The sequence below is a fragment of the Bacillus sp. AR8-1 genome (assembly GCF_008042345.1).
In the GTDB taxonomy this organism is placed as follows: domain Bacteria; phylum Bacillota; class Bacilli; order Bacillales; family Bacillaceae_G; genus Bacillus_A; species Bacillus_A cereus.
In genome coordinates this window covers 1-57671 of record NZ_QNUB01000026.1, presented here as the reverse complement: position 1 = coordinate 57671, position 57671 = coordinate 1, and the positions used below count along the sequence as shown (strand labels likewise).

The following is a 57671-nucleotide window of genomic DNA, read 5'->3' as shown; positions in this document are numbered from 1 at the left end:
TATTTAAATATATTTTTTTATCACTTATACGATGAAATGGATAATTCCTTGCAATCCACGCTTGCAGATCATACCCCTCTACATATTCCTCTACAAGAAATAGGTGTTTCCAAGATTTAAAATAATCAATAACATCTACTACACCCTCAATATCCGCAAGTTTAGTTAAAGCTTCATATTCTGTGTTCAATCTGTCTATAGCATCTCTATACTGACCGTCCAATCCTACCTTTGGCCTCGCTTCTTTGATAACTACCTTTTTCTTATCTACTTTCCTTTCTGCTAAATAAATTCCTCCTCCATTAGAGTATCTAAGCACTCCTTGAAATTCGTACTCCTCAAATTTTTTGTCCTCCTCATTATCTTCAGATAAATTATTTTTTGAATCCAAAAATTGATTAAATTCCTGTACAAACTCAGGTGCTTGATAATAGGCTTTACGATGATCTGGAATTAAATTTCCTGATTTATCTCTAATACAGAGCTCACCTTTTTCATTGTATATACTACTAAATCCTCCGTATCTATAATAAATATTACTATTCTTCCAAGACTTATCATTTAAGATATAAGGACCATTCTCATAATTTTTAGTTTCTTCATACAATAAATTCAATAATTCAAAGAATTCTTCTTCAGTTGGAGTGTATATTGCAATGAATTTTCCTGATGTTATTCTATCTCCATTTTTCGAATTAATATTCATTAAAGTTTGTTTATCGATAATATGTTTAAAAGCAATTTGACGCTCAATTAATATTTTACTTACTACCTCTAAAATCTCTTGTGCATTCTCCATCGTTGCACTGATATGAATCTTCCAGCCCTGTTCTCTTATTTTTTTATCTTTAAAATTATAAAATTTCCACGGTGAATTCTCCGCTTTAACAGTAATACAATTACTAGGTATTTCCTTTACCTCATATTCATCTACATTAGTAGTCAAATTACTTTCGACATAATAATTTGAATCATTATTCATATACTTAAAATAAACTAGTTTTTTGTCCATTATAATTACTTACCCCTTTCGATTTTATTTTTCTGATTATTCCGTTAAACTGATAATTTATTAGTCACTTATTTAATTTAACAAATAGTTTTATTTCAGTAATACAGCATATCCTTGTCTTAATATTCACTGAAGTTGTAATTGCTGTTTACTAGTCTGAGTTTGAAATTGTTGTTCACAAAACTGCTTGTATAGTTTATGAGTCTTTTGTAACTCCCCATGCTTTCCTTGCCCTGTTATTCTCCCATCCTCCATAAAGATAATATTTTCAGCGTCAATAATTGTAGATAACCTATGGGCTATAATAATAGCTGTTCTACCTTTTGTAATTTCCTTCATAGCAGAATGAACTATTTCTTCTGATTGGCTATCAAGATTAGCGGTCGCTTCATCTAATAAAATTATTTCTGGATTCTTCAGAAACATTCTTGCGATTGCAATTCTTTGTCTTTGTCCACCAGACAACCCCCCTCCTTTTTCACCAATGTACGTGTCTAATCCATTAGGTAATTTTTCTATAAATCCCCAAGCGCAAGCCATTTTACAGGCTTCTATTAACTTGTCCTCACTTGGTTGTTCAGCTAATCCAAAGATTAAATTCTCTCTCACATTCCCGCTAATCAAGCTATGTTCTTGAGAAACATAACCTATTTGTGAACGCCAGGACATTAGAGAAAAGTTTTCAATATCTTCTCCACCAATACAAATCTTCCCACTACTAGGTTTATAAAATCTCTCTAATAAAGAAATTAACGTTGTTTTCCCACTACCGCTAGGACCAACTAAAGCATAAGTACTACCTCCTTGAATAGTCAGATTAATATTTTGCAAGGAAAATGAAACATTCTCTTGATTGCTGTATCGAAAACTTATATCTTTAATTTCTAAATCTTTATCAGTCAAGCTTAAAACCTTTCCTTTATCTTGACTTTCTTCTTCTTCAGACAGCAATTGAGAAATTCTTTCTGTCGCACCTTTTGTTTTTTGTAATTGCGTAAAGAATAATCCAAAATTTGCAATAGGTCCCATGAGATAAAAAATTAGTGTTAAAAATGCAATAAATGTGCCTGATGTTAGGTCACCATTAGCCAATTTGACTCCACCATAACCAATAATGGTAACGATAATAATCATCATGATTAAATTAAGGATTGGATTCACCATAACTATCCATTTAGATTGTCTTATACCAATATTCTTTAAATCCTTTATATCTTCCATTCCTTTAACTATTTGATAATTTTCCGCTGTAAAAGATTTAATCAACTTAATTTCAGAAATCATTTCTACAGCACTAACATTTAATTTTGCTGTTGACTTTTGAATACTCTTAGAGAATTTTGATAAAATTTTCCCTAGAGGAATGAAAAATAATAGAAATACTGGAATAGCAATAATTATTATTAATGTTAATTCCCAATCATAATAAAATAACCAAAATCCACAAAATAATATCATCAATATTGCATTAATAAATTGGGAGAATGAATTACTGACCAAGTCGTATATAACAGTGGTATCATTTACTACTCTACTTGCTATGTCCCCTGATCGGTTCTTATCATAAAATTCAGTTGGCAATTTAACAATTTTAACCCAAGTTATTTCACGAAGATTTGCAACAACTTTCAATCCGACTACACTTAATAAATAACTTCCTATTGCACCAAGAATCGTTCCACTAAGAAATAATGCTATAAATCCTAATAAAACAATTCCATTGAAAGTTCCAGAAGCAGCGTAAGAATCGATCAGATTTTTCAGAAAATTAGGGATAAAACTTGAGATTATTGCACTAATAGAAGCAATAATAATAGCAAAAGTAAAAAGACGTATATTAGGTTTAGTTTTTCTAATTATTTCAAAAAAATCTTTCCAATTACCATTAGTTTTTTTCATTTTCTCACCTTTTCTATTTTCGAAGTAACTATTGTTATCATAATTTTAGATTTTCGGTGAATACTATTAGTGTTAAAAGTGTGAGCTTGATAAAACTTTTTAAGCTTGTATCATATTAATATATTCACTAAGCTTTTCAAAATCTTATTATTCCAGACTTTAAGCTGTATCATTGATAGCCTTTTATGCTGATAAATAGCTAACTAAGTATTTTATGTTTTAAAACTATGGATATTTTTTGTTCGATCAAACTGTATTTGTATGTATTTAAAGATGTAGGATTTACTAATTATAAAGTTTGCAAAAGACCCCATTTTCTTTATGGTTTTTGCTATTCTTGATGGAATATCTGTGGCGAGGGCTATCATCGGATAAAATATTTTTCGGAAAATTATGTATTTATACTCATTTTTTCCTAGCCCTATTTTTTGAGAGTAAATTCATAGAGGTCAAGAAAGTCAGAATGCTTCAAATCACCTGCTTAAGAGGGATGAACTTCTGCCTATTCATAAAATTAGTTAGATAAGAAACTCTAATCCAGTCTCTTTTGATGCAAGAACGAATGTTTTATAATAACAGTATTACATTACACTACTACATCTTTAAGTATATCTGTGAATTTTCCTTGAGGGAATTCTAGATCATTTTATATTCTGCGCATGTTAATTATGATTAAGTTAATATACATAGTGCTTTATATATACGCCTCATCTGGAACCCTCAAGTATTTAAACATTCGTCATTGCCTAAAACAAGATAAACAATTAAGAGGTAAGTTCTAGTTCAAATTTCCCTCCACCAATACTCTAATAAAACTAGAGGCAAACACAACCCCTTTCTCATTTTATTTATCTATACAAATAAAATGAAATTATACACTTTGAAATAGTTTTTTTTTACTTTTTTACCAAAAACAAGAACACAAACATATTATGCACTACTTTTATTATAATCGTCAATAAAAATTTGAAATTTTTTCCTTAAATAGATTTTACTATACTTTTGTTACTCCGGCTAAATTTCTTTATAACGATAATTTTCTATTCATAGGGATGATGGTTGTCTTATGAATCATTCCACCTCACAAGATAGTAGACATCTGCTCTAGAAAATAAATCAATTGGCACGTATGCTAATCTCATATAAAAGTTTTCTGAAGGAGAGCGAGCTTTTATATATGGTAAATTAAGGTATATAAATACCCATAAATTAGAATAAATACTTTCCAGATATAATTATAAAATTTACTAAAACTACCTCAAAAGCCTCTTTAAATAACTAAAACCCACGGAGAAAATTTATTTTCTTCGTGGGTTTTAGTTCTATTTTCTACTTATTTCCCGAAATAGTAGGCCCTAAAAATCAGTCTAAACTCAATTGTTATCTTCTCCAAGCCTGTAATGAAACAACGTGTATCTGTTCATTGCTAATGAACAGAATATAAAACAATTTATAAAACACAAGAATGTTCCCACTGAAATGTTCCGTATGGTAATTGAAATTAATTCAGAGGGAACATTCAAAATCTATTACTTAAAGTAACCAACTGCTCCATCTGCTCCATCTGCTCCATCTGCTCCATCTGCTCAATTCTAACTCTTTATTCTTTTAACTTTAACAACGCACAGCACAGCACTCCACGCCTGCAGCATGCATATGTCACCCAAAGTTGCTTGTGGTTTATTACATCTTTAAGACCTTCTTCTTTCAAAAACAAACTTTTCCTTCTGCAAAGGCACTCAAAACTAAATAAAATAAGTACCCATAAATTGATGTAATTAATCCATTCCCTCCTAACTTTCAAAAATTACATCACTTCACTATCCCCTCCCTACCTCATCAACACTATCCTCAAACCTATCCAACAAAGCACGCACCTCATCAGTAGATTTCGTGCTCATCAATTGATTTCTCAATTCAGCAGCCCCAGGGAAGCCTTTTACATAAATTTTGAAGAAGCGATGAAGCCCTGTGATTGAGCGTGGCAGTACTTCTGCATATTGATCTTGTAAATCCAGCTGTAGTCTTAAAAGATCTAGATGTTCTTTACTGCTATGCTCTCTTGGCTCTTTTTCAAAAGCAAATGGATTTTTGAAGATTCCTCGTCCGATCATTACGCCATCAATGCCGTATTTTCCAGCAAGTTCCAGCCCCATTTTACGATCAAGGATGTCTCCATTGATTGTTATTAACGTATTTGGTGCAATGCGGTCACGTAATTTTTTTATTTCCGGAATTAGTTCCCAATGCGCATCTACTTGGCTCATTTCTTCTCTTGTGCGTAAATGAATAGAAAGGTTTGCAATATCTTGTTTGAAAATGTGCGTTAACCAATCTTCCCACTCGCTTAACTCTTTAAAGCCAAGTCTTGTTTTTACGCTGACAGGTAGTCCGCCCGCTTTTGCTGCTTGGATAAGTTCTGCTGCAACGTCTGGACGTAGAATAAGGCCACTACCTTTTCCTCTTGATGCAACGTTCGGAACTGGGCAACCCATGTTAATATCGATACCTTTAAATCCTAGCTCTGCCATACCGATACTCATTTGACGGAAGTATTCAGGATTGTCTCCCCAAATATGTGCTACCATCGGTTGTTCGTCTTCTGTAAAAATTAAACGGCCACGTACACTTTTCATACCTTCTGGATGACAATAGCTATCCGAGTTTGTAAACTCTGTGAAGAATACGTCCGGACGACCTGCTTCACTTACTACGTGACGGAAAACAACGTCTGTCACATCTTCCATTGGTGCAAGTACGAAAAATGGTCGTGGTAATTCACGCCAAAAATTATCTATCATTTCAAATTCAAATCCTCTCACTATGAATACAATTTCAAAATCTCAATTTATAATTTGTGAAAATCAGCAATATTTATTTTAACTAAAATCGCTTATGAATGGTATTTTTGTAAACCAAAAAGCAGGTGGTATAGATTTTTCCTATATCAACTGCTTTCCTATTATACTAACTTAAGCCAAGCCACACACTCCACATGCGTCGTATGCGGGAACATATCAACAGGTTGTACTTCCTGTGTTTTATATCCGCCTTCTTCTAGTACTTTTAAATCACGTGCTAATGTTGCTGGGTTACACGATACGTATACGACGCGGTTTGACTTCATGTCGATGATTGTGTTTAGTAATGCTTCGTCACAGCCTTTACGCGGTGGGTCTACGACCATTGTGTCGGCGATTACGCCTTCTTTGTACCATTTTGGAATGACTACTTCTGCTTCTCCTACGCCAAATTCAGCGTTTGTCATGTTGTTTAGTGCTGCGTTTCGGTTTGCGTCTTCGATTGCTTCTGGGACGATTTCAACGCCGTACACTTTTTTCGCTTTTTGCGCTAGGAATAACGAGATTGATCCGATTCCGCAATAGGCATCGATTACTGTTTCGTTACCATTTAATTTTGCGTATTCTAACGTTTTATCGTATAGCACTTTCGTTTGTTCTGGGTTTACTTGATAGAATGAACGTGCTGAAATCGCAAATTTAATGTCACCGATAAAGTCATAAATATATTCTGATCCGTACAGTACTGTCGTTTTGTCTCCGAAAATTACATTCGTACGCTTCGTATTTACGTTTTGAACAATTGATTTTACTTCTGGGAATTTCGCTGCAATTTCTTCAATGATTGCTTTTTTGTTCGGCAATTCTGCTGTACGTGTAATGAAGACAAGCATAATTTCCCCTGTTACTTGTCCGTAACGAGCCATTACGTGACGAAGTGTTCCTTTGTTACGCTCTTCGTTGTACGCAGTGATACCGTGCTTTTCACAAATACGTTTTACTTCTTGGATTAATGTATCGTTTTCTTCTGCCTGAATTAAGCATGATTCCATATTAATGATGTCATGCGTTCCTTGGCGATAGAAACCAGCTACAAGCCCACCTTCACGTTCTCCGATTGGTACTTGTGCTTTATTGCGGTATACCCACGGGTTCTTCATGCCAAGTACAGGATGAACAGGAACATCACCTAGTCCTCCAATACGCTGCATAACGTCACGTACTTGTTTTTCTTTCGCTTGTAATTGTCCTTCATAAGTTAAGTGCTGAAGCTGACAACCGCCGCACTGATTATATACTGGGCATTCAGCATCTTTACGATATGGACTTTCTGTATGAAGCTTCATTAAACGACCAAATGCAAAGTTTTTCTTCACTTTAATAATTTTAATTTGCGCTTCTTCACCTGGTAATCCGTTTTTAACGAAAATAGGATAGCCCTTTACTTTCGCAACACCGGCACCATCATGTGTTAAATCTTCAAATACTACATCTATAAACTCGTTTTTCTCAACTGGTGGCGTCATTTTAGTACTCATTTTCCGACCTCTCTTTTTCATAACACTGCGTTACATTTTATCATACTTATATGGTCTTTTTCTATTGGAAGAAAAAAAGCTATTGACGATACTTCTCTGTTAATGTTACGCTACTACTAATTTAATACGGACGATGTTACCTCATATATACTTGATAATATGGATCGAGAGTTTCTACCCGGCAACCTTAAATTGCTGGACTATGGGGAAAACTAATGAATATTAGCCTATGCGCAAAAAAGGACTCATATTGATTAGCTTTCTCTCATAGATGAAAGTGAATCCATATGGGTCTTTTTTTATTTTTATTTTTCTAAAAGGTCAGACATCTTACGTATGACATAAAACCTTGTTCTTTTATTTTTAGTAATATAACGAGCGTTTTATGTACAAACTTTATACGAACTTCTGAAAGGGGCAACTACATGCAATATGTAATGAGCATTATCGGTATTCTTGCCGTGTTAGGTTTATGTTTTGCTTTGTCAAACAACAAAAGTAAAATCAACTTCCGTGCAATTGCAATTATGATTGGTTTCCAAATTTTAATCGGTTGGTTTATGTTTGCTACAAAGGTTGGTCAACAAATCATTATTTTCATTAGTAAAGTTTTCAACAAACTAATTAAACTTGGTACGACAGGTGTCGATTTTCTCTTTAATGGAATTCACAGAGATTTTGTCTTTTTCTTAAACGTATTATTAATTATCGTATTTTTCTCAGCACTACTTTCAATCTTTAGTTATTTAGGTGTTTTACCATTCATCGTTCGTGTTGTCGGCGGTGCAATTTCAAAAATTACTGGTTTGCCACGCGTTGAGTCATTCCACGCAGTAAACTCTGTATTCTTCGGTTCAAGTGAAGCGTTAATCGTTATTAAAAACGATTTACAGCATTTCAATAAAAACCGTATGTTTATCATTTGTTGTTCTGCGATGAGCTCCGTTTCTGCTTCTGTTACAGCATCATACGTAATGATGTTAGATGCAAAATACGTACTAGCAGCTCTTCCGCTAAACTTATTCTCAAGCTTAATCGTTTGTTCGTTATTAACACCAGTTGATACGAAAAAAGAAGATGAAGTGATTCAAAAATTTGATAGAACTCTATTCGGAGACAGCTTTATCGGCGCAATGATTAACGGTGCGCTTGATGGTTTAAAAGTAGCTGGTATCGTTGCCGCATTAATGATCGCCTTTATCGGTGTAATGGAAGTTGTAAACTACGTAATTAGTGCAGCTTCAGGCGCAATGGGACATGCTGTTACTTTACAACAAATCTTCGGTTATATACTTTCTCCATTCGCATTCTTAATGGGTATTCCAACTCAAGATATTATCCCAGCCGGTGGTATTATGGGTACAAAGATTGTTTTAAATGAGTTTGTAGCAATCCTTGATTTAAAAGACACAGCTACAACATTAGCTCCACGTACAGTTGGAATCGTTACAGTATTCTTAATTAGCTTCGCAAGTATTAGCCAAATTGGTGCAATCGTTGGTACAATCCGTGCCCTTTCTGAAAAACAAGGAAGCGTTGTTTCTAAATTTGGTTGGAAAATGCTATTTGCATCAACACTTGCTTCTATTTTATCTGCGACAATCGCTGGATTGTTTATTTAATAAAAAATCACCTTACTTTAACGAGTAAGGTGATTTTTTTGATTCTTTATGAAATCGAACGGAATTCGACTACTTCCTCGTTACTAATAAGTTTTCCTTCGTGTATGCCTTTTACTGAAATAACCATAACAGATTTATCTTCTCCTTCAAGCTTTCCTAAAGAGAATAAATAGATTAAATTTTCTTTTTGTAACATCCATTGTTTGCCATTTACTCGACCTAATATTCTTTTTTCTGAAGATGGCTTTATTTCTCCAACATACTGACATTCTCCAAAAGAAGTTTTTATTATATTCTTCTCTGTATCAATTACTAGATGCTGGAATAGTTCTAGGTTTCTACTTGAAACAATTTCAATTTCATGGTTACTTTTTTGCTTAAATTGAAGTTTTCCATCACTTGTATTAGATAAACTACTATTCTCAACGGCGTTTCTAAAAAAGTTATATTCTTCTTCTGTAATACCAAAGTTAGGATGATACGGCTTCACCTGTTTATCTATATGCCCTGATATGTAGTTTACGTACCACTCTTTATCATTCTTCACATGATCACTCATCTTTTTAGTAATAACCTCTACTTTTTTACGTGTATCAAGATCCATCTCTAGTGTCATAATATCCGCCGTCACTTCCGCATTCATAAGATGCGATGGAATATACTCTTCCACACTATTCGCTTTACTCACTTCACTTTGGCAACCAACTATAAATAGTGAAATGAAAAAGATATATATTATTTTTTTATATTTCATTTCTATTCTCCACTCCATACATTATTCTTACTTAGTTTTATAGCGGTTTTTATTATAGTATAAAATCTTTATATTTTAATAAAACCCATATCTGTATGCAAAATTGCATATTAATAAGTCTTCTTCTTACTTTAAAATTAGCTTAAATCACTTTCCAAATTATACAAATAACAAGTTAAAAATGTTATAATTTTCAAAAAACCATTGGAGGATATTATGAAAGCCCACGCAATTTTCGATTTCTTACATTTACTAGTCTTAACGCTGAAAAGCTATTATGTATGGGGAATGCCTATCTATGTCTTCATTATTCCTCTTATCTTTGTAGTCGGTTATATTATTATTAATTCTAATAAGAAACAAAAAAATACATCTATTCAAAGTCACTAATCTATTACCTTAATAGCCTCCTAAAAATCATATTCCCCTCATTTTCTTCAAATGATATGATGAACAAGGGTATATCCCCACCACTCTTATAGCGGTGGGGATTTTAATGTCAATATGCAACATACTACACAATAGAAGGTGATTTTTATGAGAAAATACGCAGCAATTGCTTTATGTACGTCTGCCATTCTAGCAGGCTGCAATACTAGCAATGTAAGCCAAGAACCTAAAAAAGAGAAAAAGGTTCAAGAAGTAGCTATACAAAAAGAGACTCTACAAGAACAAGGTAAAATTTCTTATACTCCCATCACACACGAATCTACAAACACAAGTATTCATATTACAGACATAAAAGATTCTTTAAATGAAGTACAATATAAAATTTGGCGCACAGCTGATGGCAAGGAAAGTGCTAAATCTTTTTCTTCTAAAGAAAAAGAGAAGCAATTCACACTTCCTTTTGATATAAAGGAATTTGAAGGAAAACGCGGTGAGTTCCAAATTGAAGCAACAGGAATGAAAGAAGATGGGAAAACAATCCCGCTTACGAAATCTACTATTACTTTCGAACAAAAGGTTCCTGTTCTTATGTATCACGCAATTGATGATTATCATGGTCAAGGTATTAAAGACTTATTCGTATCACCAGCTAACTTTGAAGCACAAATGAAACATTTAAAGGACAATGGTTATACGCTGTTAACGTTTGAACGCTGGGGCGATATAAATAAAGTAAATAAACCGATTTTCGTTACATTTGATGACGGTATGAAAAATAATATGAATGCATTTCGCGTTTTACAAAAGCTAAAAGATGATACTTTTAAACCGGCAGCAACAGAATATATGATTGTTGATAACGTTGATGTAGAAGGAGCATTGTCTACTTCTGAAATAAAAGAAATGGTTGATTCCGGCATTTTCTCGGTGCAATCTCATACTGCAACACATGCAGACTTGCCGAAAATTAAAAACTATGAGGAAGAGTTAAAAGGTTCAAAAGAAAAGCTAGAAAAAATAACAGGTAAGCCTGTTATCGCGATTGCTTATCCATTCGGTCATGTAGATGATAAGGTTGTTGCAGAAACGAAGAAGTATTATCAATTTGCGACGACGACAAAGCCTGGGCAATTCATTACGAAGGGTGAACCTGATGAATTGTTAAAGATGAAGCGCGTTCGTATACACCATACAACGACTGTAGAGCAGTTTGCTTCTTCAATTAAGTAAATGTAAGAGCTCAATACATTTTGAGCTCTCTTTTTACTTTATATTTATATATATTTTTAGAATTTTCTTGTATTATATATAGTAAGAAATCTTTCAAATTAAAGGAGATTATACATATGTCATTTGAACAAACGTTAGAGAAATATGCTGCTCTTGCAGTTAATGTTGGTGTTAATATTCAACCTGGACAAACTTTATCAATTAGTGCACCTCTTGAAGCTGTACAATTTGTACGCCTCGTTACAGAGAAAGCATATAAATCTGGTGCAAAACACGTATATGTGGATTGGAATGATGAGACGTTAACACGCTTAAAGTTCGATCTAGCTCCTGAAGAAGCTTTCTCTGAATTCCCTTCTTGGAAAGCACATGCTCGTGAAGAATTAGCAAAAGAAGGCGCTGCATTTATGTCTATCTATGCAGAAAACCCTGATTTATTAAAAGGTGTAGAAGCAACACGTATCGCAACAGCTCATAAAGTAGCTGGAGAAGCGATGAAAGTATACCGTGATTACGTACAAGCCGATAAAGTAAGCTGGTGTGTAATTTCTGTTCCTACGAAAGAATGGGCTGCGAAAGTATTCCCTGACGTAGCGCCAGAAGAACAAGAAGCAAAGTTATGGGATGCTATTTTCAAAGCTACTCGTGCTGATTTAGAAAATCCTGTAGAAGCATGGAAAGAACATGATGGAACATTACATACAAAAGTGGATTACTTAAACGAAAAGCATTATAAAGCTCTTCACTATACAGGTCCTGGAACAGATTTAACAATCGAACTTCCAGAAAAACATGTATGGGCTGGTGCTGGTAGCTTAAATGAAAAGAACGTACCATTTATGGCTAATATTCCAACTGAAGAAGTATTTACAATGCCACTTAAAACAGGTGTAAACGGCCAAGTTTCTAGTACAAAACCGTTAGTATTTGCAGGTAATATTATCGATAATTTCACGTTAACATTTGAAAACGGACGTATCGTAGACTATAAAGCTGAAGCTGGTGAAGAAGCTTTAAAACATTTAGTAGAAACAGATGAAGGTTCTCACTTCTTAGGAGAAGTAGCTTTAGTACCTCATGACTCACCAATTTCAAACACAAATGTTTTATTCTACAATACACTATTTGACGAAAATGCATCTTGCCACCTTGCAATCGGAAATGCTTATGCATTTAACTTAGTTGGCGGAAAAACAATGTCTAAAGAAGAACTTGCTGAAAACGGCGCAAACGCTAGTATTACACACAACGACTTCATGATTGGATCCGCTGAGCTTGATATCGATGGTATTACAGCTGATGGCAGACATGAGCCTATCTTCCGTAAAGGTAACTGGGCGTTTTAAATTAATTACCATAAGAAACACATTGGATAATCCAATGTGTTTTTTATTTATTTGGTTTCAATTCAAATTTTATCGTTCTATTTTCACGCGTAAACTCCGGTCTATACGTAGCGATATACGTATTTTCTTTCGCTACATCAAATAGCATGATATCTTGGATTTTTTCATCTGGTGCTAACTTTTTACTAATAAAGCTATCAGGGTTATTATATTCTTTAAATCTTGTACCTTTCTTATCGGTAATCTCAAATTCATAAAATGCAAAAGGTATTTCCTTTTCACTATTATTTTCCACTTTGAAAACAACCCCCAAAATCTCTTCTTTCTTTTTATCCTCATCATAATCCGGATATCCTAATTCAACTGAATCGATAGTTACTTGCAAACCATCTACGTCTACTGTCTCCCCTATTTTATACACTTTATCTTGAACATCTTCTTGTTTACTTTCATTACTATCTTTAGTCTCAGTGCAAGCACTTAAACTAAAAGCTATGCCAAAAATTAAAACAATTTGACTCACCTTTTTTAACATACTCTTTCCTCCACATAAGACAATATTTCATATGTATCATAACAAAACGCTTTACTCTTTCTTGTCATATTTTGTCGTATTAATTGCTAACTGCACAAATAGAAAAAAGCTATCTTCTACAAAAGATAGCTTTCATGATGCCGATGAAACCTTAAGCCCAATGACACCCAAAACAATAAAGAGAATACAAAATGCTTGGAATAAGCTAATATGCTCTTTAAAAAAGTAAACACTAATGATTGTAATAAGTAACGTTCCAACGCCAGACCAAATGGCATAAGCAATACTTAAATGAATCTTTTTAACGACGATAGCAAACACGCTGAAACAAATTCCATAAAATACGAAAATAAGTACACTTGGAACGAGCTTTGTTAAACCATTTGATAGTTTCATTGCGATTGTTCCAGCTACTTCAAAAATAATTGTAACAAGTAATAATAGCCAATATACCATACTAGAATCTCCTTCTCTGTTACCTTATAGAGATTCTAGTATACTACTTATAGTCCTAATGAAATATATTTAATTTCTAAATATTCCTCGATGCCGAAATGGCCTCCTTCACGGCCGATACCACTTTCTTTAAATCCACCGAATGGTGCTTGTGCAATTGATGGAAGACCATCGTTTAGACCAATAATACCGTACTCTAGCGCTTCACTAATTTGGAATGCTTGGCTAATGTCTTTCGTGAAAATATACGCAGCTAAACCGTATGGTGTATTATTTGCACGTTCAATTACTTCATCAACTGTTTTAAATTTCGCAACTGGTGCCACTGGCCCAAATGTTTCTTCATTCATACAAATCATCGTATCATTTGCCAACCCAATTACAGTCGGTTGAATGAAATGTCCCTCTAACTCTGCGACCTTTTGACCACCATATAAAACTGTTCCACCTTTTTGAATAGCATCTTCAATATGTTCTTGTACTTTTGAAACTGCATTCTCATCAATAAGTGGCCCGACAGTCGTTCCGTCACCGAAACCGTCTCCTACTTTCAACTGCCCTACTGCCTTTTGGAACTTCTCTACAAATACTTCGTATACTTCTTCTTGAACGAATACTCGGTTTGTACATATACACGTTTGTCCTGCATTACGGAATTTCGAACCAATCACCGCTTCTACTGCTTTATCTAAATCTGCATCATTCATTACGATAAACGGAGCGTGTCCCCCTAACTCAAGCGAAACTTTTTTCATCGTTTGCGCCGCACTAGCCATTAACTCTTTCCCGATTTCCGTTGACCCTGTAAAGGACACTTTTCGAACGCGACCATCTTCCATCCATGTATCAGCAATTGCTTTTGCACTACCTGTTACGATATTGATTACGCCCTTTGGAATATCTGCTTCATGGGCTAATTCAGCTAATTTCAATGCAGTTAATGGCGTTTGACTTGCTGGTTTCACAACGGCTGTACAGCCTGCTGCAAGCGCTGGGGCTACCTTTCTCGTAATCATAGCAGCTGGGAAGTTCCAAGGTGTAATAGCTGCCATAACGCCAACTGGTTGCTTCATAACTAAAATGCGCTTATTCGGATGAGAAGCAGGAATCATTTCACCGTATACGCGTTTCCCCTCTTCTGCATACCATTCAACAAAACTGTTTGCATAATTTACTTCACCAAGCGCTTCTGCAAACGGCTTTCCTTGTTCCTTCGTCATAATCGCTGCGATCTCTTCTTTATTTTCATCAATAAGCGTAAACCACTTTTTTAACTTCGTGGCACGATCTGCTGCCGTTAACTTAGACCACGTTTTAAAAGCTTCATGCGCAGCATCAACAGCTTGCTTTGCCTCTGTTACTCCGCCTTTTGGTACAGTTGCAAATATTTCCTTCGTCGCAGGATTATTTACTTCAATTTGTTCTTGTAGTGTAATCCACTCACCATTTATATACATCGCCTTTTTATCTATACTTACGAAAGTCGCCTTTTTATCCAATATTTTCTTCCTCCTCTATGAACTTCTTAATTTTCCTAGTAGCAGCAGATTGACTAATTTGCAAAAACTCAGCCACTTTATAACTTGATCCATACGTTTTATACGCTTTAAGAATAATATTTCTCTCTACCTCTTCCAGCATTTTATAAAGACTTCGCCCTGATTGTTCAACTGCAGCCTCTTGCATAGAGAGTGGCAAATCCTCTACCGTTACAACATCATCGACAGTAATAACAATTCTCTCAATTACATTCTCTATTTCTCTATTGTTTCCTTCCCACGGATATCCGACAAACATTTGTAACGTACTCGGCGCTAGTTTCACATCACGTCCGTACTTTTTATTAAAGTGCTGCAAGTAATGATAAATCAGCGGCAAAATATCTTCTGTTCTCTCCCTAAGCGGGGGAATTGCAATTGGAATAACATTCAAACGATAGTATAAATCTTTCCGAAATGTTCCTTGTTTCACCATCTCGCTTAAATCTCTATTTGTTGCCGCCACAATTCGAACATCCACTTTTTTTAATTCTCTTCCGCCTATAGGACGAAATGTTTTTTCTTGCAATACTTGCAAAAGCTTCGCTTGAATTTCAATCGGCATTTCACCGATTTCATCTAAAAAAAGAGTTCCTTTATGCGCGGATTCTAATAGTCCCTTTTTCCCTTCACGATTCGCACCTGTAAAAGATCCACCTGAATATCCAAAGAGCTCCGATTCAATTAAATTAGTTGGCAATGCCGCACAATTAATTTCATAGAAACTTTCATGCTTACGGTGACTCACTTCATGTAAATGGCGTACTAATCGACTTTTTCCTACTCCAGTCTCGCCTAAAACGAGAACAGTACTATCCACTACAGATACTTTTTTGATTGTATCGACTATTTTTTGCATAGCTAGACTTTTAAAAATAAGTCCTTCATGCTCATATGTTTCTCTTAATTCTTTTTTATATGTTTTTAGCTGATTATCCATTTCCTCTACCTTTTGACGTAATTGATAGAGTTCAGTAAGGTCGCGAGAATAACTAATCACTCTTCTTAAATTTCCCTCATCATCAAAAACAGGCCTTGTACGAACGTGTAAATACTCTCCTGATTTTGTAGTTTGAACGAGTTCAATTGGCCTCTTTTTTTCAATCACTTCTAATGTCGCTGATGGATAAAAGATTCCATTCTTTTGTAGTTCTTTTACATGCTTACCAACTAACTCTTCTGCAGCTAGTTGGTAGTGCCTTTCACATGTACTATTTACACGCACAACGATCCCTTGCTCATCTGTAACAAAAATTTCGTCAAATGCATATTCAAATACATCTTTTAAATCCATTAACACTCGTTCCTTTTCTGCAACCATCCTAGCCACCCCTAACTTCAAATCCATCGATCCACTTCACTACCTTTATTATAAAGTGAATTTTCTGCATTTAATATAGAGTCAGCTAGAATGTTTGCTATTTATACTTCAGTTTTTACACGCGAGCGATGTTTGTTTGCTCATAGCAAGCTTGCAACGATTCTTCAATTATTGTTAATCCTTCTTCAAGTTGCTCATCTGTAATAATTAAAGGCATTAACACACGGATAACATTTCCATACGTTCCTGCTGATAATAAAAGTAACCCACGCTTATTTGCTTCTGCACATAGATTAGCCGTTAACGTTTTGTCAGGTGCTTTCGTCTTACGATCTTGAACGACCTCAAATGCACACATTGCGCCTAACCCACGCACATCACCGATGCAATGATATTTATTTTTCATCTCTTCGAATCGGTTCATTACGACTTTTCCTAATTCTATCGCTCTATCATTTAATTTCTCATTTTCTATTACATCGAGAACAGCTAATGCAGCTGCACATCCTAATGGACTTCCTGCATACGTTCCACCAAGTTCACCTGGTGCAGACTCATTCATAATTTCTTTACGTCCAATGACACCACTTATCGGTACACCAGCACCTAATGATTTAGACACCGTAATTAAATCTGGAACGACATCATAGTGATCAATTGCAAAATATTTTCCTGTACGACTAAAGCCTGTTTGTATTTCATCCGCTACAAATAAGATGCCGTTCTCTGAACAAATGCGGCGTACTTCTTGAACAAATTTCTTACTTGGGACGATAAATCCACCTTCCCCTTGAACAGGTTCCATTACAACAGCTGCGATTGTTTCTGGTGCTACTTCCGATATGAAGAAGTTCTTAAACTCTTCAATAATAAAATCATCATACTGCTCTTCCGTTAATCCCTCTGGGCGACGGTATTCGTATGGAAATGGCGCTTTATATACTTCTGGAGCAAAGGGACCAAACCCAAATTTATATGGCTTCACTTTACTTGTCATCGTCATTGTCATTAATGTACGCCCGTGGAAACCTTTAGAAAATGCGATAATACCAGATCTCTTCGTATATTTACGAGCAATTTTCACCGCGTTCTCAACTGCTTCTGCACCACTATTTAAAAATAGGACTTGCTTATCGAAACTTCCTGGTGCCAATGCCGCAAGCTTTTCTGCTAATTCAATATATGGCTCATACATCATGACATTAAATCCAGTATGAATGTATTGATCGACTTGTTTATGGAGCGCTTCTTTAACCGTTGGATGACAATGCCCTACGTTAATTGTCCCGATTGCTCCTGCAAAATCAATGTACTGATTGCCATCAACATCTGTTACAAGAGCACCATTTGCAGATTGTACAAACGTTGGGATGCCGTTACTTACTCCTTTTGGTACTATATTTTGACGGCGTTCTAATAAAGATGCCGCTTTCGGTCCTGGAATTTGTTCATTTACTTTAGCAAATTTTTTTGTGTTCATTGCGTACCCCATCCTTTTCTTTACATTGTTTTCTCTTCTTATTGCAAAATATATGCCAACTTTCTTTTCTAGCATTTATCCTATATTCTTTGTATCCAGGTATAAAAAATAAGTCTACAAAGACTCATTAAGAGTCTTTATAGACTTATTTTCCTTACACATTAGACTTTTCTTTCTCCCAGAAAAACTCACCCGATTGAGAAATAAACTCTTCAACAGAATCTAACACTAAATCAGCAAGTGGTTCTAATGTTGGACGGTCTCCCGTACCAGATAGCACCCCAATTGCATAGCAATCGCCATTTTTAGCTAAATGTAAATCAGTTGGCGTATCTCCAACAACCGCAACCTCACATGATTCTAAATTAAATTTCTCACAAAACACTTCTATAATCTTTTTATCTGGTTTTTGCGCAGGGAATGTATCCGAGGCTATAATATAATCAAAAAAGTTCTCCAACTTATATTGTTTTAAAAATAATTCTGTTGGTGCGAAATCATCCGCCGTGACTACCCCTAATATAAATCCTTTATCTTTTAATGCCTGTAACACTTTCGGTAAATCCGCTGTCATTTTCATATGCGAACGATGCTCATACATAAGGGAAAATAACTTCTCACTTACCCACTGATGCATCTCTTCTTCTCTAGCAGACTCAATATAATTACAAAGCCCCTTCGCTACATCAAGGCTTGTTCCAGCAGCTATTGCACTCCTCGGATTAACAAATGCTCCCTCTACACCAATCTCTTCTAATAAGGTCTGCCCTATTGTACTTGGTAAATGGTATAAACTTATACATTCAGCTACAAGCTCTTCAGCTACTTTTATCCATATTGAATGAAAATCCATTAATGTCCCATCTTTATCAAATAATATCGCCTTTACCTTCTCCATAGCACCCTACCTCTCATTTCTTATCTCTTCCAGTGTATCAATAAAGTATGGATGTAAAATAAAAGAATTGTAAAAATACCATAAAAATCAAACTAACTCCCAATTTACAATTCATTTTAACAAAGTAAAAAAGGATGCCTTTACAGGGCATCCTCTTGATGTTCAGGAACAAATAGTTCTAAACAATGATATATATTTTCGAATTCCATCGGTGCATCTCCACCATACTCACCATCTAAATTAATCATTAATTTATCTGGTGAATGTACTTTAATTCGGTTCGCTTGTGTATATAACACTTTTGGATTATTAATATGTTCACCACGTTGTGCTTGTGTTGCTGCTTTAATTAAATCAGCGATAGAACCTTTTTTCAGTACTAATAGGTCAAATAACCCATCGTTAATAGATGCATACGGTGCTACCTTTTCAAATCCACCTACTGAACGAGTATTCGTAATTAAAAACATCGTAATTTCTTCTTGTAGTAACTTTCCATCATACTCAATTTCAACATATGTCGGATGCAATGATGGTAACATCTCGATACCTTTTAGGTAATAAGCAAGTTGTCCTAATACTGTCTTTAACTTACTCGGTACTTCGTATGTTAATTCTGTAATACGACCGCCACCAGCGATGTTAATAAAATATGTATCGTTCGCTCTACCAAGGTCTAATGGCACTGTTTTTCCTTCGCAAATAATATCTGCTGCCTCTTCAATAGAACGAGGTACACCAATCGCACGTGCAAAGTCATTTGTCGTTCCAACTGGAATAATTCCAAATTTCGGACGGAATTCATGCCCAACTAAACCGTTTACTACTTCATTTAACGTACCGTCGCCACCAGCCGCAATAACAACATCAAACTTACGATCCGCAGCTTGCCTCGCCGCCACAGTAGCGTCTCCAGGACCCGTTGTCGCATGACAAGATGTCTCATAGCCAGCTTGTTCTAATTTTTGTAATACTTCTGGTAAGCTCTTCTTAAATAGCTCACGCCCAGAAGTAGGATTATAAATAATTCTTGCTCGCTTCATCATTTATTAGCACAGGAAATTTCTTTATGTATCGAAAAAGAACATACTGAACTTCTATTCAGTATTCCCATGCCTACCTCCTCTCATCTTGCTATCCTTCTTTTATCCCGCTCAAACAGGCAGTAAGAACCCGATTCGTGTAGTCCATCAAAAGTAAATATTCATTTCAATGGTTTTTTTATTTGACCAAAAAATTTATCCCGCTATTTGCGGGCAGTAAATGCCCGATTGGTGAGAGCTAATAATCAGTGTTGGATGAACCTCCTACTGATTAAAGTTTCACTTTATTTCTATCCATTCTTCCATAAAAATTTACATATAACGAATAATAACTATCTATTATTTCATGAGATGAAAAAAACCTCTATGTTTAGATTTATCATTATTCCCACCTTTTTGCAACTATCATACCATAGTTGCTATACAAACATTTTTCCACTTTTGACAGTTAATCAAACGTTTGTTTAAACGATTTTGTCTCATTTAAACAAACGTTTGATTAACCTAGAAAAACACCCATGTACGGGTGTTTTTCTGCTTAATCTTTAAAAGTCACTACTATTATCGCTTATTAATCTCTTCAAGTAAGATTTTGTTAACAAGCGGTGGATTTGCTTGTCCTTTTGTAGCTTTCATAATTTGACCAACTAAGAAGCCAATTGCACGGTCTTTACCGTTTTTAAAGTCTTCGATAGATTGCTCATTATTATCAAGAATTTCTGTTACAACTTTACGAAGTGTACCCTCGTCAGAAATTTGAACAAGACCTTTCGCTTTAACGATTTCTTCTGGGTCTCCACCTTTTTCAATTAATTCATTAAATACTTTCTTCGCGATTTTAGAAGAAATTGTACCTTTTTCAATTAATTGAACCATTTTAGATAAACCAGCAGGCGTTAATGCAACGTCTTTTAATTCTTTTTGTTGTTTGTTTAAGTATGCAAGTACTTCACCCATTAACCAGTTCGATGTTAATTTCGCATCAGCACCGTCTGCAACAGTTGCTTCAAAGAAATCAGACATTTCTTTCGTTAATGTTAATACGTGTGCATCATAAGCTGGTAAGCCAATTTCTGCAACGTAGCGAGCTTTACGCGCATCTGGAAGTTCTGGAATAGAGGCACGAACTGCTTCTTTCCACTCATCGTCGATGTAAAGTTCAACTAAGTCTGGCTCCGGGAAATAACGGTAATCGTCAGATCCTTCTTTCACACGCATTAAGATTGTTTTCTTCGTTGCTTCATCATAACGACGTGTTTCTTGTTGGATGATACCACCAGATAACAGTTCTTTTTCTTGGCGCACTTGCTCATGCTCAAGACCTTTTTGTACGTAAGTGAATGAGTTTAAGTTTTTCAGTTCCGCTTTTGTACCGAACTTCTCTTGTCCAACTGGACGAAGAGAAATGTTCGCATCACAACGCAGAGAACCTTCTTCCATCTTACAATCAGATACACCAGTGTATTGAATGATTGATTTTAACTTCTCTAAGTATGCATATGCTTCTTCTGGCGTACGCATATCTGGCTCCGATACGATCTCGATTAAAGGCATACCTTGACGGTTGTAGTCTACTAATGAACCATCAGCTGTATGCGTTGATTTACCAGCATCTTCTTCTAAATGAAGACGTGTAATACCGATACGTTTCTTTTTACCGTCTACTTCGATTTCAATCCAACCATTTTCACCAATTGGCTTATCAAATTGAGAGATTTGATAAGCTTTCGGGTTATCTGGATAGAAATAGTTTTTACGGTCAAACTTCGTTTCCGTTGCGATTTCACAGTTTAATGCCATTGCAGCTTTCATTGCAAAGTTAACTGCTTCTTTATTTAAAGTAGGAAGTACCCCTGGGTATCCTAAGTCAATTACACTTGTTTGTGTATTTGGCTCCGCTCCGAATTCTGTTGGACTCGCAGAGAAAATTTTCGAATTTGTTTTTAACTCAACGTGAACCTCTAAACCAATAATTGTTTCTAAATTCATCTATGCTCGCCTCCTTACAGACTTGCTTTTTTTGTATGATAGTCTGTTGCTTGCTCAAACGCATGTGCAACGCGGTAAATTGTCGCTTCATCGAAGTGTTTACCAATGATTTGTAGACCAAGTGGCATGTTGTTAGCACCGAATCCACATGGAACTGAAATCGCTGGAACACCCGCTAAGTTTACTGGGATTGTTAAAATGTCATTTGCATACATTGTCATTGGATCGTCAACTTTTTCTCCCACTTTAAATGCAGGAGTTGGTGTTGTTGGTCCAATAATAACATCATAGTTAGCAAATACATTTTCAAAGTCGTTCTTAATTAATGTACGTACTTGTTGTGCTTTTTTGTAATATGCATCATAGTAACCAGAGCTAAGAGCAAATGTACCAAGCATAATACGACGTTTAACTTCATCACCGAAACCTTCACTACGTGTGTTTTTGTAAAGATCTAATAAGTTATTTACATTATCAGAACGAACACCGTAACGCACGCCATCAAAGCGTGAAAGGTTAGCAGATGCTTCAGAAGAAGATAGTAAGTAATACGTTGCTAGAGCGTATTTAGAGTGTGGAAGAGATACTTCCTCCCAAGTTGCGCCCATACCTTCTAATACTTTTAAAGCAGCTAGTACTGACTCACGAGCTTCTTCGCCAACACCTTCGCCTAAGTATTCTTTCGGTACAGCAATGCGTAAACCTTTAACATCGCCTGTTAAACCAGCTAAATAGTTTCCAACTTCAACGTTTGCAGAAGTTGCATCCATGCGGTCAATACCTGAAATAGCTTGTAATAAGTATGCATTGTCTTCTACTGTACGTGTAATCGGTCCGATTTGGTCAAGTGAAGATGCGAATGCTACTAATCCGTAACGAGATACGCGTCCGTAAGTTGGTTTTAAACCTACAACACCGCAATATGCAGCTGGCTGACGGATAGAACCACCCGTATCAGAACCTAGAGAGAATAGTACTTCTCCTGCTGCTACAGCTGCTGCAGAACCACCACTAGATCCGCCTGGAACGTAATCTAAGTTCCATGGGTTTTTCGTAGCGTAGAATCCTGAGTTTTCATTTGAAGAACCCATTGCGAACTCGTCCATGTTTAATTTACCGATTGTAATTGTGTCAGCAGCTTTTAGCTTTTGCACAACTGTCGCATCATAAATTGGATCGAAGTTTGCTAACATTTTGCTCGCACAAGTTGTACGAAGACCGTTAGTTACAATGTTATCTTTTACACCAATTGGCATACCGAATAATAAACCATTATCTTCAGCGCCGATTTTTGCATCTAATTCTTTCGCTTTTGCGCGTGCATTTTCTTCATCTAATGTAAGAAAAGCTTTTACGTTATCTTCAACATCCGCAATACGTTTGTAAGATTCTTCTACTAAATCCGTAACGGAAATTTCTTTGTTGTTTAACTTCTTATGTAACTCTGATACTGAATGATCAAATAATGACATCGAAATTCCCCTCCTCTATTCTAATACTGCTGGAACACGGATTTGATTATCTTTGTGATCCGGTGCATTTTTTAATACTTCTTCGACTGGTAAACCTTTTTCTGGTACATCTTCACGCATAACATTTTTCATAGTTAATACATGAGTTGTTGGTTTTACATCTGTTGTATCTAATTCATTTAACTGTTCTGCAAATGTAACAATTGCATCTAGTTGTTTTTGAAATTTTTCTGCTTCTTGATCAGTAATTGCAAGACGTGCTAAATGTGCTACGTGCTTTACATTCTCAACGGAAATTCTTGACACGGCTAGGCCACCTCCATAATATATCGTTCAATCTACAATACTATTGATGATACCAAATTTTCAGTACTTCAAGCAAGTCAACACAGAGTACTTACGCCATTTTTACATAAAAAAAGAAAGGCAAATGCCTTTCTTTACAATTTACTCTTTATCTAACGGTTTATTTTTCGGAAATCTCTCGTTATCTTCTTCATTATCACGAATTGTTTTTTGTAATACAAAACAAGACATCGTTAAAAATAATGTTCCAATTAAATAGTATCCTTTTACACTAAGCGTTTCATCTAACGTATAAATCCCAATTAGCATACCTGAAAGCGCACAAACAAATGAAGTCCATGCTAAAAACGTGAACGCTTGCGTATTACGTCTTCTCATCGTTCTCCCCCTCGTTAGCTGTATACCCATTATAGATAAGTATATTTACCATGATGGATTTTTATGTAAATTCTAATTTTATATTTATAAATCTATCATAAAAGAATACTATTTTAAAGAAAGTTTTCTGCCTAATCTGAAAAAACAATTAAAATGATTGACATTTATTTCTATTCTGCATAAAATAAAAATAAATATTACGAATCTCGAAATATACGGGAGTGGAATTAATTGTTGCAATATGAACATTTTTTAGACTTACTGCTAGATAACGCCAAGAAACTTTTCTATCCTGAAGAATGGGTAAGCCTTGATTTAACACTTTCCAAAACAGAAGTATTTTGTTTACTTTGGATGGAACGAAATACAGAGATTACAATGACAAAAATTGCTGATCTTCTTGATATACCGATGAGTACAACGACGGGCGTTGTAAATCGCCTTGTAAAAAAGGGATATATTGAACGCTACCGTGATGAAAACGACCGACGTATTGTATTAATTCGGTTAACAGAAACCGGCGTAATGCTCGTTCAAGAAGTAAAACAAAATGCAGCCCATTACTTTAGCTTAGTGACAGAAGCATTGTCAGAAGAAGAAAAAGCATTCTTACTACAAATCTTCCAAAAGATTATGAATCACATCGCTACCTCACAGCAAAAAACAGAAGAAAAGGTTTCTACACCTAAAATGAAAAACATTCCGATTGAATAAAACCCTATCTGGGTTTTTATTCAATCATTTACTTCGATACTCGTAATATTCGACATTCGAAACAAAGGGGATATGAATGATGAGAATTATCTTGTATACAGGTAAAGGCGGCGTAGGAAAAACTAGCATTTCAGCAGCAACAGCACTTCAAAGTGCGAAGCAAGGATTAAAAACTTTAGTAATGAGTACAGATCCTGCTCATAGTTTAGGAGATTCATTTGGTATAAAGTTATCTTCTGAGCCATTAGAAATCCGTGAAAATTTATGGGCACAAGAAATTAATACGATTTATGAAATGGAAAAAGGTTGGGGAAAGTTACAGAAATACATTACCTTACTATTCACTTCCAAAGCAGCTGATGATATTACAACAGAAGAATTAACGATGTTTCCTGGTATGGAAGATTTAATTAGCTTACTTCGCGTACTCGATTATTATAAACAAAACACATATGATGTTATCATCATTGATTGCGCTCCAACAGGAGAAACATTAGCAATGCTAAGTTTTCCAGACATGCTCGGCTGGTGAATGGAAAAATTGTTTCCTATTAAAAGAAAAGTTTTAAAAGTCGTTCGTCCTGTAGCTCAACCACTCCTTGGTGTCCCTCTTCCAACCGACGATATTATGGACGAATTAACAAATACACTTGAACAGCTCGGAGAAATGAGAGATATTTTATCAAACCGAGAAGTAACAAGTATCCGCATCGTTGTAAATCCTGAAAAAATGGTCATTAAAGAAGCTCAGCGTAGCTTTACTTATTTAAATTTATACGATTATAACGTAGATGCCATTATGATTAATCGCGTCATCCCTAACACCGTCACCGATCCTTATTTTCAAGCATGGAAAGATACGCAAAAGAAATATAAAACATTAATTCAAAATAGTTTTGATCCACTTCCTATTTACGAAGCTCCAATGTTTGAACAAGAAGTTGTTGGTTTACCTATGTTAGAGCGTGTAGGAGATGCTTTATTTAAAACTGATCATTGTCCTACTGAAGTTAAATTTAACGGCCGCACACAATATGTAAGAAAAGATGGCGATGATTATATTTTCATTCTTTCTATTCCCTTCTCAAACAAAAGTGAACTTTCATTAAATCAAAAAGGTGATGAGCTAATTATTCGAGCTGGCTCTGTGAAACGAAATATTACATTGCCAAAAACGTTAACACACCTTTCTATTCAAGGAGCAAAATTTGAAGAAGATATACTAAACATTCGGTTTGGAGGTGTAGTGCATGCATGAGGAACTACTACGAAGGGTAATTCGTACAAAAGTAAAAGTCGGGATGCATATATTAGAAGAGCTACCTAATCCAATCCAGCAATCAGCTAAGCAAATATTAAATATTTTGCAAGAGGAGCTAGCTGCTTATCCGAAAGAACGAGAGCATCATGAAAATAATTTAAAAAATATCATAATTGAATAACTATCTGTATAGAGGGCCTTTTTTAGGCTTTCTATACTTTATTGGAGTGATGTAAGTTGATGAAAAAGCATTCCACTACTATACTCTGGATCATTCCCTTATTATTTTTCATTCATAACCTTGAAGAAGCTTTCCAAATGCCACAATACCTTGCTAATCAATTTTCAATCCGCCTTATAACTAGCCAACAATTTTTCATTGCCATTTCCGTATTAACAATCTTTGTATTACTTATCGTCTTTCTATATCAACTTAACTTCTTGTCTTCTATATGCTGGATTATTTTTATACAAGGGGCCATCTTCTTTAACTCTGTTCAACATATTATTTTGTTTTTCATTTATCGCTCCTATAACCCCGGCGTAATATCAGCATTTTTCATTACTCTCTTTTCTATTTTCTTTGTTTTATCAAAAAAACACTTAATTCATCAAAAGCAATTCGTAATTACACTCCTTTTCAGCTTATTTTCTTATCCCATTATAATTTGGATTACCTTACTGTTCGCTAGCTACTTTCATTCATAAAAAAAGACCAGGAAAACTCCTGGTCCATTACTCTACTTAACAAACATTGGATTCTACGTTATACAAAATTGGAAGGTACAGAATTAGGGTTCGTTTGTTAAGTAGATTATATGTTGAACGAACTAACAGCGGAGGGGTTCCTTCTGTTAGTCCATTAAACCCAATCATTATTTTACGATTTTTTCAAGCTCCTCAAGTGAAAGATCAACTGAAATTGAACCATCATTCGTTTCTTTCTTAATTGCATCTGTTACTTCTTTTGAATGATACAATTCAATTACTTTTTTCAGTGTTGGATCATCTTTATCTTTCGTACGAGCTGCGAAAATATTAATATAAGGCTTCGCATTTTCATTCTTTGGATCTTCTAAGAAAATAGGATCCTTCGCTGGATCTAATCCAGCTTGACCAGCAACACCGTTATTAATAACTGATGCCGCTACATCTTTTAACACACGAGGTGTTTGCTGTGCGATAACCGGCGTGATTTTTAACTTCTTCGGATTTTCAGCAATGCCGCTTGGATCTCCAAATAAGCCAAAATCTTTTTTAAGCTTTAATACTCCAGCTGCATCAAGAAGTTTTAATGCACGTGCTTGGTTCGTTGGATCGTTTGGAATTGCAATTTCTGAACCATCTGGAATTTCATTTGCCTTCTTATATTTTTCAGAGTATAAACCCATTGGCGCAATTTGCGTTGTACCAACAGCTGTAATATCTAACTTATGCTCTTTTTTAAATTGCTCTAAGAAAGCAATATGCTGAAATGAGTTTAATTCAATATCTCCATCAGCTAAAGCTTTATTTGGAGTTGTATAATCAGAGAACTCCACCAGTTTAATCTTAATCCCTTCTTTTTCAGCTTTTTTCTTCAAAATTTCCCAAGCGTCTCCATCCGTTCCAGTTACACCGACGCGAATTACTTTTTCTTTCGCTCCTGCACCCGTGTCTCCACTTGAGCAGCCACTTAATGCTGAGACTCCTACAATTGCTGATAATGCAAATGCTAAAATTTTCTTCATTTTCTTTTCCTCTTTTCCTTTTTATGATCTGCGTAACAAGACTTTCGCAAAGTAGTTTCCTAAATTTTGAGCTATCTGCACGAGAATAATAAGTAAAACAACCGTTACGAACATAACTGATGTATCAAAACGTTGATAACCATATGTCATTGCCAAGTCACCAAGACCGCCACCACCGACAAGCCCAGCAACTGCAGAAAATTCAATTAAACCAACTGTCATAAATGTGACACCTAAGATTAATGGTGCTAACGCTTCTGGTACAAGGATTTCAAAAACGATTCTAATTGGTGAGGCGCCCATTGCTTGCGCTGCTTCAATTACTCCTTTCGGAACGGAAACAAGATTTGTTTCAACCATTCTAGCAATACCAATTGATGCGACTAACGTCATCGGGAAAATTGCTGCTGCTGTTCCAATCGTCGTTCCAATAAAGCTTCTTGTTAGTGGGCTTAAAGCTACTAAAAAGATAATGAATGGTACCGGACGAATTGTATTAATTATGATGTTAAGAATAGAAAAGACCCATTTATTTTCTAAAAAGTTTCCTTTTCTCGTTACATATAAAAGTAAACCTAGAGGTATACCCAGAATTATAGCGAATATAAGGGTTACAATTACCATTAAGAGGGTATCCCCCGTCGCATCTAGTATGCGCGGCCAAAATATACTCCAATCAACTCGCATGAGCTTCTACCTCCTTCAGCTGCACTTGCAGTCTTAGATGTTGTAATGCTTTTTGAATTTCCCTCTGCTCACCTTGCAATTCTACAAGCAGATTTCCAAATAGCACATTTTGAAGTTCAATAATATTTCCGTACAGTACATTTACATCAACGTTATAGTTTTTTGCGATATATGATAGTACCGGCTGTCCTGTCTCCTCACCAGTAAATGTTAGACGATAAATTTGACCACCATTTTGAATTTTCGCTAGAACACTTTCTGGTAAATGATCATTAATAACAGAACGTACAAAGTTTTGAGTCGTCTTTGTTTTTGGTTGTGTGAAAACGTCAAACAGTTTTCCTTCTTCAATAACTTTTCCCTTCTCCATTACAGCTACACGGTGGCAAATTTCTTTCACAACATGCATTTCGTGTGTAATAAGAAGAATCGTTAAATTGTATTCTCGATTTACTTTCTTTAATAAGTTTAGAATTTCTGTCGTTGTTTCTGGATCTAAAGCTGATGTTGCCTCATCACATATAAGAATATCTGGCGATGTCGCAAGTGCTCTAGCAATGCCAACTCGCTGCTTTTGTCCCCCTGATAACTGCTCTGGATAATAGTTTGCTTTATCTTCTAACCCTACAAACTTCAGCAGTTCATTCACTCGTTCTTTTATCTCGTTCTTTGGCAATTGCGCTAACTTTAATGGATAAGCAATATTCCCAAACACTGTTCTTGAATTAAATAAATTAAAGCTTTGAAAAATCATTCCGATTCTTTGTCTTAGTTTGCGTAATTCTTTCGTCGATAATGATGTAATATTTTTATCATCTATTGAAATCGTTCCTGCCGTTGGTCTCTCTAACATATTTACTAAGCGTAATAATGTACTCTTTCCAGCGCCACTAAAACCGATAATGCCAAAAATTTCGCCTTTCTCAACTGATAATGTTACATCCTCCACCGCATGAACAGATTGCCCAGCTGATTCATACACTTTACTTACATTGTTAAAAGAAATCATTTTTCCCCCTCCTATATGCTGTAAAAACTTAAAGTAGAGCTTTCGAGGTAAAATAAAAAGTGCTCTCCTTCTTATCAACCATAAAGATAAGAAGGAGAGCACTTATATGTACTCGTTCACATCTTCTCATCTTCCAAGCCTTTATATGGCTTGCTGGAGTTAGCACGGTATTAAAAAACCCGTTGCTGAGGTATCGTAGGGCCAGTCCCTCCACCTCTCTGGATAAGAATGTATCGATTTAATTGTCGTTTAATTAATTCTCATTATAGAACTCAGAATAATAAGAGTCAATACATTTTTTAGAAAAATATTAATTATTCCTTTATTAAAATTTTCAGATGAAAATTCATAAGAAAATAGTAACTTTCAAAGTTATGTAAAATTCTTCTTCCTCATATTTTTAAACAGGAGAATCCTCTCTACGAATTGAATAAATTTATTTGAATATGAAACTCGGAGGAAGATAAATATATGAAAACAGCTCTTTTACTCGTCGATATTCAAAACGATTATTTTCCAAATGGAAAGATGGAATTGCGTAATCCAGTAGAAGCAAGCGAATATGCTAATCAGTTATTACAACACTTTAGAACAAACAGCGAACCTATTTTTCATATCCAACACGTAGCTATAAAAGATGACGCTACTTTTTTCCTACCTAATACAGAAGGTGTACATATTCATGAGAAGGTACGTCCACTTAGAGAAGAAACAGTTATACTCAAACATTATCCAAATAGCTTCCGAGAAACTAATCTTCTAGAGCAATTACAGCGTTTAGACATTGAACATGTCGTCGTATGCGGGATGATGACTCATATGTGTATTGATGCTACAGTAAGGGCTGCATTTGATTTTGGATTTCAATGTACCGTTATACACGATGCTTGTGCTACAAAAGACCTTTCTTTTAAGAACGCTACTATACCAGCTGTTTATATTCACAATACAATTTTAGCTAGTTTAAATGGCGTATATGCAAATGTAATAAGCACGAAAGAATTTTTAGCTACATAAAAAAACACTCCTTTCAGTGAGCAAAACCGAAAGGAGTGTTCCTTGTCGAACCATAGATTTTCTTTCAAATTGTATTATACAGGAAATTCTCAAAATGAATACTAAAAAATATGACTAATACGTCAACTTTTCTCATTATTTTATTTCTGTTTACATGTTTATCCCGCTATTAATAGGTTTTAGCTCATTCTCTTCGAACGACGGTAATATATGGGGTTTCAATTTTAAAAGGAGCTCTTCACACTTTGTGAAGAGCTCCTCTACTATTTCTTATAAAGTTTCAGAAGTAGTTTTTGCTTGCATGTGAAGTGCTAAGTAATCAGGTCCACCAGCTTTAGAGTCTGTACCAGACATGTTAAAGCCACCGAATGGTTGGTAACCTACGATTGCACCAGTACATCCACGGTTGAAGTATAAGTTACCAACGTGGAAGTCTTCACGTGCTTTTTCAATATGGTCACGGTTGTTAGTAATAACAGCACCTGTTAAACCGTATTCCGTATTGTTTGCAATTGCAAGTGCATGATCGAAGTCTTTTGCTTTACAGAATGCTACTACTGGTCCGAAGATTTCTTCTTTCATTAAGCGAGCATCTTCTGCAACATCAGCAACGATTGTTGGTTGGATGAACCAGCCTTTAGAATCGTCTCCTTCGCCACCTGCTAAGATTCTACCTTCTTCTTTACCAATTGCAACATAGCTCATTACTTTATCGAATGCAGCTTGGTCATTAACAGGACCCATGTTTGTACCTAATACTGCTGGGTTAGCAACTGTTAATTCTTTTGTTAATTCAACAGCACGATTTAATACGTGATCGTATACATCTTCGTGGATTACTGCACGAGAACATGCAGAACATTTTTGTCCTGAGAATCCGAATGCTGATGCAACGATAGACTTAGCTGCTAATTCAAGATCTGCTTCTTTATCAACAACGATTGTATCTTTACCGCCCATTTCAGCGATAACGCGTTTTAACCAAATTTGGCCTGGGTTTACTTTCGCTGCACGCTCATAAATACGGATACCTACATCACGAGATCCCGTGAAGCTTACGAAACGTGTACGAGGATGATCTACTAAGTAGTCACCAACTTCAGAACCATTACCTGGAACGAAGTTTACTACGCCAGCTGGTAAGCCAGCTTCTTCTAATACTTCCATAAATTTCGCTGCTACTACAGGAGTTGTACTAGCTGGTTTTAGTAATACTGTGTTACCAGAAACTAAAGCAGCTGTTGTCATACCTGCCATAATTGCGAATGGGAAGTTCCAAGGAGAAATGATAACACCTACTCCTAATGGAATGTAAGAGAAACGATTATATTCAATTGGACGGCTTTCTACTGGAATACCGTCTTTTAATTTTAACATTTGACGACCATAATATTCCATAAAGTCGATTGCTTCTGCTGTATCAGCATCTGCCTCATTCCATGGCTTACCTGCTTCTTTTACAAGAATAGCAGAGAATTCATGTTTTCTGCGACGAACGATTGCTGCAGCACGGAATAAAATGTCTGCACGCATTTCTGGCTTTGATTTTCTCCAAGTTTGGAATGTTTCATCCGCTACTTGCATTGCTTTTTCAGCTAACTCACGGCTTGCTTTTGAAACACGACCAACAAGTTCCTCTTTATTTGCAGGGTTTACAGAAACAATTTTGTCTTCTGTAGTGATTTTTTCTCCCCCAATAATTAATGGATAGTCTTGTCCAAGATAAGATTCTACTTTCTTTAAACCTTCTTCAAACGCTAATTTGTTAGCCTCCACTGAAAAATCTGTAAATGGCTCATGTTTGTATGCTACTACCATTTTTTTTAGCCTCCCCTTAGAAAAACGTTTACATTTTACAACATTATTCTACACGATAATTTAGATTTATTCAAATATTCCTAGACTTATATTTTAAAAATTAATAAATTTTTAAAATATAATAAAAAAAAGAGATTCATACATGCGTATGAATCTACAAAATATGAGTATATTCCAAAACATTTTTCCCGATCAATAATATAGTAACTAATAAAAATAAAGTCCTTACATATCCAACGCCTTTTTGAACCGCAAACTTCGATCCCAAATAAGCACCTAAGATCATTGATAATCCCATGATAATACCGTATTCAAAATGAATTATGTCTAAAAATAAAAAAGTAATTAAAGATACAATATTACTAACAAAGTTCAAAAGTTTTCCAGATGCTGCCGCTTGAATAAAATCCAAACCAATTAATAAAAATGCAAAAATTAAAAATGACCCTGTCCCTGGTCCAAAAAATCCATCATAAAATCCTATCATTAAAATAACAAAGAAAAATATTAATGTTTTTCTTTGCGTCATCTTCTTATAGGTAGACACACTTCCCCAATTCTTTTTTGCAATAATATAAATAGCAATAAATACCAACATTACAAGTACTAATGGGCGTAAAATATCCGATGGAATAAATTTTACTACTAAAGCACCTGCAACAGCTCCAACAATAGTTAACGGGATTAACTTTCCTACAATTTTAAAATCAACTTTTCCTGATCGAATGAAATACATCGCACTCGTAAACGTCCCCATTGTTGCCGCTAATTTATTCGTTGCAATTGCTGAAGCCGGCGATAAGCCAACAAACATAAGCGCAGGAAGCGAAATTAACCCTCCTCCTCCAACAACGGAATCAATGAAAGCTGCTAAAAAACCGAATGCAATTAATAAAATAATGACTTGAAAACTTAATTCTTCCATGAACTTTACCCCTTACCCCTATTATTTACAACATTTTAAATTATAACAAAATTACATAAGAAAAAAAGCTGTTCCATAGAGGAACAGCCTTCATATTTAATCTAAAATTTTCACAAGTGGTTCATCTTGTTTTGCTTCACGTATAATAATAGCTTCTGGGCGTTCTACAGATTTAATCGTTACTTGTACTTTCATATAATTCGGGAAGTATTCCATAACAAGCCCTGCCACATATTGTGTAAAACCAATTATTTCAGCTTTTCCATTAAACTGGACAGGAATATCAAGCTTCATTTCTCTTAATTCATCATCTCTATACATACCAGTACCAATAACAGCTGTATAGTCGCCTTGGAAATAATCGCTTAGTTTTGCCTTAAAGTTGGATACTCTTGCAAGATCTTCACGTTTATTATCTGTTTTCGCTTGCTCTGATGGGAACAAATAGTATTTCTCATTAATTTGTTTCCAATCTTCAACCGTTTCACTACCTTTTTCTACATTTGCATAAGAAACAAAGTTACCTGGTACGAGCGAAGACTTTGGAGATTGGCGATAAATCGCAAATGTTATCGGAATATTTTTTGTATCAGGTTGTTTTTGATGTATGACTTTCAAAATTTCTTGCGCCATTTTTTTCCCTTCAGCTAACATCTTTTCATCCGGGATTGCAGCTTCACGTGGATAACCATGCTCTTCGTTAAAATATTGAACAGAATTCATTGCTAATCCAACTACCATACCAACACGTTCCTCGCTGTTATCGCCTTTTTTCACATAATAATCATGCTCTAAAATATTTGAAATATATATTGGATTTTTTTTATTTTTCACTTCTAGTGATTCGGATCCCGTTCCTAACGCAGGGTTTAATCCTATATTAGGAAATTTAACTGCATCTTTTTTTAATTTGTCCTCTAGTTCCTTTTGTTCAGCATCTGTACGTTTTCTTTTAACAAGCATCTGTATCACTTGAGTATCTAGAGCACTTCCGCCTTTTAAAAAATTATCTTTCGTATTAAATGATTCTTTTGCAATTCGCATTAATCCTGTTTCAAATTCATCTATATCAAGACGACTATTTAGCCCTTGCACCACTAAACCACGTGCATTTCCACCATCAAATGGAATAGTCGTCTTATAATATTCATCCGAAATAGCGTATTTTGGAACAACTGATTGTTCTTTTGCTTTCCCCGATTTCTCAGCCACTTTTTCATCTTTGTCGGCACCTGCACTACACCCACTTACAAGTAGGCCCAGGCTTAATATCGCTAATGCTATTTTTTTCATGGTAAGTTTGCACCTCTTACTTATTTAGCTCTTGTAAGAACCTCTCTTCATTCCAAACCTCAACATTATGTTTCTCCGCTTGTGCTAATTTCGAACCAGCTGCTTCACCTGCAACAACCAAATCCGTACTCTTACTAACACTTCCTGTTACTTTTCCACCTAATGCCTCAATCTTCTTCTTCGCTTCACTTCGTCCCATAACTTCTAGCTTACCTGTTAAAACAACCGTTTTTCCTGCGAAGTAAGATTCAACATTTTGTAAATCTGCAATTTTTATACCTTTGTATGTCATATTCACGCCATACTCTTTAAACTGCTGTAATAATTCTAATACATCTTCATTATCAAAATATGTCACAACAGATTGAGCCATTTTTTCGCCAATTTCATTAATTGCTTTTAGTTCTTCTTCTGTTGCTTTTACAAGCTCATCCATCGTTTCAAAGTGCTCTGCAAATGTACGTGCTGCTTTCGCTCCAACGTGGCGAATTCCAAGACCAAATAATAATCGCTCTAACGAGTTTTCTTTAGAATTTTCAATTGCTTGTATTAAGTTTGTTGCTGATTTTTCACCAAAACGTTCTAACTGTAATAATTGCTCTTTCGTCAATGCATATAAATCAGCAAATGTACGAATATAATCTGCATCAAAGAGTTGTGTAATGACACGTTCTCCAAGTCCATCAATATTCATCGCATTTCTTGAAACGAAATGGATTAATCCCTCTCGAATTTGAGCCGGACAAGTCGGATTTATACATCGAAGTGCTACTTCTTCTTCTAAACGAACAAGTTCACTCTCACATGCTGGACAATGCGTTGGCATACGGTATTCTTCTTCTTCACCAGTACGCTTATCAAAAATAACGTTCACAACTTCAGGAATAATATCTCCAGCCTTCTTCACAACAACGTAGTCACCAATTCGAATATCTTTTTCACGAATCAAATCTTCGTTATGTAAAGAAGCACGGCGAACAATCGTACCAGCAACTCTCACTGGCTCTAGCTCTGCAGTCGGCGTTACAACCCCTGTTCGGCCAACACTTAATTCAATGCCTGTTAGTCTCGTTACAACTTCTTCAGCTGGGAATTTATAAGCAATCGCCCATCTTGGACTCTTCGCTGTAGTTCCTAGACTTTCTTGAAGAGCAACATCATCTACTTTTATAACGATTCCATCAATCTCATAATCAAGATGCGGACGTTTTTCTTGCCATTCTTCTACATAAGCTATAACCTCTTCGATTGTTTCACATGTACGGCGATTTGGATTTGTCTTAAATCCGAGTTCACCTAAGAAATCAAGCGATTCACTGTGCGATGGAATTGTTTTTTCTTCTACATTCGCAAGACCGTACACAAACATAGATAAGTTACGCTTCGCTGCAATTTTCGGATCAAGTTGACGTATTGAACCTGCTGCTGCATTACGCGGATTCGCAAATACGTCTTCTCCATTTTGCTCTTTTTCTTCATTTAGTTTAACGAATGAACGCTTCGGCATATAAGCTTCGCCTCGTGCTTCTAACGTTACTTCTTCATTTAAAAGAAGCGGGATAGCTTTAATCGTTTTTAAATTTTGAGTAATATCTTCACCCGTTACACCATCACCACGTGTCGCCCCTTGAATGAAGCGTCCTTTTTCATAATGAAGCGAAACGGCAAGCCCGTCAATTTTTAATTCACATATATATCTTACATTCGCACCATCAATTCCTTGACATACTCTTCTGTCGAAATCACGCAAATCCCCTTCGTTAAATGCATTCCCTAAACTTAACATTGGTGACTTATGTGTTACTTTTTCAAATATATCAAGAATAGTTCCCCCAACGCGAACGGAGGGAGAATCTTCACTCATAAACTCTGGGTTCTCTGCTTCTAATTTTATAAGCTCCTGCATATCACGGTCATATTCCGCATCAGAAACAGAAGGATTGTCTAATACGTGATATTGATAATTAAATGTATTTAACAAATCACGCAGTTCTTCTATACGTTTTTTTGCTATCTCTTTTGACATATCCTCATTCCTTTCTATTGTTTCGTCACAGGTGCAAATTTTGCTAACAAACGTTTAACACCAATTGGGCTTGGGAACGCAATATCTAATTCTTTTGCATCACCTTCACCTTTTACACTTACAACTGTACCGATTCCCCATTTTTGATGGGAAGCTTTATCGCCTACTGCCCAGCCAATTTGCTCACCGCCTGTCGTCTTAGCTGCTGGACGCGCGAAAGCTGAACGAGAGCGTGTTGTGGTTGTCGTTGTCATTTTACTGCTACTTGCTGTTCTGCCTTTTGCACCAAACGAATTTTCACGCTTCGGCGCTGTTTCATTTAATGATTCCACTAGTTCTGCCGGGATTTCTGTAATGAAGCGAGACGCAGCATTCATACTTGTTCTACCAAATAAAGTACGCATTTGCGCATTAGATAAATATAACTCTTCTTCTGCACGAGTAATACCTACATAAGCAAGACGACGTTCTTCTTGCATTTCATCCTCTTCCATAAGAGAACGAGTATGAGGGAATATCCCTTCCTCTAAACCAACAATAAAGACAACCGGGAACTCTAATCCTTTTGCTGAGTGCATCGTCATGAAAATAACTTCTTCACCAGCAGTTGGGTCTTCATCTACACGATCAATATCAGCAACAAGTGCTAAATCTGTTAAGAATGCAACAAGGCTCTTATCTTCACTTTGAGATTCAAATGTTTGCGTAACAGATAAGAATTCGTCTAAGTTTTCTAAACGACCTTCCGCTTCTAAAGAACGCTCATTTTTCAACATATCGCGATAGCCTGTTTTTTCAATAACTTCTTCTACTAATTCTGTAACAGATAAATACTCTTGCATATTTACCCAGTTGTGTAATAAACTTGCGAATTCTTTTACTGCCTTTGTAATTTTTGCACTTACTCCAACATGCTCAATCTCATCAAATACAGCAGTTAATGAAATTCCGTTTTGCACACCATAATTAATAATTTTATCGATAGAAGTCGCACCAATACCACGCTTTGGCATGTTAATAATACGTGCAAAACTAATTTCATCATCTGGATTACCGATTAAACGTAAGTACGCCAAAATATCTTTAATCTCTTTACGGTCGTAGAACTTAGTTCCCCCGACAATTTTGTACGGAATGTTAGATTTAAGGAAAATCTCCTCGACCATACGAGACTGAGCATTCGTACGATATAGCACTGCAAAATCAGTGTATTTTCGTTTCCCCATTTGAAGATCGTCACGAATTTTTTTCGCAACAAAATATGCTTCGTCCTTTTCAGTTGCGGCACGATAATACGAGATTTTACTTCCAACTTGATTGTCTGTCCATAATTTCTTCGGTTTACGATTCGTATTTTTTTCAATAACAGCATTCGCTGCATTTAAAATATTTTGTGACGAACGATAGTTTTGTTCTAACAAAATTACCTGTGCATTCTCATAGTCTTTTTCAAATGACAAAATGTTAGAAATATCTGCACCACGCCAGCGATAAATAGACTGGTCAGAGTCACCTACAACGCAAAGATTTTTAAAACGTGCTGCCAAATGTTTAACAAGAAGATATTGCGCTTTGTTCGTATCTTGATACTCATCAACATGAATATATTGGAACTTACGCTGATAAAACTCTAATACTTCTGGAACACGTTCGAATAGCTGAATCGTCGTCATAATTAAATCATCAAAGTCTAATGAATTATTTTTCAAAAGACGTTTTTGATACTCTGTGTATACATCGCTCGTTAATTTTTCATATGGATCAGCCATTGTAATTTTTTTTGCATATTTATCCGCAGATAACAGTTCATTTTTTGCATTACTAATACCCGCTAAAATAGAGCGCGGCTCAAATTTCTTCGGATCAATATTGCGCTCTTTCATAATTTTTTTGACTACAGTTAGCTGATCACCTGAATCTAAGATTGTAAAGTTACGATTAATACCAATACGATCGATATCGCGTCGTAAAATACGTACACACATAGAGTGGAACGTCGAAATCCAAATATCTTCTGCTTCTGGTCCCACAAGTTTATCAATACGCTCGCGCATTTCACGAGCTGCTTTATTTGTGAAGGTAATAGCTAGTACATTCCATGGTGCTACACCTTTTTCACCAAGCAAATACGCAATACGGTGTGTTAACACGCGTGTCTTACCACTACCTGCACCTGCCATTAGTAGAAGTGGTCCATTCGTTGTTTGTACTGCTTTTTGTTGCTGTGGATTTAAACCGTTTAATAACTTATCTGTCATATTCATATACGCCTGCACCTACTCTCCTTTTACTGCTTTAACTGTTTTTAACGCCGATTTTATATCATCATAAATAATATTTCCAACAACTACTGTATCAGCATATTGCGCCATTTCTTTCGCCTGTTCTGCATTAGAAATACCACCGCCATAATATAACTTGGCTTGTTTCAATTCTGCTTTTACATTTTTAACAAGTTCAACATCTCCATACGTACCGCTATATTCTAAATAAAATATCGGTAAATGTAATAACTTGTCTGCTAAACGCGCATATGCAATAACGTCATCTTCTGTTAAATCACATTTCGCATCTGTAAGCTGGGCTACTTTCGCTTCGGGATTTAAAACACAATACCCTTCCATAAAAATTTCGTCCCAGTCCATAATATCCCCAAATTCTTTCAATGCCTCATGATGAACACCTGTTACCCATTCTACTTTTCGGCTATTTAAAACACTTGGGATGTAATAAAAATCAAATCCTGGTGTAATTGCTTCTACATCAGAAACCTCTAATACACAAGGAACTGCATATCTACGAATGCTAACTAGCATGTGTAATACGTTATCAATTGTAACTCCATCACTTCCGCCTACAATAACAGCATCCGTTCCAGACTCACAAATCATTTCTAAATATTCATCGCTTAACTCCTTATTTGGATCAAGCTTAAATACATGTTTCCATCCGGAAATATCGTACATGAAAACACCCTTCCTTTTCTCTAGTTATATCTATAGTTCTGTTTAAAATAACAGTTAGTTTTCATCTTGATTTTTTAAAATAGCTATTAAATATTTTTCAAAAAGAAGGATTTAATTTCACCTTCTTTTTATGCATTCTTTCATTATAACAAAAAAAGCTACTGACACACACGCCGATTCCAACATCTTTTTCAACGTCAAATGTTGGATTACATATCCCAAAAATCACACGGGATACTAATAAGAGAAGTAGTATTTACTATTTCAATTTTCATAAAAAGGAGTGTTTTTCTAATGAAGCAAAACATCGGGACAATAAACGCTCTAATTCGAATTACACTTGGGCTTGTCCTCTTCGGATGTAGTGCAACTAAACTTGTACGCAAGCCGTGGTGCACTTGGTCTAACATTTTTCTATGGATTGGTGCAATGAAAGTTGCAGAGGGAATTGTTCGCTTCTGCCCTATTGTTGAAGCGTGGAAATTTGGAAAATACATGAATATGGGCGCATTTAAAATGCCTGGCATGAATTTTACTGAAAAAGGACATGCTAAAGAAGAAGTGAATCAAACTTCCGCTCATGACAAGCCAAAGTCAAAGGGAAGTTATGACGCTTCTGACAAAGAGATTGAGTCAGCGATTGAAGAAATAATCCTGGCAAAACCGCTTTGAATCATTTGTCACGATGCAAGATGCTCTCAAAGGGACTTAGCTGCTGCAGTGGGCGGTTAAGTCTTCTTTATTTTACCATAAAACAGAACGTATATTCTTATTTCTAACTTTAAAATGTACATAAAAGATATCAATCAATAAATTTCAGAAAATTAGGTGCATACCCCTTGCTTAAAATGATATAAAAGTGATATCATTTTTATATCAGGAGGCGATCATATGAAAGAAAAACAAGTATTTTATGTAAATGGTTTTCTCGGTATTATTGGAATTTTGATTTTAGCTGCTATCGGTGTATTTTTCCTTGCACAAGAAATTTTTGTAGGAGCAGCACTAACTATTATATTAGCGGCAATTCTCGCTACAGGTATCGGTATTGTTCAACCGAATCAAGCGAAAGTTATTACGTTCTTTGGTAATTATTTAGGAACAATTCGTCAAAATGGTTTATTTTTAACAATTCCATTCGCATTCCGTCAAACTGTCTCATTACGTGTTGAAAACTTTAATAGTAAGAAATTAAAAGTAAACGATGTTGAGGGAAATCCGATTGAAATTGCAGCTGTTATTGTATATAAAGTAGTTGATTCTGCAAAAGCAATGTTCGGTGTTGAACATTACGATCGATTTGTAGAAATTCAAAGTGAAACAGCAATCCGCCACGTCGCAACAAAATATCCTTATGACAATTTCCAAGATGAAACTTGCATTACGTTACGCGGGAATACTGAAGAAATCTCTGAAGAATTAAAGCGTGAGTTAGAAGCGCGCCTTGAAATCGCAGGCGTAGAAGTATTAGAAACTCGTTTAACACATTTAGCTTATGCAACAGAAATTGCCCATGCGATGCTACAACGTCAACAAGCAAAAGCGGTATTAGCTGCTAGAAAAGAGATTGTTGAAGGTGCTGTGAAGATGGCGAAGGATTCAATCCATATGTTAGATGAGGAAGGCGTACTTGAATTAGATGACGAGCGTAAAGCGAATATGGTAAACAACCTATTAGTTGCCATCGTTTCAGATAAAGGTGCGCAACCAGTTATTAATACAGGAAGCCTATACTAAGGGCTATAAGTAATTATGGCTAAAAAGAAAAGCTTTCCATTACGTATTGATCCTGAATTACACGCAGTCATCGAAAAATGGGCAAATGATGAGTTTCGTAGCGTCAATGCACACATCGAGTATTTACTTCGAGAAATGGCAAAGCAAAAAGGAAAATTGAAGAAAGATAAAGATGCATGAACAAACAGCCCACTGAATTTTCAGCGGGCTGTTTTTATACAAAGCAAGTCATCAATAAACTTGCTTAACGCTGCTGTTCTCACACTATCTTTCCGATAAATAAAATAAGTCGGAATAAACCTGTTTTCATGTACTAACGGTGTATGAATAAGTTCTTTATGGCTATCAAATTGCTCTGCTACTTCACGTGGTAACATAGACACCCCAAGTCCAGCTTTTACGCACCCAATAATACCGTCTAAAGAATTTAATTCCATTATTTTTTTTGGAACAATCCCTTCAGATAGTAACCATTCTTCTAAAACTTTTCTATAAAAACAACCTGATTGAAAAACGATAAAAGACTGCGATTCCGAATATCCGTTATCCCACAAAACATTCCGCTTTGAAAGTAACATCATTTCCTCTTGGAATACTTCTATCTTTTCTAAAGCTGGATCAGCTATACAATCAGCTACAAATGCCCCCTCTATTTCATATAAGAGTACCTTCTTCGTTAATTCTTCCGTATTGTGCGTTTGCAACATAATTTCCACTTCTGGATAGCGCATATGATAATTAGCTAAAATCGTGGGCATTCTAACAGCTGCTGCTGTTTCCATCGCTCCAATTTTCAATACTCCTCCAGGCTCCGCTGTATGTTTCACTTGCCTTTTTGATTCATTTAATAATTGAATCATTTTTTCAGCGTATGTTAACAACTTTTCTCCGGCTGGTGTTAATGTAACTCCATCTCGATGCCTATAAAATAATTGTGTTTCATATTCAGCTTCTAGCCGTTTTATTTTTGCTGTTATGTTTGATTGAACAAAATTCAACCGAATAGCTGCTCTTGAAATACTTTTCTCCTGCGCGACCATATAAAAAGCTACAAAATCTTGTAAGTTCATTCGTTCATATCATTAATTTTGATATTACATATAAAAAATCAGTATTTTACGCCCCATATATATTCCTCTATCATATATATTAGAAGATATTTCAAGAAGGGAGATTATATGAAAGAAACAAAAACATGGAAAATGATTATAGCTGGGATATGTTCTTTAATAGCTGTCATGGGTATTAGTCGGTTCGCCTACACACCGATTATTTCTTTTATGGAAAAGCAAGCCCATATAGAAGATGACCTCGCTGGATATTTAGCGTCCAGTAATTATCTTGGTTATTTACTTGGGGCATTCTTTATTGGATTCATTACGATAAAAAATCGTGAAAAAATATTACACCACTGTTTATTCTTCAATGTTCTTTCAACTCTTTGTATGGGCTTAACCTCTTATATCTTTTTATGGTTTCCCCTTCGCTTTATCGGTGGTTTCACAAGTGCAATTGTATTTGTTCTTGCCTCTAGTATTGTTTTAGATTATTTATTTCAAAGTAATAAAGTCATGCTAGGTGGCATGATTTATAGCGGTGTTGGAATTGGCATTATTTTCTCTGGAAGTTTCGCACCTTTATTCAACTCAATTTGGAATTGGCAAGGTGCGTGGATTGGGTTAGGAATTATTAGTTTTAGTTTAGCTATCCTTGTATGGAAATGGTTAAGAGAGGACAGTAGACATACTATACAGCAACCAAAAAGTACTATACAAGCTACATCTCATAGAAAAAGCTATTTATTTTGGCTTATTTTAGCTTACGGATTCGAAGGATTTGGCTATATCATTACAGGGACCTTCCTTGTCACCATTGTAGAAAGAATTACACTATCACCCTTCTATGCATCTTGTAGCTGGATTATTGTCGGTATTGCTGTCATCCCATCTAGTTACCTTTGGTCCACTGTTGCTCGGAAGTACGGACCAACACGAGCTCTTACATCCGCCTATATGTTACAAATTATAAGTGTACTTTCTCCACTCCTTATTCCAAACCTTTTTGGGGCATTTCTAAGTGCATTCCTTCTAGGTGCTACATTCGTCGGAATTACAATTTTAACAACTACAGAAGCAAAACGAATAAGACCGAATGAAAGTAATAAAATCATTGGTTATACGACAGGTGTTTATGGGATTGGCCAAATTATCGGTCCAATCTTTACAGGTATTATTGCGGAGCAAATGCAAAGTTTTTCCCTCCCACTCCTTGTCGCTGCTCTTACGTTAATCATCTCAATACTACTATTATTAATTGGAGAAATAAGATGTAAGCAGGTAGAGAAAAAGTGTATATAGATACAACTAGTTTATAATCTCTTGAAAAGATTCAACGTACTATACTCTATTTCCTATAAAAAAAGAAGCTAACATATGTTAGCTTCGCGTAATCTCATGCCCAATCGCACGATATCCTATATCACTACGATAAAATAAGCCATCGCTCTCAATCTTTGCGATTTCTTTATACACTCTATCTTTCGCTTCTTGTAAGTCTTTCGCTTTATAAGCAATAAATAGTACACGGCCACCATTTGTTACAAAATCCCCATGTTTCATCGCTGTACCTGAATGAAAGACAATAGCATCTTCTAAACGATCTAATCCTGTAATAATTTCACCTTTTTTATACGCTTCTGGATATCCTTTTGAAGCAAGTACAACACCAATTACTGCTTCCTCTGACCACTCTAACACTAACTCACTTTCATCTAATACAGCGTTACATACATCAACTAAATCATTTTCTAAGCGAGGTAATACAACTTCTGTTTCAGGATCACCAAAGCGTGCATTAAATTCAATTACCTTTGGACCATCATTTGTTAAAATAAGCCCTGCATATAAAATCCCTGTAAACGATCGATTTTCTTGGATCATTGCTTGAGCAGTTGGATGTAATACGGTTTGAATCGCTTCTTGGACTGCTGATTCTGGAATTTGTGGTACTGGAGAATATGCACCCATTCCGCCTGTATTTGGTCCTTTATCAGCATCAAAAGCTCGTTTATGGTCCTGAGCGATTACCATCGGATGTACAGTTGTTCCATTTACAAATGCCATTAATGAAAATTCTTGTCCATCTAAAAACTCTTCAATAACAACCTTCTTACTTGCCGCGCCGAACTTCACATCTTGTAGCATTTCTTTCACAGCCTGTAATGCCTCTTCAAGCGTCATTGCTACCGTTACCCCTTTACCAGCAGCTAATCCGTCAGCTTTAATAACGATTGGTGCACCAACTTTTTGAATGTACTGTACTGCTTCTTCATACTCGGTAAAAGTTTCGTACGCCCCAGTTGGAATATCATACTTTTTCATAAGCTCTTTTGTAAAAGCTTTACTACCTTCAATAACAGCAGCCGCTTTATTCGGACCAAATACGCGAAGTCCCTCTTCTTTAAAACGATCAACAATTCCATTCATAAGTGGAATTTCTGGTCCAACGAAAGTTAACTCAATATTATTCTCTTTGGCAAATAAAACTAATGCATCAAAATCATTTTCATCAATATCAACTGGTATTGCAACATCTCGCATACCTTCATTACCTGGTGCTACATATACCTTTTTCACTTTTGCAGATTGTGCAAACTTCCAAGCTAAAGCATGCTCACGCCCACCGCGGCCAATTACTAAAACATTCATATTTCATCCCCCAATAATTAAATAAGTACAAACTAGAAGCTATGCTCCTAGTTTGCTTTTTCATATCAATAAAAGGTTATCTTAACCGGACTTTTTAAACATCCATCTCAATAAAGGTTTAAAAAGGAGGATCAAGAGCACCGAGCAGGTCTAGGCGCATTTGCCAGGAGGACACGGAGTGTAGCTTTCCTACATGAGTACCGCACTGGCGATGCAACGACGACATGCGAAGGTTATCTTGACCGGACTTTTTAAACATCCATCTTAATAAAGGTTTAAAAAGGAGGATCAAGAGCACCGAGCAGGTCTAGGCGCATTTGCCAGGAGGACACGGAGTGTAGCTTTCCTACATGAGTACCGCACTGGCGATGCAACGACGACATGCGAAGGTTATCTTGACCGGACTTTTTAAACATCCTCTATTAGTGTTTGAAATGACGTACGCCAGTGAACACCATAGCAATCCCATACGTATCTGCCACTTTAATAGAATCTTCATCACGGATTGATCCGCCTGGTTGAATGATTGCTGTAATTCCCGCTTTTGCTGCTTCTTCTAATGTATCTGGCATTGGGAAGAAAGCATCAGATGCAAGCGCGCTACCTTGTGCTTTTTCACCAGCTTGTGTAATCGCGATTTTTGCAGAACCTACACGGTTCATCTGTCCCGCACCGACACCAATTGTCATGTCATCTTTCGCTAAAACAATTGCATTTGATTTCACATGTTTTACAACTTTCCAAGCTAGTTTTAAATCTTTCCATTCTTGCTCTGAAGGTTCACGTTTCGTTGGAATTGAAATTGTACTTTCATCTAATGATAACGTATCTTCCTCTTGAACGAGAAGTCCACCTTGTACAGAAGTTAGTTTTTTGCTTGCACTTGTCGCTTTTTCAATATTTATAGTTAATAAACGTAAGTTCTTCTTACTTTGCAACACTTCTAAAGCTTCTTGCGAGAACGAAGGTGCGATAACAATTTCTAAGAAAATTTCATGTAACTTTTCTGCTGTAGCTTTATCAATTTCACGATTTGCTGCAATAATACCGCCGAAGATTGATACTGGATCTGCTTCATAAGCACGAGTATATGCTTCGTGAATATTAGTTCCTACTCCAACACCACATGGATTCATATGTTTTACTGCTACTACTGCTGGTTCTGTAAATTCTTTTACGATGCTAAGCGCTGCGTCTGCATCATTAATATTGTTATACGATAATTCTTTACCGTGTAATTGTTCTGCGTATGCAACAGAAGAAGTTGCTGCGAATGGCGCTTTATAGAAAGTTGCTTTTTGATGTGGGTTCTCGCCATAACGTAAGTCTTGCTTTTTCTCAAATGTCACAGTTAATGTTTCTGGACTTTCTTCACCCATTTGCTCTGTTAAGTAGTTAGAAATTAACGCATCATACGCTGCTGTATGACGGAATACTTTCGCTGCTAGTTTACGTTTCGTTTCCTCTGCTACTTCACCGTTCTCTTTCAGTTCTGCTAACACAATATCATAATCTACTGGATCTACAATTACAGATACGAATTTATGATTTTTCGCAGCAGAGCGAATCATTGTCGGGCCACCGATATCAATATTTTCAATTGCATCAGCAAATGTTACATCAGGCTTAGCGATTGTTTCTTTAAATGGGTATAAGTTAACAACAACAAAATCAATTGCTTGAATACCTAATTCATTCATTTGCGCTACATGTGTTTCATTATCACGAACTGCTAATAGACCACCATGAATATTTGGATGTAAAGTTTTCACACGACCATCCATAATTTCAGGGAAACCAGTTACTTCAGAAATACCAATTACTTGTAAGCCGTTTTCTTCTAGTAACTTTTTCGTACCACCTGTTGAAATAACTTCAATCCCTTGCTCTAGTAACCCTTTAACAAATTCTACTACTCCTGTTTTATCTGAAACACTTACTAATGCACGCTTTTTCATTTATCCTTCACCCCTGGTTGTATGTTAGTTAACAGTTGCTTCTTTCACAGACTGAACAATTTGATTCACTGTATTTACGTATAATTTATGTTCAACTTGCTGAATTTTCTTTTGTAAGCTTTCTCTCGTATCCCCTTCAGAAACAACCACTGCTTCTTGCGCAATAATTGGCCCTGTATCCATACCTGCATCTACATAATGAATTGTTACTCCAGTTACTTTCACACCTGCTTCTAACGCTTGACCGACAGCATCTTTACCCGGAAAGCTCGGTAGTAATGATGGATGAATATTAATAATCTTTCCGCCGTATGCTTCTAGTAACGTCGGCCCGATTAAACGCATATATCCAGCTAAAATAATATAATCAATTTCATATTCTTCTAGCTTCTTTAATATCTCTTTTTCAAACGCTTCTTTGGACTCATATGCTTTCGCTGAAAAAGCGAAACACGGAATATGATGATAATGCGCTCGCCCAACAGCACGTGCTTCTGGTTTATCACATACTAATAAACTAATTTCTGCATCCAATCTTTTTTCTTCTACCGCATTAACGAGAGATTGAAAGTTAGATCCACTTCCAGAAGCAAAAACTGCTAATCTACTCATAGTGCTTTGCCCCCATTAAAAGTAACGCCAGCTCCTTGTACAGTACGTCCAATAATACGAGCCGTTTCTCCTTGCTCTTCAAGAAGACGGACAACATCTTTTGCATCTTCTTCCTTCACTGCTACTACCATACCAATACCCATGTTAAAAATATTGAACATTTCTTTCTCTTCCAGTTTCCCAACTTCTTGAAGTAAATGGAAGATCGGCTGAATTTTCCAAGATCCTAGTTCAATCTCAGCACCAATTCCTTCTGGCAACATACGTGGGATATTTTCAATAAATCCGCCCCCTGTAATGTGCGCCATACCGTATACTTCATGCTTCTTCAATAGTTCTAAAATAGGTTTGACATAAATTTTCGTTGGTTTTAATAATTCTTCACCAAGAGGTAGTTCTAAGCGTCCATAAATACGCTCTAAAGATAGTTCTCCATCTTCTAGTAACACTTTTCGTACTAAAGAGTAACCATTGCTATGAATACCGCTAGATGCTAAGCCAATTAGCACGTGACCAGCTTCAATCTTTTCACCTGTTACAATTTTCTTTTTATCAACAATCCCAACTGTAAAACCAGCTAAATCATATTCTTCCGTAGAATACATTCCTGGCATTTCAGCTGTTTCTCCACCGATTAATGCACAACCAGCTTGGCGACAGCCCTCTGATATACCTTTGACGATGTTTTCAATTTTACTAGGTTCAGCTTTACCACAAGCAATATAATCAAGGAAGAAAAGCGGCTCTGCTCCTTGGACAACAATATCATTTACACACATTGCTACTGCATCAATACCAATTGTGTCATGTTTATCTGCCATAAAAGCGAGCATCAATTTTGTTCCCACGCCATCTGTTCCAGATACTAATACAGGTTCTTCTAATGCAAATTTTGATAGATCAAACATACCTCCAAAACCGCCTAAACCGCCTAGTACTTCTTTTCTCATAGTTGTTTGTACGTGTTTTTTCATGCGAGATACCGCTTCATATCCAGCTTCAATATCTACTCCTGCTTGCTTATATGCATTCGCCATCGTTATTTACACCTCGTCTTTTAATTTCTCCCCATCCAGGGCGGGCCGTTTTAAGAAAAAAGCTAGCTTCTACAGCAAAAGAAGTAGAAGCTTTTTTCACTTTTCTTATTTCATACTTTCTAAAAGCTCTTGCTCATAATCATAAAGAGCTGTTGGATAGTCCCCATTAAAGTAAGCCATGCATAGGCCGCCATATTTCCCTTCATATGGACGTCCAATTGCATCTACTAATCCATCTTCGCTTAAAAATGTTAAAGAATCTGCTCCGATCATTTCGCGGATTTCTTCTACTGTATTATTTGCTGCAATTAATTCTTTTCTCGTTTGAATATCAATGCCATAGAAACATGGATATTTCAGAGGTGGTGAAGCAATTCTTACATGAACTTCTGTCGCTCCAGCCTCACGAAGCATACGAACAATTCGTTTACTTGTCGTTCCTCTTACGATAGAGTCATCAATCATAACAACTCGTTTCCCCTCAACCACACCTCTTACTGCGGAAAGCTTCATCTTAACCCCTTGCTCACGCAGTTCTTGAGAAGGCTGGATAAAAGTACGTCCAACGTAACGATTTTTAATTAATCCTAATTCATACGGAATGCCTGTTGCCTCCGCATAGCCAATCGCAGCTGAAATACTAGAGTCTGGTACACCAGTAACAACATCCGCTTCAATAGGAGCTTCCGCTGCTAAACGTTTCCCCATATTTTTACGCGCTGCATGAACGTTAACACCAGCAATATTAGAATCTGGTCGTGCAAAGTAAATATATTCCATACTACAAATCGCATGTTCTACATCGTTTGTGAAACGATCTACGTGAATTCCTTCATCATTAATGATAAGTAATTCACCAGGTTCTACATCGCGAATGTATGTTGCACCTACTACATCAAAAGCACATGTTTCAGATGCTACAACGTAAGCATCCCCCATCTTTCCAATTGAAAGCGGACGGAATCCATTTGGATCTAACGCAACGATCATTTCATTTCCAGTTAGTAAAAGATACGCAAAAGCACCTTTCACTTTATTTAGAGCCTCTTTTACACTTTCAATTAAAGAGTCTTTCGTACTACGTTTAATAAGATGTAAAAGTACTTCTGTATCTGAACTAGTTTGAAAAATACTTCCCTCTGCTTCTAATTCACGACGAAGCATTTTTGCGTTAATTAAATTTCCGTTATGAGCTAACGCCATACTATGATCGGAAAAACGGAACAACAATGGTTGAACGTTAGCAACTTCACTTCCACCAGCTGTTGCATATCGTACATGTCCGATTGCTGATTTTCCATTTAATCCTTCTAACTCACCTCTTGAAAACACTTCTGATATTAAACCTAACCCCTTGTGACCGACGATTTTTTCCCCATTATTTACGACAATGCCTGCGCCTTCTTGCCCACGGTGCTGTAAACTGTGCAATCCGTAGTATGAAACTTGTGCTGCATTTTCATGCCCCCAAATTCCGAAAACGCCACATTCTTCGTTTAACCCCTTTATTTCAGCAAGCATGGGATTGCCCCTTTCCAAGCCTTTCTCATTTCATCTACATTTGCTGTAAGTAATACTTCATTTTCTTCATTATGAATTGTTACTTCATTTGTACTTGTTACTTCTCCAACTTGGATTGCTTCTACCGCTTTCTCAAACGCCTCTTTATTTTCACGTTTTACAGTTATCACGAAGCGAGACTGTGATTCAGCGAATAATGCTGCTGTTGCTTCTCCATCTAATTTCACAGTAGCACCTAAGCCGTTAGCACCAATTGCACTTTCTGAAATTGCAACTGCTAAACCACCCTCAGCAACATCATGTGCAGATTGAACAAGACCAGCTTGAATTGCTTCTAATACTTGTTTTTGGCGTTTTAATTCTACATCTAGATCGATACTTGGTGATTGACCGAAAATTTTTCCGTGAATCATTTTCTGTAATTCACTTCCGCCAAACTCAGCTTTCGTCTCACCGATTATATAAACTAAATCACCAGCTTGCTTAAACTCTTGTGTTGTTACATGTTTTAAGTCATGTACAAGTCCGACCATCCCAACAGTTGGTGTTGGATATACAGCTTCGCCACTACGTTCGTTATACATCGATACGTTTCCGCCGATAACTGGTGTTTGTAATGTGCGACAAGCTTCACTCATACCGTCTACTGATTTCTCAATTTGCCAGAAGATTTCTGGTTTTTCTGGGTTACCGAAGTTTAAGCAATCTGTAATTGCAAGTGGCTCACCGCCAGAGCATACGATATTACGCGCTGCCTCTGCTACTGCAATTTTACCGCCCATTTCTGGATCTAGATAAATGTAGCGAGAATTACAATCTGTCGTCATTGCTAATCCTTTTTCTGTACCGCGTACACGTACAACTGCTGCATCTGAACCTGGTGTAACCACTGTGCTTGTACGAACTTGATAATCGTATTGATCGTATACCCACTCTTTACTTGCAATTGTTGGTTGCTGTAATAGAGCGAATAACGCTTCTTTATAATTTTCTACTTTTGGCGTTTCCATTTTCATTGCTTGGAATTCAGCAAAGTATGCTGCTTCTTTTGATGGTTTATGATAAATTGGTGCTTCTTCTGCTAAAGCATCTGCTGGAACTTCAGCTACCTTTTCACCTTTATGGAATAAACGAAGCATTTTATCTTCCGTTACTTTCCCCATCGTAACCGCTGCGAGACCATACTTCTCAAATAAATCTACTATTTCTTGTTCTCTACCTTTTTTCACAACAATTAACATACGCTCTTGTGATTCAGACAGCATCATTTCATATGGTGTCATTCCTGTTTCACGTTGTGGTACATCATCTAAGTACATTTCAATACCCATTCCTGCTTTACTTGCCATTTCTGCAGATGATGATGTTAAACCAGCCGCACCCATATCTTGAATTCCAACAAGTGCATCAGATTGAATTAATTCTAAACACGCTTCAATAAGAAGTTTTTCCATAAATGGATCCCCTACTTGAACCGCTGGACGTTTCGCTTCTGAGCTTTCAGATAGTTCTTCCGACGCGAATGTTGCACCGTGAATACCGTCACGACCAGTTGATGCTCCTACGTACATTACTGTGTTACCAGCACCGTGCGCTTGCCCTTTTTTAATGTCTTCGTGGTTAATCAAACCTACGCACATTGCATTTACAAGTGGATTTCCTTCGTAACATGGATCAAATTGTACTTCGCCGCCAACAGTCGGAATACCGATGCAGTTACCGTATCCTGCAATTCCTGCTACTACTTCTTCGAATAAATATTTCACACGTGGTGACTGTAATTCACCGAAACGAAGTGAGTTTAATAGAGCTACCGGACGTGCTCCCATAGAGAATACGTCACGAATAATACCACCAACACCTGTTGCTGCTCCTTGATATGGTTCAATAGCTGAAGGATGGTTATGACTTTCCATTTTAAATACAACTGCTTGATTATCACCGATATCTACAATTCCAGCGCCTTCTCCAGGTCCTTGCAGAACGCGCTCACCTGTCGTTGGAAACTTACGAAGAACTGGTTTTGAATTTTTATAACTACAATGTTCAGACCACATTACAGAGAACAATCCTGTTTCTGTATAATTTGGCAGACGACCTAAAATCTTTTCAACCATGGCAAACTCTTCGTCTGTTAGCCCCATTTCCGCATATATACGCTCTTCTTTAATTTGTGTTGGATTTGGTTCAAGCATTAACGACATATGTTTCCCTCCACTGTTTTAAGATAGATTGAAAGACTTTTAACCCTTCAGCACCGCCAAGTAATTCATCTACAGCACGCTCTGGATGTGGCATCATACCAAGTACATTTCCTTTTTCGTTTACAATACCAGCAATATCTGAAACGCTACCGTTAGGATTTTCTACGTAACGGAATGCGATTTGATTATTCTCTTCTAATTGTTTAAGAGTCTCTTCGTCACAATAGTAATTCCCCTCACCATGAGCGATTGGAATATTGATTACTTCATTTTTTTCATATTGTGATGTAAACATCGTTTCATTATTTTCAACACGCAACTGAACAGTACGACACATAAATTTTAAGTTTTCGTTTCTCATTAATGCTCCTGGTAGTAATCCTGATTCAACAAGAATCTGGAATCCATTACATACACCTAAAATCGGCTTTCCTTGCTCAGCAGCTTTTTGTACTGCTTTCATTGCATTAGCAAAGCGAGAAATAGCACCGCAGCGTAAGTAGTCACCGTAAGAGAATCCACCTGGTAGTAAAATTGCATCATATTCATCTAAATTCTCTGTATCGTGCCAAACGTAATCTACTTCTTCGCCAAGCTCATCTTTAATTGCATGGAACATATCGACATCACAGTTCGAACCTGGAAATACTATTACGGCAAATTTCACTGTGCGACAACCTCCTCAACTTCATAACGGAAGTCTTCCATTACAACGTTCGCTAATAGTTTTTCACACATTTCTTTTACCTTGCTATCTAAGTCAGATACAGATTTATCAATTGTTAGTTCCATGTACTTTCCGATTCGAACGTCTTGTACTTCTGTGAATGAAAGACTATGAAGAGCTCCTTTTACCGCTGTTCCTTGTGGATCTAATACGCTTTCTCTTAATGTTACATATACCTTAACTTTATACATGTGAAATTCCCCCTAAACGTTTTAAAATCTCTTCATAAGCATCTGTTAAATTTCCAAGATCGCGACGGAATACGTCTTTATCAAACTTCTCATTGCTCGTTTCATCCCATAAACGGCAAGTATCTGGTGAAATTTCATCCGCTAATATGATTTCTCCCTCTTCCGTTACACCAAACTCTAATTTGAAATCTACTAATCTTACACGACAGCTTGCGAAATGATCAATCAACACTTGATTGATTTGTAGAGCCATATCTCGTAATACGCTTACTTGCTCTGGCGATGCAACGTTTAATACACGAATATGATCTTCCGTTACAAGCGGATCTCCTAAATTATCATCTTTGAAGTAAAATTCTACGATTGGTTCTGCAAGTACAGTTCCCTCTTCCATTCCTAATCGTTTTGAAAGACTTCCTGCAATTACATTTCTTGTGACAACTTCTAAAGGAATAATACTCACTTTTTTAACAAGTTGTTCTGTTTCAGATAACTTCTCAACAAAATGTGTTTTAATTCCTACTTCTTGTAACTTTCTGAACAATAAAGTTGTAATTTCATTGTTCAAACGACCTTTTCCTGTAATCGTCTCTTTTTTCTCCCCATTGAAAGCAGTCGCACTATCTTTGTACTCTACCCAAACCATATCTGCTGATTCTGTACGATAAATTCTTTTTGCCTTACCTTCATACAGCAATTCTAGCTTTTGCATTTCGCAAGCCCCCTGTAGTTTGAAAAATGTGAATAATATTTTTATAAAGAATGGCACAGAATGACTCTATTCTGTGCCATATGAAATTTTACGCTTCGTTTAATCCAAGGCGTTCAAAGATTGTATCAACGTGTTGCATATGATGCTCATAGTTGAAGCATTCATTAATTTCTTCTTGTGTTAACTTGCTTGTAATGCGCTCATCAGCTTCTACAAGCTCTTTAAATTGTACTTGTGTTTCCCAAGCTTCCATCGCTTTAGGCTGTACGATATCATAAGCTTCTTCACGTACCATACCTTTGTCGATTAGTGTAAGCATTACGCGCTGAGAATAAATTAAGCCGTATGTTCTTGTCATATTGCGTTTCATATTCTCTGGGTATACAGTTAAGTTTTTAACGATATTACCAAAGCGATTTAACATGTAATTTAATGCGATTGTAGCATCTGGTAAAATTACGCGTTCTGCTGAAGAGTGAGAAATGTCACGCTCATGCCACAATGGAACATTCTCATAAGCTGTCATCATATAACCGCGGATAACACGAGCTAAACCAGTCATATTTTCAGATCCAATTGGATTACGCTTATGTGGCATTGCAGAAGAACCTTTTTGGCCTTTTGCGAAAGCTTCTTCAACTTCACGTGTTTCACTCTTTTGTAAGCCACGAATCTCAACTGCCATCTTTTCGATAGATGTTGCGATTAATGCAAGTGTTGACATGTAGTGTGCGTGACGATCACGTTGCAATGTTTGTGTTGAAATTGGTGCTGCTTCTAATCCTAGATTTTCACAAACATATTTTTCTACGAATGGATCGATATTTGCATATGTACCAACCGCACCAGATAGTTTACCAACACGAACTGTATCAGCAGCTTGTTTGAAACGCTCTACGTTACGTTTCATCTCTTCATACCAAAGACCAAGTTTTAAACCGAATGTTGTTGGTTCTGCATGAACACCGTGTGTTCTTCCCATCATGATTGTGTATTTATGCTCTTTCGCTTTGTTAGCTAAAATGCTTACAAAGTTCTCTAAGTCTTTTAATATAATTTCATTCGCTTGTTTTAAGATGTAAGATAATGCTGTATCTACTACATCTGTAGATGTTAAACCGTAATGAACCCATTTACGTTCTTCGCCTAGTGCTGGCGTTTCTGATACAGCACGAGTGAATGCAACTACATCATGACGTGTTTCTTTTTCAATTTCATAAATACGATCAATATCAAATGATGCATGTTCACGAATTTTTTTAACATCTTCTTTTGGAATATCGCCAAGCTCAGCCCATGCTTCACAAGCTAAAATCTCAACTTCTAACCACGCTTTAAATTTGTTCTCTTCCGTCCAAATCGCACCCATTTCAGGGCGTGTATAACGACTAATCATCTTTTTCCCTCCAACAGTTGTTCTTGATGGTCCCAAATATGCAAACTCTTCGCTTTTTCTAGAGCGACTTCAATATTATCATTTAAAATATTAACATGCCCCATTTTTCGCTGTGCTTTTGCTTCTTCTTTTCCATACAAGTGTAAATAGCACCCGGTTAATCTATTCACTTGTCTTAGGACCCCTTCTATATGTTCGCCTAAAATGTTTACCATGACAACTGGTTTTAACAAATTTGTTTCTCCTAGAGGTAAATTACAGATTGCTCGAATATGTTGACCAAATTGGCTCGTTTCACATGCATCCTGTGTATAGTGTCCTGAATTGTGAGGTCTTGGTGCTAATTCATTAATGTAAATCTCACCATTAGCTGTAGCAAACATCTCTACAGCTAGTGTTCCCACAAGTTTTAATTCATCCGCAAGTACCTTTGCATAAGCAATTGCTTTTTGAGAAAGCTCTTCTGTAATACGAGCTGGAACGATAGATTCATGCAAAATGTTATTTACATGAATATTTTCCGCTACCGGAAATACTTTCGTTTCACCACTTACACTACGAATCACAATAACGGATACTTCTTTTTCAAAAGGCACCCATTTCTCTAAAATACACTCTGCTTTATCCACAAGATCTCTTGCTGTCTCAACATCAGCCTCACTTCTTAAAACAACTTGCCCTTTCCCATCATATCCACCTGTCGTCGTTTTTAAGACGGAAGGGAATGATAACTCAGCAATTGCTTCTGTAAGCTGATCTTGATTTTGAACTAATCTATACGTTGCTACTGGTAACCCAGCCTTCTCAATTGCATTCTTTTCTGTAAAACGATTTTGTGTTTTATTTAACAACTGACTACCTTGTGGCAAGTAAGCATGTTTTTCAAGCCATTGTAAACATCTATAATCAATATTCTCAAATTCATATGTGACAACATCACTTATCTCTGCTAAATGCTGAATTGCCTTTAAATCGTCATACGGTGCAACAATTTCAATATCAGCAACTTGTGCACATGGTGAATGCTTTGTAGGATCTAAAACAGCAATTTTATATCCCATCTCCTTGGCTGCCAATGCCATCATTCTTCCTAGCTGGCCGCCTCCAATAATGCCGATTGTTTTTCCAGGTAAAATGATTCTCGTCATACTAGCTCACTACCTTCACGCACATCTTTTTCAATCGCTTCTCGTCTCAATTCTAATGCATCACGTATATCATCATGGAATGATCCAAGTATTTGTGCAGCAAGTAATCCAGCATTCGTTGAACCGGCTTTACCAATTGCAACAGTTGCAACTGGAACACCTCCTGGCATTTGGACGATGGATAATAATGAATCTAAGCCGTTTAATGCTTTTGATTGAACTGGAACTCCAATTACAGGAAGATTTGTCTTCGCTGCAACCATTCCTGGTAAATGTGCTGCTCCACCAGCTCCAGCAATAATAACTTTCAATCCACGTTCACGAGCCGTCTCTGCATATTCAAACATATAATCCGGAGTCCGATGAGCGGATACAACTTTTTTCTCATACGGTATATTTAATTCATCTAAAATGTCACAAGCATATTTCATTGTTTCCCAGTCTGATGTACTTCCCATTATGACTCCAACTAGTGATTTCATATTAGAATCCCCCCGATTCAAATAAAAAAAGCCTGAAATAGAACAGTTTCTCTTTTACTATGAGAGAAAGCGCTCTACTCAGGCATACGTATCCCTTGTGAATAGAAAAATACCGAGTGACTTTCCCTCATAGTCTAACGAATAACGGTCGTTAGGTAGAGACTTGCAGGCCATATCCCCGCGATTATATGAGGTCTTATATTATTGTTTCTATGGCTATATTAACAATATTTCATAAACGATGTCAATAAATAATCGAATGTTTTTTTATTAGTAGTCAATAACGTTCGTGTTTTAGTTATATTCAAAAGAAGAATTGCAACTATATGCAAGAAGAAAAGGGAATTAGAATATATATTTCTAGAGATCTATTTACTTATAATCGTTTATATAGTACTTCAGTATGTTTTAAATCAAAATATGTACACTCTTGTATTCTACACATCAATAGAACTTTTATTATAACGATTTAATTTCTAAGGAGGATAAACGTGAAAGAAAGAACTACGCTATTATCCTATTTATTTTTTCTATCGCAGTAATTGTTGTAATTATTGAATACTTATTTATAGCATCTCATTATTTAAAATATATACTTATGATAGAAATAATGTGTCCTATTTTAAGTATTACTTTAGCCGCATTAGGAAAATCAGGAACACAAAAAATCATTGCTATTATTTTAAACAGTCTCTATTTCATTCTTTTTTCGTCTTTAGCGTTATTAAATTTATGGATTATAACATGCGGTAAATAAAAATAAATACAAAAAAACCTAAGTCGAA

50 protein-coding genes, 2 pseudogenes and 3 riboswitches (1 of these 55 running past the window's edge) are annotated in these 57671 nt (G+C 36.2%); of the genes and pseudogenes, 14 read left to right on the top strand and 38 right to left on the bottom strand.

What is annotated here, in order from left to right; genetic code table 11:
• The 4 genes from lanKC to rlmD form a co-directional block, all read right to left on the bottom strand.
• Positions 1-1012: the 5' end (the start) of a class III lanthionine synthetase LanKC gene (lanKC, locus tag DN400_RS19550; RefSeq protein ID WP_147801873.1), read on the bottom strand. It extends 1601 nt beyond the left edge of the window; the window shows 1012 of its 2613 coding nt (coding positions 1-1012); the start codon lies at positions 1010-1012; its stop codon lies off the left edge, out of view.
• A 126-nt stretch (positions 1013-1138) separates the two neighbouring features.
• A complete protein-coding gene (locus DN400_RS19545; RefSeq protein WP_065229672.1) occupies positions 1139-2911 on the bottom strand; it encodes an ABC transporter ATP-binding protein in 1773 nt (590 codons plus the stop codon).
• Between the two features lie 1820 nt (positions 2912-4731).
• Positions 4732-5712 carry a tRNA dihydrouridine synthase gene (locus DN400_RS19540; RefSeq protein ID WP_065229671.1) on the bottom strand — a complete coding sequence of 327 codons (981 nt, stop codon included), beginning with the start codon at positions 5710-5712 and terminating at the stop codon, positions 4732-4734.
• A gap of 161 nt (positions 5713-5873) precedes the next feature.
• Positions 5874-7250 carry a 23S rRNA (uracil(1939)-C(5))-methyltransferase RlmD gene (gene rlmD, locus DN400_RS19535; protein WP_065229670.1) on the bottom strand — a complete coding sequence of 459 codons (1377 nt, stop codon included), beginning with the start codon at positions 7248-7250 and terminating at the stop codon, positions 5874-5876.
• A gap of 121 nt (positions 7251-7371) precedes the next feature.
• A riboswitch (purine riboswitch) is annotated at positions 7372-7473 on the top strand.
• 202 nt (positions 7474-7675) lie between these two features.
• Here rlmD and DN400_RS19530 point away from each other — a divergent pair.
• Positions 7676-8872, top strand: a complete 1197-nt coding sequence (locus DN400_RS19530; protein ID WP_016083714.1) for a NupC/NupG family nucleoside CNT transporter — start codon at positions 7676-7678, stop codon at positions 8870-8872.
• Between the two features lie 46 nt (positions 8873-8918).
• On the opposite strand, the gene DN400_RS19525 is transcribed toward DN400_RS19530, so the two are convergent.
• Positions 8919-9626 carry a hypothetical protein gene (locus DN400_RS19525; RefSeq protein ID WP_147801872.1) on the bottom strand — a complete coding sequence of 236 codons (708 nt, stop codon included), beginning with the start codon at positions 9624-9626 and terminating at the stop codon, positions 8919-8921.
• Between the two features lie 216 nt (positions 9627-9842).
• On the opposite strand from DN400_RS19525, the gene DN400_RS29595 reads away from it, so the two are divergent.
• From DN400_RS29595 to DN400_RS19515, 3 genes are all read left to right on the top strand, one after another.
• The gene (locus DN400_RS29595; RefSeq protein ID WP_000643592.1) at positions 9843-10016 is read left to right on the top strand and encodes a hypothetical protein; all 174 of its coding nucleotides are present in this window, start codon (positions 9843-9845) and stop codon (positions 10014-10016) included.
• Between the two features lie 147 nt (positions 10017-10163).
• The gene (locus tag DN400_RS19520; protein WP_098674851.1) at positions 10164-11246 is read left to right on the top strand and encodes a polysaccharide deacetylase family protein; all 1083 of its coding nucleotides are present in this window, start codon (positions 10164-10166) and stop codon (positions 11244-11246) included.
• 116 nt (positions 11247-11362) lie between these two features.
• The gene (locus tag DN400_RS19515; protein ID WP_071714718.1) at positions 11363-12592 is read left to right on the top strand and encodes an aminopeptidase; all 1230 of its coding nucleotides are present in this window, start codon (positions 11363-11365) and stop codon (positions 12590-12592) included.
• Between the two features lie 43 nt (positions 12593-12635).
• Here DN400_RS19515 and DN400_RS19510 read toward each other — a convergent pair whose 3' ends face one another.
• The 11 genes from DN400_RS19510 to DN400_RS19460 all read right to left on the bottom strand — a co-directional run bounded on the left by DN400_RS19510 (position 12636) and on the right by DN400_RS19460 (position 24008).
• A complete protein-coding gene (locus DN400_RS19510; protein WP_071714717.1) occupies positions 12636-13127 on the bottom strand; it encodes a DUF4352 domain-containing protein in 492 nt (163 codons plus the stop codon).
• Between the two features lie 132 nt (positions 13128-13259).
• Positions 13260-13583, bottom strand: coding sequence for a DMT family transporter (locus tag DN400_RS19505; protein ID WP_000263262.1), 324 nt, complete (start codon positions 13581-13583; stop codon positions 13260-13262).
• Between the two features lie 47 nt (positions 13584-13630).
• Entirely contained in the window at positions 13631-15082 is a 1452-nt protein-coding gene (gene gabD, locus DN400_RS19500) for an NADP-dependent succinate-semialdehyde dehydrogenase (RefSeq protein ID WP_147801871.1), read from the bottom strand.
• Positions 15075-16442 carry a sigma-54 interaction domain-containing protein gene (locus tag DN400_RS19495; protein WP_000225152.1) on the bottom strand — a complete coding sequence of 456 codons (1368 nt, stop codon included), beginning with the start codon at positions 16440-16442 and terminating at the stop codon, positions 15075-15077. The genes gabD and DN400_RS19495 overlap by 8 nt, the downstream gene beginning before the upstream one ends.
• Positions 16443-16557: 115 nt before the next feature.
• Complete coding sequence (gabT, locus tag DN400_RS19490; RefSeq protein ID WP_001093022.1) at positions 16558-17922, bottom strand: 4-aminobutyrate--2-oxoglutarate transaminase; 1365 nt, start codon at positions 17920-17922, stop codon at positions 16558-16560.
• 154 nt (positions 17923-18076) lie between these two features.
• On the bottom strand, positions 18077-18820 hold the full coding sequence (locus DN400_RS19485) for an HAD family hydrolase (RefSeq protein WP_098868230.1): 744 nt from the start codon (positions 18818-18820) through the stop codon (positions 18077-18079).
• A 140-nt stretch (positions 18821-18960) separates the two neighbouring features.
• The gene (locus DN400_RS19480) at positions 18961-19866 is read right to left on the bottom strand and encodes a diacylglycerol kinase (protein ID WP_000977679.1); all 906 of its coding nucleotides are present in this window, start codon (positions 19864-19866) and stop codon (positions 18961-18963) included.
• Positions 19867-20424: 558 nt separating this feature from the next.
• Positions 20425-21852 (bottom strand): Asp-tRNA(Asn)/Glu-tRNA(Gln) amidotransferase subunit GatB, encoded by a 1428-nt coding sequence (gatB, locus tag DN400_RS19475; RefSeq protein ID WP_001047683.1) that lies wholly within the window; start codon positions 21850-21852, stop codon positions 20425-20427.
• A 14-nt stretch (positions 21853-21866) separates the two neighbouring features.
• The gene (gene gatA / locus DN400_RS19470) at positions 21867-23324 is read right to left on the bottom strand and encodes an Asp-tRNA(Asn)/Glu-tRNA(Gln) amidotransferase subunit GatA (RefSeq protein WP_000051441.1); all 1458 of its coding nucleotides are present in this window, start codon (positions 23322-23324) and stop codon (positions 21867-21869) included.
• A 15-nt stretch (positions 23325-23339) separates the two neighbouring features.
• Positions 23340-23630 (bottom strand): Asp-tRNA(Asn)/Glu-tRNA(Gln) amidotransferase subunit GatC, encoded by a 291-nt coding sequence (gatC, locus tag DN400_RS19465; RefSeq protein ID WP_000086999.1) that lies wholly within the window; start codon positions 23628-23630, stop codon positions 23340-23342.
• Between the two features lie 141 nt (positions 23631-23771).
• Complete coding sequence (locus DN400_RS19460; protein ID WP_001254393.1) at positions 23772-24008, bottom strand: YiaA/YiaB family inner membrane protein; 237 nt, start codon at positions 24006-24008, stop codon at positions 23772-23774.
• A gap of 231 nt (positions 24009-24239) precedes the next feature.
• On the opposite strand from DN400_RS19460, the gene DN400_RS19455 reads away from it, so the two are divergent.
• From DN400_RS19455 to DN400_RS19440, 4 genes and pseudogenes are all read left to right on the top strand, one after another.
• The gene (locus tag DN400_RS19455) at positions 24240-24722 is read left to right on the top strand and encodes a MarR family winged helix-turn-helix transcriptional regulator (protein WP_000942494.1); all 483 of its coding nucleotides are present in this window, start codon (positions 24240-24242) and stop codon (positions 24720-24722) included.
• Between the two features lie 76 nt (positions 24723-24798).
• Positions 24799-25980: pseudogene (locus DN400_RS19450) on the top strand (ArsA family ATPase).
• Positions 25973-26164 carry a DUF3926 domain-containing protein gene (locus DN400_RS19445; RefSeq protein ID WP_000544108.1) on the top strand — a complete coding sequence of 64 codons (192 nt, stop codon included), beginning with the start codon at positions 25973-25975 and terminating at the stop codon, positions 26162-26164. The pseudogene DN400_RS19450 and the gene DN400_RS19445 overlap by 8 nt, the downstream one beginning before the upstream one ends.
• Before the next feature lie 59 nt (positions 26165-26223).
• Positions 26224-26691, top strand: coding sequence for an HXXEE domain-containing protein (locus tag DN400_RS19440; RefSeq protein WP_016083724.1), 468 nt, complete (start codon positions 26224-26226; stop codon positions 26689-26691).
• Positions 26692-26858: 167 nt separating this feature from the next.
• Here DN400_RS19440 and DN400_RS19435 read toward each other — a convergent pair whose 3' ends face one another.
• Genes DN400_RS19435 through DN400_RS19425 form a run of 3 tightly spaced genes read right to left on the bottom strand, consistent with a single transcriptional unit; the run spans position 26859 to position 29409 of the window.
• Positions 26859-27713 carry a MetQ/NlpA family ABC transporter substrate-binding protein gene (locus DN400_RS19435; RefSeq protein WP_029441472.1) on the bottom strand — a complete coding sequence of 285 codons (855 nt, stop codon included), beginning with the start codon at positions 27711-27713 and terminating at the stop codon, positions 26859-26861.
• Between the two features lie 21 nt (positions 27714-27734).
• On the bottom strand, positions 27735-28400 hold the full coding sequence (locus DN400_RS19430; RefSeq protein ID WP_098447117.1) for a methionine ABC transporter permease: 666 nt from the start codon (positions 28398-28400) through the stop codon (positions 27735-27737).
• Positions 28390-29409, bottom strand: coding sequence for a methionine ABC transporter ATP-binding protein (locus DN400_RS19425; RefSeq protein WP_098015405.1), 1020 nt, complete (start codon positions 29407-29409; stop codon positions 28390-28392). Before DN400_RS19425 ends, DN400_RS19430 begins: the two co-directional genes overlap by 11 nt.
• 123 nt (positions 29410-29532) lie before the next feature.
• Positions 29533-29638, bottom strand: a riboswitch (SAM riboswitch).
• Positions 29639-29880: 242 nt separating this feature from the next.
• On the opposite strand from DN400_RS19425, the gene DN400_RS19415 reads away from it, so the two are divergent.
• The gene (locus DN400_RS19415; protein ID WP_016083727.1) at positions 29881-30426 is read left to right on the top strand and encodes a cysteine hydrolase family protein; all 546 of its coding nucleotides are present in this window, start codon (positions 29881-29883) and stop codon (positions 30424-30426) included.
• 270 nt (positions 30427-30696) lie between these two features.
• Here DN400_RS19415 and pruA read toward each other — a convergent pair whose 3' ends face one another.
• The 6 genes from pruA to pcrB form a co-directional block, all read right to left on the bottom strand.
• Positions 30697-32244, bottom strand: coding sequence for an L-glutamate gamma-semialdehyde dehydrogenase (pruA, locus tag DN400_RS19410; RefSeq protein WP_000259555.1), 1548 nt, complete (start codon positions 32242-32244; stop codon positions 30697-30699).
• Between the two features lie 154 nt (positions 32245-32398).
• Positions 32399-33169, bottom strand: coding sequence for a TSUP family transporter (locus tag DN400_RS19405; protein ID WP_000391979.1), 771 nt, complete (start codon positions 33167-33169; stop codon positions 32399-32401).
• Between the two features lie 96 nt (positions 33170-33265).
• The gene (locus tag DN400_RS19400; protein WP_000717011.1) at positions 33266-34462 is read right to left on the bottom strand and encodes a CamS family sex pheromone protein; all 1197 of its coding nucleotides are present in this window, start codon (positions 34460-34462) and stop codon (positions 33266-33268) included.
• 16 nt (positions 34463-34478) lie between these two features.
• Positions 34479-36488, bottom strand: coding sequence for an NAD-dependent DNA ligase LigA (ligA, locus tag DN400_RS19395; RefSeq protein WP_000031418.1), 2010 nt, complete (start codon positions 36486-36488; stop codon positions 34479-34481).
• A gap of 14 nt (positions 36489-36502) precedes the next feature.
• Positions 36503-38752 (bottom strand): DNA helicase PcrA, encoded by a 2250-nt coding sequence (gene pcrA, locus DN400_RS19390; protein ID WP_147801870.1) that lies wholly within the window; start codon positions 38750-38752, stop codon positions 36503-36505.
• A gap of 12 nt (positions 38753-38764) precedes the next feature.
• Entirely contained in the window at positions 38765-39454 is a 690-nt protein-coding gene (gene pcrB, locus DN400_RS19385; protein WP_000272109.1) for a heptaprenylglyceryl phosphate synthase, read from the bottom strand.
• A 294-nt stretch (positions 39455-39748) separates the two neighbouring features.
• Here pcrB and DN400_RS19380 point away from each other — a divergent pair, with 294 nt between their 5' ends.
• From DN400_RS19380 to DN400_RS19370, 3 genes are all read left to right on the top strand, one after another.
• Positions 39749-40126: a YgaP family membrane protein gene (locus tag DN400_RS19380; protein WP_000812341.1), complete on the top strand. Its 378-nt coding sequence runs from the start codon at positions 39749-39751 to the stop codon at positions 40124-40126.
• Positions 40127-40345: 219 nt separating this feature from the next.
• Entirely contained in the window at positions 40346-41191 is an 846-nt protein-coding gene (locus tag DN400_RS19375) for an SPFH domain-containing protein (protein ID WP_000660675.1), read from the top strand.
• Between the two features lie 15 nt (positions 41192-41206).
• A complete protein-coding gene (locus DN400_RS19370; RefSeq protein ID WP_001085171.1) occupies positions 41207-41371 on the top strand; it encodes a type II toxin-antitoxin system antitoxin in 165 nt (54 codons plus the stop codon).
• 20 nt (positions 41372-41391) lie between these two features.
• On the opposite strand, the gene DN400_RS19365 is transcribed toward DN400_RS19370, so the two are convergent.
• Complete coding sequence (locus DN400_RS19365; protein WP_001053120.1) at positions 41392-42261, bottom strand: LysR family transcriptional regulator; 870 nt, start codon at positions 42259-42261, stop codon at positions 41392-41394.
• A 108-nt stretch (positions 42262-42369) separates the two neighbouring features.
• On the opposite strand from DN400_RS19365, the gene DN400_RS19360 reads away from it, so the two are divergent.
• Positions 42370-43548: a YbfB/YjiJ family MFS transporter gene (locus DN400_RS19360; protein WP_000665321.1), complete on the top strand. Its 1179-nt coding sequence runs from the start codon at positions 42370-42372 to the stop codon at positions 43546-43548.
• Positions 43549-43626: 78 nt separating this feature from the next.
• On the opposite strand, the gene purD is transcribed toward DN400_RS19360, so the two are convergent.
• The 12 genes from purD to purE form a co-directional block, all read right to left on the bottom strand.
• Positions 43627-44898: a phosphoribosylamine--glycine ligase gene (purD, locus tag DN400_RS19355; RefSeq protein ID WP_065229661.1), complete on the bottom strand. Its 1272-nt coding sequence runs from the start codon at positions 44896-44898 to the stop codon at positions 43627-43629.
• Between the two features lie 422 nt (positions 44899-45320).
• Positions 45321-46856: a bifunctional phosphoribosylaminoimidazolecarboxamide formyltransferase/IMP cyclohydrolase gene (purH, locus tag DN400_RS19350; RefSeq protein WP_000745406.1), complete on the bottom strand. Its 1536-nt coding sequence runs from the start codon at positions 46854-46856 to the stop codon at positions 45321-45323.
• A gap of 24 nt (positions 46857-46880) precedes the next feature.
• The gene (purN, locus tag DN400_RS19345; RefSeq protein ID WP_000088577.1) at positions 46881-47468 is read right to left on the bottom strand and encodes a phosphoribosylglycinamide formyltransferase; all 588 of its coding nucleotides are present in this window, start codon (positions 47466-47468) and stop codon (positions 46881-46883) included.
• On the bottom strand, positions 47465-48505 hold the full coding sequence (purM, locus tag DN400_RS19340) for a phosphoribosylformylglycinamidine cyclo-ligase (RefSeq protein ID WP_001262442.1): 1041 nt from the start codon (positions 48503-48505) through the stop codon (positions 47465-47467). Before purM ends, purN begins: the two co-directional genes overlap by 4 nt.
• 105 nt (positions 48506-48610) lie before the next feature.
• Positions 48611-50026, bottom strand: coding sequence for an amidophosphoribosyltransferase (purF, locus tag DN400_RS19335; protein WP_000879026.1), 1416 nt, complete (start codon positions 50024-50026; stop codon positions 48611-48613).
• Entirely contained in the window at positions 50011-52230 is a 2220-nt protein-coding gene (gene purL / locus DN400_RS19330; RefSeq protein ID WP_000055560.1) for a phosphoribosylformylglycinamidine synthase II, read from the bottom strand. Before purL ends, purF begins: the two co-directional genes overlap by 16 nt.
• Positions 52214-52897 carry a phosphoribosylformylglycinamidine synthase subunit PurQ gene (gene purQ / locus DN400_RS19325; RefSeq protein ID WP_000666784.1) on the bottom strand — a complete coding sequence of 228 codons (684 nt, stop codon included), beginning with the start codon at positions 52895-52897 and terminating at the stop codon, positions 52214-52216. Before purQ ends, purL begins: the two co-directional genes overlap by 17 nt.
• A complete protein-coding gene (purS, locus tag DN400_RS19320; RefSeq protein WP_000278823.1) occupies positions 52894-53148 on the bottom strand; it encodes a phosphoribosylformylglycinamidine synthase subunit PurS in 255 nt (84 codons plus the stop codon). The genes purQ and purS overlap by 4 nt, the downstream gene beginning before the upstream one ends.
• Positions 53141-53860 (bottom strand): phosphoribosylaminoimidazolesuccinocarboxamide synthase, encoded by a 720-nt coding sequence (gene purC, locus DN400_RS19315; RefSeq protein ID WP_001170549.1) that lies wholly within the window; start codon positions 53858-53860, stop codon positions 53141-53143. The genes purS and purC overlap by 8 nt, the downstream gene beginning before the upstream one ends.
• An 88-nt stretch (positions 53861-53948) precedes the next feature.
• Complete coding sequence (gene purB / locus DN400_RS19310) at positions 53949-55256, bottom strand: adenylosuccinate lyase (RefSeq protein ID WP_000625682.1); 1308 nt, start codon at positions 55254-55256, stop codon at positions 53949-53951.
• A complete protein-coding gene (gene purK / locus DN400_RS19305) occupies positions 55253-56404 on the bottom strand; it encodes a 5-(carboxyamino)imidazole ribonucleotide synthase (RefSeq protein WP_000196767.1) in 1152 nt (383 codons plus the stop codon). Before purK ends, purB begins: the two co-directional genes overlap by 4 nt.
• Positions 56401-56886 (bottom strand): 5-(carboxyamino)imidazole ribonucleotide mutase, encoded by a 486-nt coding sequence (gene purE / locus DN400_RS19300; RefSeq protein ID WP_000839370.1) that lies wholly within the window; start codon positions 56884-56886, stop codon positions 56401-56403. The genes purK and purE overlap by 4 nt, the downstream gene beginning before the upstream one ends.
• Positions 56887-56996: 110 nt before the next feature.
• Positions 56997-57098, bottom strand: a riboswitch (purine riboswitch).
• 279 nt (positions 57099-57377) lie between these two features.
• Here purE and DN400_RS30160 point away from each other — a divergent pair.
• Positions 57378-57643, top strand: a pseudogene (locus tag DN400_RS30160) (hypothetical protein).
• Positions 57644-57671 lie beyond the last annotated feature (28 nt).

What these genes read in the sequence shown, in the direction of transcription:
- DN400_RS19445 (WP_000544108.1), top strand. Translation starts at nt 25,973, where the DNA reads ATGCATGAGGAACTACTACGAAGGGTAATTCGTACAAAAGTAAAAGTC.
- DN400_RS19525 (WP_147801872.1), bottom strand. Translation starts at nt 9,626, where the DNA reads ATGAAATATAAAAAAATAATATATATCTTTTTCATTTCACTATTTATA.
- purD (WP_065229661.1), bottom strand. Translation starts at nt 44,898, where the DNA reads ATGAATGTTTTAGTAATTGGCCGCGGTGGGCGTGAGCATGCTTTAGCT.
- purK (WP_000196767.1), bottom strand. Translation starts at nt 56,404, where the DNA reads ATGACGAGAATCATTTTACCTGGAAAAACAATCGGCATTATTGGAGGC.
- purE (WP_000839370.1), bottom strand. Translation starts at nt 56,886, where the DNA reads ATGAAATCACTAGTTGGAGTCATAATGGGAAGTACATCAGACTGGGAA.
- DN400_RS19435 (WP_029441472.1), bottom strand. Translation starts at nt 27,713, where the DNA reads ATGAAGAAAATTTTAGCATTTGCATTATCAGCAATTGTAGGAGTCTCA.
- purL (WP_000055560.1), bottom strand. Translation starts at nt 52,230, where the DNA reads ATGTCGTTAATGCTTGAACCAAATCCAACACAAATTAAAGAAGAGCGT.
- purC (WP_001170549.1), bottom strand. Translation starts at nt 53,860, where the DNA reads ATGCAAAAGCTAGAATTGCTGTATGAAGGTAAGGCAAAAAGAATTTAT.
- DN400_RS19440 (WP_016083724.1), top strand. Translation starts at nt 26,224, where the DNA reads ATGAAAAAGCATTCCACTACTATACTCTGGATCATTCCCTTATTATTT.
- DN400_RS19515 (WP_071714718.1), top strand. Translation starts at nt 11,363, where the DNA reads ATGTCATTTGAACAAACGTTAGAGAAATATGCTGCTCTTGCAGTTAAT.
- purM (WP_001262442.1), bottom strand. Translation starts at nt 48,505, where the DNA reads ATGGCGAATGCATATAAGCAAGCAGGAGTAGATATTGAAGCTGGATAT.
- DN400_RS19370 (WP_001085171.1), top strand. Translation starts at nt 41,207, where the DNA reads ATGGCTAAAAAGAAAAGCTTTCCATTACGTATTGATCCTGAATTACAC.
- pruA (WP_000259555.1), bottom strand. Translation starts at nt 32,244, where the DNA reads ATGGTAGTAGCATACAAACATGAGCCATTTACAGATTTTTCAGTGGAG.
- DN400_RS19405 (WP_000391979.1), bottom strand. Translation starts at nt 33,169, where the DNA reads ATGGAAGAATTAAGTTTTCAAGTCATTATTTTATTAATTGCATTCGGT.
- DN400_RS19520 (WP_098674851.1), top strand. Translation starts at nt 10,164, where the DNA reads ATGAGAAAATACGCAGCAATTGCTTTATGTACGTCTGCCATTCTAGCA.
- pcrA (WP_147801870.1), bottom strand. Translation starts at nt 38,752, where the DNA reads ATGAATATGACAGATAAGTTATTAAACGGTTTAAATCCACAGCAACAA.
- purS (WP_000278823.1), bottom strand. Translation starts at nt 53,148, where the DNA reads ATGTATAAAGTTAAGGTATATGTAACATTAAGAGAAAGCGTATTAGAT.
- purF (WP_000879026.1), bottom strand. Translation starts at nt 50,026, where the DNA reads ATGCTTGCTGAAATAAAGGGGTTAAACGAAGAATGTGGCGTTTTCGGA.
- DN400_RS19415 (WP_016083727.1), top strand. Translation starts at nt 29,881, where the DNA reads ATGAAAACAGCTCTTTTACTCGTCGATATTCAAAACGATTATTTTCCA.
- DN400_RS19510 (WP_071714717.1), bottom strand. Translation starts at nt 13,127, where the DNA reads ATGTTAAAAAAGGTGAGTCAAATTGTTTTAATTTTTGGCATAGCTTTT.
- DN400_RS19495 (WP_000225152.1), bottom strand. Translation starts at nt 16,442, where the DNA reads ATGGTTGCAGAAAAGGAACGAGTGTTAATGGATTTAAAAGATGTATTT.
- gatB (WP_001047683.1), bottom strand. Translation starts at nt 21,852, where the DNA reads ATGAATTTAGAAACAATTATTGGTTTAGAGGTTCACGTTGAGTTAAAA.
- DN400_RS29595 (WP_000643592.1), top strand. Translation starts at nt 9,843, where the DNA reads ATGAAAGCCCACGCAATTTTCGATTTCTTACATTTACTAGTCTTAACG.
- purB (WP_000625682.1), bottom strand. Translation starts at nt 55,256, where the DNA reads ATGATTAGTCGTTATACACGCCCTGAAATGGGTGCGATTTGGACGGAA.
- DN400_RS19400 (WP_000717011.1), bottom strand. Translation starts at nt 34,462, where the DNA reads ATGAAAAAAATAGCATTAGCGATATTAAGCCTGGGCCTACTTGTAAGT.
- DN400_RS19430 (WP_098447117.1), bottom strand. Translation starts at nt 28,400, where the DNA reads ATGCGAGTTGATTGGAGTATATTTTGGCCGCGCATACTAGATGCGACG.
- DN400_RS19480 (WP_000977679.1), bottom strand. Translation starts at nt 19,866, where the DNA reads ATGATGAAGCGAGCAAGAATTATTTATAATCCTACTTCTGGGCGTGAG.
- DN400_RS19425 (WP_098015405.1), bottom strand. Translation starts at nt 29,409, where the DNA reads ATGATTTCTTTTAACAATGTAAGTAAAGTGTATGAATCAGCTGGGCAA.
- ligA (WP_000031418.1), bottom strand. Translation starts at nt 36,488, where the DNA reads ATGTCAAAAGAGATAGCAAAAAAACGTATAGAAGAACTGCGTGATTTG.
- DN400_RS19380 (WP_000812341.1), top strand. Translation starts at nt 39,749, where the DNA reads ATGAAGCAAAACATCGGGACAATAAACGCTCTAATTCGAATTACACTT.
- DN400_RS19545 (WP_065229672.1), bottom strand. Translation starts at nt 2,911, where the DNA reads ATGAAAAAAACTAATGGTAATTGGAAAGATTTTTTTGAAATAATTAGA.
- purN (WP_000088577.1), bottom strand. Translation starts at nt 47,468, where the DNA reads ATGAGTAGATTAGCAGTTTTTGCTTCTGGAAGTGGATCTAACTTTCAA.
- DN400_RS19360 (WP_000665321.1), top strand. Translation starts at nt 42,370, where the DNA reads ATGAAAGAAACAAAAACATGGAAAATGATTATAGCTGGGATATGTTCT.
- rlmD (WP_065229670.1), bottom strand. Translation starts at nt 7,250, where the DNA reads ATGAGTACTAAAATGACGCCACCAGTTGAGAAAAACGAGTTTATAGAT.
- DN400_RS19540 (WP_065229671.1), bottom strand. Translation starts at nt 5,712, where the DNA reads ATGATAGATAATTTTTGGCGTGAATTACCACGACCATTTTTCGTACTT.
- DN400_RS19530 (WP_016083714.1), top strand. Translation starts at nt 7,676, where the DNA reads ATGCAATATGTAATGAGCATTATCGGTATTCTTGCCGTGTTAGGTTTA.
- purH (WP_000745406.1), bottom strand. Translation starts at nt 46,856, where the DNA reads ATGAAAAAGCGTGCATTAGTAAGTGTTTCAGATAAAACAGGAGTAGTA.
- DN400_RS19485 (WP_098868230.1), bottom strand. Translation starts at nt 18,820, where the DNA reads ATGGAGAAGGTAAAGGCGATATTATTTGATAAAGATGGGACATTAATG.
- DN400_RS19375 (WP_000660675.1), top strand. Translation starts at nt 40,346, where the DNA reads ATGAAAGAAAAACAAGTATTTTATGTAAATGGTTTTCTCGGTATTATT.
- gabT (WP_001093022.1), bottom strand. Translation starts at nt 17,922, where the DNA reads ATGAACACAAAAAAATTTGCTAAAGTAAATGAACAAATTCCAGGACCG.
- DN400_RS19460 (WP_001254393.1), bottom strand. Translation starts at nt 24,008, where the DNA reads ATGAGAAGACGTAATACGCAAGCGTTCACGTTTTTAGCATGGACTTCA.
- pcrB (WP_000272109.1), bottom strand. Translation starts at nt 39,454, where the DNA reads ATGTACGATATTTCCGGATGGAAACATGTATTTAAGCTTGATCCAAAT.
- DN400_RS19365 (WP_001053120.1), bottom strand. Translation starts at nt 42,261, where the DNA reads ATGAACTTACAAGATTTTGTAGCTTTTTATATGGTCGCGCAGGAGAAA.
- DN400_RS19505 (WP_000263262.1), bottom strand. Translation starts at nt 13,583, where the DNA reads ATGGTATATTGGCTATTATTACTTGTTACAATTATTTTTGAAGTAGCT.
- gatA (WP_000051441.1), bottom strand. Translation starts at nt 23,324, where the DNA reads ATGTCATTATTTGATCATTCAGTATCAGAGTTACATAAGAAGTTAAAC.